This window comes from Saccharopolyspora mangrovi, assembly GCF_035320975.1.
GTDB lineage: Bacteria > Actinomycetota > Actinomycetes > Mycobacteriales > Pseudonocardiaceae > Saccharopolyspora > Saccharopolyspora mangrovi.
In genome coordinates this window covers 57,672-110,536 of sequence record NZ_JAWLNX010000023.1, presented here as the reverse complement: position 1 = coordinate 110,536, position 52,865 = coordinate 57,672, and the positions used below count along the sequence as shown (strand labels likewise).

The 52,865-nt window shown below is 68.0% G+C and carries 46 protein-coding genes and 1 pseudogene (1 of these 47 only partly in view); 20 read left to right on the top strand and 27 right to left on the bottom strand.

What is annotated here, in order from left to right:
• From R4I43_RS26720 to R4I43_RS26710, 3 genes are all read right to left on the bottom strand, one after another.
• A partial coding sequence (locus tag R4I43_RS26720; protein WP_324268471.1) for a lipopolysaccharide biosynthesis protein occupies positions 1–1,826 on the bottom strand: 1,826 nt, incomplete at its 3' end.
• Positions 1,827–1,899: 73 nt separating this feature from the next.
• The gene (locus R4I43_RS26715; RefSeq protein ID WP_324268470.1) at positions 1,900–2,874 is read right to left on the bottom strand and encodes a sugar transferase; all 975 of its coding nucleotides are present in this window, start codon (positions 2,872–2,874) and stop codon (positions 1,900–1,902) included.
• 137 nt (positions 2,875–3,011) lie between these two features.
• Complete coding sequence (locus R4I43_RS26710) at positions 3,012–4,040, bottom strand: NAD-dependent epimerase/dehydratase family protein (protein WP_324268469.1); 1,029 nt, start codon at positions 4,038–4,040, stop codon at positions 3,012–3,014.
• 1,229 nt (positions 4,041–5,269) lie between these two features.
• On the opposite strand from R4I43_RS26710, the pseudogene R4I43_RS26705 reads away from it, so the two are divergent.
• A pseudogene (locus R4I43_RS26705) lies at positions 5,270–5,482 on the top strand (beta-ketoacyl synthase N-terminal-like domain-containing protein); the annotation flags it as partial.
• 14 nt (positions 5,483–5,496) lie between these two features.
• Here R4I43_RS26705 and R4I43_RS26700 read toward each other — a convergent pair.
• Positions 5,497–6,303, bottom strand: a complete 807-nt coding sequence (locus R4I43_RS26700) for an SDR family NAD(P)-dependent oxidoreductase (protein ID WP_324268468.1) — start codon at positions 6,301–6,303, stop codon at positions 5,497–5,499.
• A 119-nt stretch (positions 6,304–6,422) separates the two neighbouring features.
• Between R4I43_RS26700 and R4I43_RS26695 the strand changes: the two genes are divergently transcribed.
• The 8 genes from R4I43_RS26695 to R4I43_RS26660 all read left to right on the top strand — a co-directional run bounded on the left by R4I43_RS26695 (position 6,423) and on the right by R4I43_RS26660 (position 15,223).
• On the top strand, positions 6,423–7,382 hold the full coding sequence (locus R4I43_RS26695) for an alpha/beta fold hydrolase (protein ID WP_324268467.1): 960 nt from the start codon (positions 6,423–6,425) through the stop codon (positions 7,380–7,382).
• 404 nt (positions 7,383–7,786) lie between these two features.
• Positions 7,787–8,989, top strand: a complete 1,203-nt coding sequence (locus R4I43_RS26690) for a site-2 protease family protein (RefSeq protein WP_324268466.1) — start codon at positions 7,787–7,789, stop codon at positions 8,987–8,989.
• 588 nt (positions 8,990–9,577) lie between these two features.
• Positions 9,578–10,012: a PaaI family thioesterase gene (locus R4I43_RS26685; protein WP_324268473.1), complete on the top strand. Its 435-nt coding sequence runs from the start codon at positions 9,578–9,580 to the stop codon at positions 10,010–10,012.
• A 114-nt stretch (positions 10,013–10,126) separates the two neighbouring features.
• The gene (locus R4I43_RS26680; RefSeq protein ID WP_324268465.1) at positions 10,127–11,122 is read left to right on the top strand and encodes an acyl-CoA desaturase; all 996 of its coding nucleotides are present in this window, start codon (positions 10,127–10,129) and stop codon (positions 11,120–11,122) included.
• 16 nt (positions 11,123–11,138) lie between these two features.
• Positions 11,139–11,393 (top strand): acyl carrier protein, encoded by a 255-nt coding sequence (locus R4I43_RS26675; protein ID WP_324268464.1) that lies wholly within the window; start codon positions 11,139–11,141, stop codon positions 11,391–11,393.
• Entirely contained in the window at positions 11,390–12,283 is an 894-nt protein-coding gene (locus tag R4I43_RS26670; protein WP_324268463.1) for a cyclopropane-fatty-acyl-phospholipid synthase family protein, read from the top strand. The genes R4I43_RS26675 and R4I43_RS26670 overlap by 4 nt, the downstream gene beginning before the upstream one ends.
• The gene (locus tag R4I43_RS26665) at positions 12,280–13,509 is read left to right on the top strand and encodes a cytochrome P450 (protein WP_324268462.1); all 1,230 of its coding nucleotides are present in this window, start codon (positions 12,280–12,282) and stop codon (positions 13,507–13,509) included. Before R4I43_RS26670 ends, R4I43_RS26665 begins: the two co-directional genes overlap by 4 nt.
• A 10-nt stretch (positions 13,510–13,519) precedes the next feature.
• Complete coding sequence (locus R4I43_RS26660) at positions 13,520–15,223, top strand: fatty acyl-AMP ligase (RefSeq protein WP_324268461.1); 1,704 nt, start codon at positions 13,520–13,522, stop codon at positions 15,221–15,223.
• Positions 15,224–15,277: 54 nt separating this feature from the next.
• Here R4I43_RS26660 and R4I43_RS26655 read toward each other — a convergent pair whose 3' ends face one another.
• The 16 genes from R4I43_RS26655 to R4I43_RS26580 all read right to left on the bottom strand — a co-directional run bounded on the left by R4I43_RS26655 (position 15,278) and on the right by R4I43_RS26580 (position 38,560).
• Complete coding sequence (locus tag R4I43_RS26655) at positions 15,278–16,249, bottom strand: PDR/VanB family oxidoreductase (RefSeq protein ID WP_324268460.1); 972 nt, start codon at positions 16,247–16,249, stop codon at positions 15,278–15,280.
• Positions 16,250–16,315: 66 nt separating this feature from the next.
• A complete protein-coding gene (locus tag R4I43_RS26650) occupies positions 16,316–17,668 on the bottom strand; it encodes an acetyl-CoA carboxylase biotin carboxylase subunit (protein WP_324268459.1) in 1,353 nt (450 codons plus the stop codon).
• Entirely contained in the window at positions 17,665–18,189 is a 525-nt protein-coding gene (locus R4I43_RS26645) for an acetyl-CoA carboxylase biotin carboxyl carrier protein (RefSeq protein ID WP_324268458.1), read from the bottom strand. Before R4I43_RS26645 ends, R4I43_RS26650 begins: the two co-directional genes overlap by 4 nt.
• Positions 18,186–19,928 carry an acetyl-CoA carboxylase, carboxyltransferase subunit beta gene (accD, locus tag R4I43_RS26640; RefSeq protein WP_324268457.1) on the bottom strand — a complete coding sequence of 581 codons (1,743 nt, stop codon included), beginning with the start codon at positions 19,926–19,928 and terminating at the stop codon, positions 18,186–18,188. Before accD ends, R4I43_RS26645 begins: the two co-directional genes overlap by 4 nt.
• Positions 19,925–21,505 (bottom strand): PfaD family polyunsaturated fatty acid/polyketide biosynthesis protein, encoded by a 1,581-nt coding sequence (locus R4I43_RS26635; RefSeq protein WP_324268456.1) that lies wholly within the window; start codon positions 21,503–21,505, stop codon positions 19,925–19,927. Before R4I43_RS26635 ends, accD begins: the two co-directional genes overlap by 4 nt.
• Positions 21,499–23,589, bottom strand: a complete 2,091-nt coding sequence (locus tag R4I43_RS26630) for a hotdog family protein (RefSeq protein WP_324268455.1) — start codon at positions 23,587–23,589, stop codon at positions 21,499–21,501. Before R4I43_RS26630 ends, R4I43_RS26635 begins: the two co-directional genes overlap by 7 nt.
• 47 nt (positions 23,590–23,636) lie before the next feature.
• Entirely contained in the window at positions 23,637–25,964 is a 2,328-nt protein-coding gene (locus R4I43_RS26625; protein WP_324268454.1) for an SDR family NAD(P)-dependent oxidoreductase, read from the bottom strand.
• Between the two features lie 107 nt (positions 25,965–26,071).
• Positions 26,072–30,037 (bottom strand): beta-ketoacyl synthase N-terminal-like domain-containing protein, encoded by a 3,966-nt coding sequence (locus tag R4I43_RS26620; RefSeq protein ID WP_324268453.1) that lies wholly within the window; start codon positions 30,035–30,037, stop codon positions 26,072–26,074.
• A 119-nt stretch (positions 30,038–30,156) separates the two neighbouring features.
• Positions 30,157–30,777, bottom strand: a complete 621-nt coding sequence (locus R4I43_RS26615) for an SGNH/GDSL hydrolase family protein (RefSeq protein ID WP_324268452.1) — start codon at positions 30,775–30,777, stop codon at positions 30,157–30,159.
• A gap of 51 nt (positions 30,778–30,828) precedes the next feature.
• Positions 30,829–32,070, bottom strand: coding sequence for an NAD(P)/FAD-dependent oxidoreductase (locus R4I43_RS26610; protein ID WP_324268451.1), 1,242 nt, complete (start codon positions 32,068–32,070; stop codon positions 30,829–30,831).
• A 267-nt stretch (positions 32,071–32,337) separates the two neighbouring features.
• Complete coding sequence (locus tag R4I43_RS26605; protein ID WP_324268450.1) at positions 32,338–34,107, bottom strand: AMP-dependent synthetase/ligase; 1,770 nt, start codon at positions 34,105–34,107, stop codon at positions 32,338–32,340.
• A gap of 349 nt (positions 34,108–34,456) precedes the next feature.
• Positions 34,457–35,341, bottom strand: coding sequence for an alpha/beta hydrolase family protein (locus R4I43_RS26600; RefSeq protein ID WP_324268449.1), 885 nt, complete (start codon positions 35,339–35,341; stop codon positions 34,457–34,459).
• 33 nt (positions 35,342–35,374) lie between these two features.
• Positions 35,375–35,884, bottom strand: a complete 510-nt coding sequence (locus R4I43_RS26595; RefSeq protein ID WP_324268448.1) for a PaaI family thioesterase — start codon at positions 35,882–35,884, stop codon at positions 35,375–35,377.
• A gap of 62 nt (positions 35,885–35,946) precedes the next feature.
• Entirely contained in the window at positions 35,947–36,471 is a 525-nt protein-coding gene (locus R4I43_RS26590; protein WP_324268447.1) for a DUF4442 domain-containing protein, read from the bottom strand.
• Between the two features lie 170 nt (positions 36,472–36,641).
• A complete protein-coding gene (locus tag R4I43_RS26585) occupies positions 36,642–37,556 on the bottom strand; it encodes a LysR family transcriptional regulator (protein WP_324268446.1) in 915 nt (304 codons plus the stop codon).
• A 203-nt stretch (positions 37,557–37,759) separates the two neighbouring features.
• Entirely contained in the window at positions 37,760–38,560 is an 801-nt protein-coding gene (locus tag R4I43_RS26580) for an MBL fold metallo-hydrolase (RefSeq protein WP_324268445.1), read from the bottom strand.
• A gap of 484 nt (positions 38,561–39,044) precedes the next feature.
• On the opposite strand from R4I43_RS26580, the gene R4I43_RS26575 reads away from it, so the two are divergent.
• The 7 genes from R4I43_RS26575 to R4I43_RS26545 all read left to right on the top strand — a co-directional run bounded on the left by R4I43_RS26575 (position 39,045) and on the right by R4I43_RS26545 (position 45,234).
• Positions 39,045–40,193, top strand: coding sequence for an ABC transporter ATP-binding protein (locus R4I43_RS26575; protein WP_324268444.1), 1,149 nt, complete (start codon positions 39,045–39,047; stop codon positions 40,191–40,193).
• Positions 40,194–40,254: 61 nt separating this feature from the next.
• Positions 40,255–41,637, top strand: coding sequence for an ABC transporter substrate-binding protein (locus R4I43_RS26570; protein ID WP_324268443.1), 1,383 nt, complete (start codon positions 40,255–40,257; stop codon positions 41,635–41,637).
• A gap of 8 nt (positions 41,638–41,645) precedes the next feature.
• Positions 41,646–42,503 carry a metallophosphoesterase gene (locus tag R4I43_RS26565; protein WP_324268442.1) on the top strand — a complete coding sequence of 286 codons (858 nt, stop codon included), beginning with the start codon at positions 41,646–41,648 and terminating at the stop codon, positions 42,501–42,503.
• Positions 42,500–43,447 (top strand): carbohydrate ABC transporter permease, encoded by a 948-nt coding sequence (locus R4I43_RS26560; protein ID WP_324268441.1) that lies wholly within the window; start codon positions 42,500–42,502, stop codon positions 43,445–43,447. The genes R4I43_RS26565 and R4I43_RS26560 overlap by 4 nt, the downstream gene beginning before the upstream one ends.
• A gap of 31 nt (positions 43,448–43,478) precedes the next feature.
• Complete coding sequence (locus R4I43_RS26555; RefSeq protein ID WP_324268440.1) at positions 43,479–44,372, top strand: carbohydrate ABC transporter permease; 894 nt, start codon at positions 43,479–43,481, stop codon at positions 44,370–44,372.
• 305 nt (positions 44,373–44,677) lie between these two features.
• Positions 44,678–44,836, top strand: a complete 159-nt coding sequence (locus R4I43_RS26550) for a carbonic anhydrase (protein WP_324268439.1) — start codon at positions 44,678–44,680, stop codon at positions 44,834–44,836.
• A complete protein-coding gene (locus R4I43_RS26545; protein WP_324268438.1) occupies positions 44,836–45,234 on the top strand; it encodes a carbonic anhydrase in 399 nt (132 codons plus the stop codon). The genes R4I43_RS26550 and R4I43_RS26545 overlap by 1 nt, the downstream gene beginning before the upstream one ends.
• Before the next feature lie 62 nt (positions 45,235–45,296).
• Here R4I43_RS26545 and R4I43_RS26540 read toward each other — a convergent pair whose 3' ends face one another.
• Both R4I43_RS26540 and R4I43_RS26535 read right to left on the bottom strand, forming a co-directional pair.
• On the bottom strand, positions 45,297–45,494 hold the full coding sequence (locus tag R4I43_RS26540) for a Sua5 family C-terminal domain-containing protein (RefSeq protein ID WP_324268437.1): 198 nt from the start codon (positions 45,492–45,494) through the stop codon (positions 45,297–45,299).
• 99 nt (positions 45,495–45,593) lie between these two features.
• Entirely contained in the window at positions 45,594–46,334 is a 741-nt protein-coding gene (locus R4I43_RS26535) for an SDR family oxidoreductase (RefSeq protein WP_324268436.1), read from the bottom strand.
• 184 nt (positions 46,335–46,518) lie between these two features.
• Here R4I43_RS26535 and R4I43_RS26530 point away from each other — a divergent pair, with 184 nt between their 5' ends.
• Positions 46,519–47,115, top strand: a complete 597-nt coding sequence (locus R4I43_RS26530; RefSeq protein WP_324268435.1) for a TetR/AcrR family transcriptional regulator — start codon at positions 46,519–46,521, stop codon at positions 47,113–47,115.
• 463 nt (positions 47,116–47,578) lie between these two features.
• Here R4I43_RS26530 and R4I43_RS26525 read toward each other — a convergent pair whose 3' ends face one another.
• Positions 47,579–47,851: a hypothetical protein gene (locus tag R4I43_RS26525; protein ID WP_324268434.1), complete on the bottom strand. Its 273-nt coding sequence runs from the start codon at positions 47,849–47,851 to the stop codon at positions 47,579–47,581.
• Positions 47,852–48,336: 485 nt separating this feature from the next.
• Between R4I43_RS26525 and R4I43_RS26520 the strand changes: the two genes are divergently transcribed.
• Genes R4I43_RS26520 through R4I43_RS26510 form a run of 3 tightly spaced genes read left to right on the top strand, consistent with a single transcriptional unit; the run spans position 48,337 to position 49,801 of the window.
• Entirely contained in the window at positions 48,337–48,780 is a 444-nt protein-coding gene (locus R4I43_RS26520; RefSeq protein WP_324268433.1) for a hypothetical protein, read from the top strand.
• Positions 48,777–49,052 (top strand): thioredoxin domain-containing protein, encoded by a 276-nt coding sequence (locus R4I43_RS26515; RefSeq protein ID WP_324268432.1) that lies wholly within the window; start codon positions 48,777–48,779, stop codon positions 49,050–49,052. Before R4I43_RS26520 ends, R4I43_RS26515 begins: the two co-directional genes overlap by 4 nt.
• On the top strand, positions 49,052–49,801 hold the full coding sequence (locus R4I43_RS26510; RefSeq protein WP_324268431.1) for a Crp/Fnr family transcriptional regulator: 750 nt from the start codon (positions 49,052–49,054) through the stop codon (positions 49,799–49,801). The genes R4I43_RS26515 and R4I43_RS26510 overlap by 1 nt, the downstream gene beginning before the upstream one ends.
• A gap of 497 nt (positions 49,802–50,298) precedes the next feature.
• Here the strand turns inward: R4I43_RS26510 and R4I43_RS26505 are convergent, their stop codons facing one another.
• The 4 genes from R4I43_RS26505 to mtnC form a co-directional block, all read right to left on the bottom strand.
• Entirely contained in the window at positions 50,299–50,985 is a 687-nt protein-coding gene (locus tag R4I43_RS26505) for a response regulator transcription factor (RefSeq protein ID WP_324268430.1), read from the bottom strand.
• Between the two features lie 513 nt (positions 50,986–51,498).
• The gene (locus R4I43_RS26500; protein ID WP_324268429.1) at positions 51,499–52,071 is read right to left on the bottom strand and encodes a 1,2-dihydroxy-3-keto-5-methylthiopentene dioxygenase; all 573 of its coding nucleotides are present in this window, start codon (positions 52,069–52,071) and stop codon (positions 51,499–51,501) included.
• The gene (mtnB, locus tag R4I43_RS26495) at positions 52,071–52,697 is read right to left on the bottom strand and encodes a methylthioribulose 1-phosphate dehydratase (RefSeq protein ID WP_324268428.1); all 627 of its coding nucleotides are present in this window, start codon (positions 52,695–52,697) and stop codon (positions 52,071–52,073) included. The genes R4I43_RS26500 and mtnB overlap by 1 nt, the downstream gene beginning before the upstream one ends.
• Positions 52,690–52,865, bottom strand: partial view of an acireductone synthase gene (mtnC, locus tag R4I43_RS26490; RefSeq protein WP_324268427.1) — the final stretch only. 556 nt of this gene lie beyond the right edge of the window; the window shows 176 of its 732 coding nt (coding positions 557–732); the start codon falls outside the window, past its right edge; the stop codon is at positions 52,690–52,692. The genes mtnB and mtnC overlap by 8 nt, the downstream gene beginning before the upstream one ends.

Genomic DNA, 52,865 nt, shown 5'->3' with positions numbered 1-52,865 from the left:
TCAACCTGGATGCCAGCGCGCCGGGCCTGCTCCAGAAAGAACCCACCCGCTGATCCAGCCTCCACAATCGACCGCGGACGTGTCGCCGACAGCAACCACCGCAACCGACGCCCCGCCTCATAACGCCGCTGAGCGTCTTCGCCGAAATAGTTGCGGTAACCGCCCTCCCGGAAGTAGCTGTCGTTGTAGATGTCGGTGGCCGAGGCATCGTCGCAGTTCTCGGTTGTCCAGACGAACCCGCAAGAGAGGCAGCGGCGCAGTATGCCCTCGAGTACTGGCTCATTGCCCGACATCTGCTTGCAGAGCAGGCATCGAATACCTTCGCAGTGGTTGCGCAATTGCGCCTCCTCCTGGACATCGGCGGTGCGGACACCGGAAGCCGGTCTGGCGGTCCCCAAGCGCAACCAGTTCCGGCTTGACATGTCGAAGAACCCGAGCGCGGCCAGCACGATCGCGGCGACGACGAACGTCAGGCCACCCCGGCACAGCACGGCCAGCCCCGCAGCAACACGCCCCGGCCCGTCCGGCAGCGCAGGCTGGAGCAGCCACGTGAAGACCCCTGCCACGATGGCGGCGAGGGCAGGCGGCCACAGCACTCGCAGCAGCGGAGCGAGCGGTCGCCCGGAACTCCGATGGAAGTACACGAAGAAATACGCCGTGATCAACGACAGAGCCAGGGTTGTCGCCAGGGGAACCCCGTGTGGTCCCACCACGAGCATCAGTGGAAGCGTGAGTGCGACGTTGAGCAGGGCCGCCAGCACTGTGCACCGTGTCTCGCGGCCGGGATATCCTTCTGCTCTCGTCACGATGGCGGCCGCACTGGCAGCCATCGTGACGGCGAGTCCGGGCGCGAGAACCATTATGGTGGTGGCGGCTGCCGGCACTGGCTGGCCAAGCCAGAGCCTGACCAGGGGATCGGCGGAGACCACCAGCGCCGCAGCGCCGATACCGCCGAAAGCAGCCAGATACCCGGTCAGCACAAGGTAGAGCCGATCCAACCGCTGTCTCGCTCCATCGCCGGCCATGGTCGTCGCAACAGGGAACAGGGCGGTGAGCACGAACGAGGGCAGCATGCGCAGGGGGTTCACCAACCGGCTACCAAGGTCGAATCCGGCGACCGTGTGCAGGTCGAAGAAGGCGGCGAGCACGAGCCGGTCCGTCTGGTTGTTGACGACAGCGCCTGAGTTGGACGCCTGAACCCGGATTCCATAGCTTGCTGCCGTGGTGAGATCGAACCACCCGACACTGCGGATTCGGGGAGTCAGCGCGGGGACACGTCGACGAGCGATCGTCACCAGGAGCGCTGCCCGGACCATGCTGGTCACGGCTACTGAGGCGCCAAGCCACTCCAGTCCGTCGCCGAAAAGCGCTGCGAGCACGACCAGCGCAGCGCCCAGGATCCCGGTGCCGCCCGCGATCAATCCGACGGGGCCGTAGTGTTGGTTGCCTTCCAGCATGGCCCGCCACGGCATCGCCATACTGTCCAGGAGGAAACCCACCAGCATCAGCAGCACGGCGCCGCGAGCCTGGTCGGCCACTGATCGCAGGTCGAACATGCTGGCCAGTACAGGCCAACAGACGGCAGTGATGGCGATGGCCAGCACACCGAGACCAGCGCCAATCACCAGGCCCAATGCCAGTACGGCCCGAGCATGTCTCCGGTCACCACCAGCGGCCGCCAAGGCGACCTCGCGGACCTGAACGGCGCCCAGCCCCATGTCGACCAGCGCGCCCGCAGCCACCAAGCCCGTCAGCAGCGCCCACACACCGTAAGATCGCTCGCCAAGCTGGTCGTAGAGCACCGGCACAGACACCAGACTCGCCACCGCTGTGACGGCACTCGCCGCGAACAAGAAGGCGCTGTTGCGGGCCACACGACCGAACGGACGCGCTGTCGCACTAGCCACGAGGAAACCCTCGCAGCAGGTCGATGACAGTCAGCGCGAGCAACTTGAGGTCCAGGGGCAATGACAAACTGCTGACATAGAGCAGATCGCAGCGCAGCTTGTCGTCCACAGTGGCCTCGTAACCGTTGGTGAGCTGGGCGATCCCGGTAATGCCGGGACGAACGCCATGACGCAGGTCGTACATCGGAAGTCTGCGCACGAAGTCCTGCACGAACTCCGGCCGTTCCGGGCGTGGCCCCACCAAGCTCATCTCACCTCGCAGCACGTTCCACAACTGCGGGAGCTCGTCGAGCCGGTACCGGCGTAGCACGCGACCGATCGCCGTGACACCCGAGCCACCTGAACTGGTCAATGTGGGGCCGGTGATCCGCTCGATGCCCACCCGCATCGTGCGGATCTTGATCAACCGAAAAGGCCTCCCCCGCTGCCCCACACGTTCCTGTACGTATAGCGGGGGACCGTCCCAGCAGACGACCGCACACAGCACCACCAACAACGGGAGCAGTACCGGCGCGGCGAACAGGACCAGCAGAATATCAACGGCCCGTTTGACCCGCATGCCAGCGCGTTTCTGTGGCCACCGCAGCCGCAGCCAGGGCAAGCCACCCAACCTCCGCAGCCGCCCCGAACCGAGCAGCCCGTAGCCCGGTTCAGCCAACGCTAGGACGTCAACACGATGGCTTGCGCACAGGCTCAGAAGGCGGTAATCGAGACGGTCCAGCCGCGCCTTGACCAACACCAGCTTCGGTCGTCCCAAAGCGAGCACGACATGCAGGCCGGACCAGTCTTCCTGGACAGGCAGACGAGCGATCACCTGGAGTTCCTCGTCCAAGCGTTCACCACGTGAACCAGTGCCCTCGTCCTCGACGACTACGACCGGGAACCGGCCGCTACCCGAGCTCTTGGCGGCATGAACACCCCGAAGGCCGTCGCTGACCATTACCGCTTCGGCCGTTTCCGCTGTCATCTGGTCTCCCCCTCCGAAGGCCAAATTCACGGCCCGCCGCAACCTCGATGCGTGTCACGGTCAATATTCGGAGGCACCCGACTTCCCTCCAGAATTGGAAACGTGACAAGCGCACCCACCTGCACCACGCCTTGTCTCTAACCGGGCGCCTTTAGTGACAATCTTCTAGTCGACTTGACTAGCGCCTGATCGTCCTGCCCCTGGGCTGGAATAGGAACGCTGCTCATGACAGCCTGCTGCGAAATATGTGCGATGGTTCGTCGAATGCCTTCGGCGAGGCACATGCGGGGTGTCCAGCCCAGATCCCGGTGTGCCGCAATGGCGTCGAGCGCTGAAGTTCTGACATCGCCGAGCCGTGCCGGGACGAACTCGGGTGCGTCGAGCGCGCCAGCCGCCTCGGCGACGATCGCGTGCAGCTCCCGGTCAGTTGTCTGCTTGCCGGTACCGATGTTGTATCGAGCGCCCGCACGGCCTCTGATCGCAGTTCGCACGAGCGCGTCGACGACATCGTCGACGTACACGTAGTCACGCGTATTCCTGCCGTCCCCGAACAGCCGAGTGGGCTTCCCAGCAAGCAGCGCATTGGCGAACACGGCAACCACACCCGCTTCTCCGCGATGGTCCTGCCGCGGTCCGTACGTGTTGGACAAGGCGACGTGCGAGCAGTCCAGACCGTGCATCTGGCTATAGGTGTTCAGGTACACCTCGGCGGCCGCTTTGCCCGCGCCATACGGAGAAGTCGGCTGGCTCGGTGCGTTCTCGGCCACCGGCAAAGCATCTGCGTTGCCGTAGATCGCGCCTCCAGAGGAGGCGAAGACGACCTTGCGCACCCCAGCTTTGCTCGCGGCTTCCGCTACGTTGATCGTGCCGAGCACGTTGACCGCCGCGTCAGCGAGCGGATCACGCACACTCGTGTGCACGCCGACCCGGGCTGCGAGATGAAACACGATCTCCGGGCGAGCGGCATCCATCACACTGGCCAGCTCAGGGCCGTTGATGTCGAGCTCGTACACGGTGCAGAAATCTGAGCTTTCGGCTGCGGCAAGATTCTGTCTGCAGCCACTGCTGAAATTGTCTATCACGTGCACGCGGTGACCGTCCCCGAGCAAGCGATCGACGAGCGTCGATCCGATAAATCCGGCACCACCGGTTACCACAGTGTCCATGGGGTGAGGATCTTCCAAGGACGGCTACGTCTGCCCGGCGCGAACCACCATGTAGTGAACGAAGCGGGATGATGTCCACCCATCTGTGCTGCAAGCTGCTGTTCGGTGAGCTTCTAGACAGTGATCTGTTCGGGGTGGTGACGAAGGGCAGGCCCCCGGAGGGTGTGGCGCGAACCGGTCTTGTAGGCATGGCCTCGCAAGCGGGGCCAGTCGGCCAGCTCGATGCCTTCCAGCCGGGTCGCGCCGATCTCTTCGGCCTCGGTCCGGGTCAGGCCCCCGGCCCCGACCGCACGCGCCAGGACCAAGTCTGGATGCCCGGACAGCGGCTTGGGTTCGCTGGAGTGGAACTCCGGCCGCTACGGGGTCGCCCCGTCCATCCCGTCCACCAGCGCCCGGTTCCCGGCACAGTAAGCGGCCCCACCGCAGCCGGACCGTGATCTGTCCCTCGACGAGATCGACCGTCTGCAGTGCGTCGAGGAACCCACGCAGGACCTCCGCGTGGATGTCAACCGCGCGGCCAAGGGGGTCAGCATCAGCACCAACCCAACCGTGATGATCGTCCACGTGCCGCCCTCGTTGCGGGCACGGCTGATCACATGCGCCCACGCCTGATCCCACACCCGCCGGGAGCAGCGCTGGTCCGGCAGCAAGTCTCGGAGTTCGTCAACTGGGATAACCCGGTCCGGCAGGTAGTCGAACGAGCGGCCGTCCACAGCCACCGGTCGATCCCTCAGTCAGCCACCTGAAGGCTTCACGAACGACCTCCAGCAGATTGCTTGCCCCTCCTCGTACTTGACATAAGCGGGGGAGCCATTGCTCGGTTCCTCTCGAACGGCGGCAGATGCCGCCGTTCGAGAGAGTCAAGCGTAGAACAACGCAGCGCACGGTTCCGCGCAAAGATAAAAGACGAAGATGATCTACAGAACGCCACCCTTCTTCGAGCCCGAAGGGCGAGGCACCAGACCCGCTGCGCAGGACGGCGCCATAGTCGAGATCGAAGCCAGACACGCGCGATCATCGCACCTCCAAGCAACCCCACAATGGGCGTGATCACCACCCCTACGGGGCAGCAGGCGCAGTAACGCCGCGTCGCGGAGCGCGGCTTTGGTGATCGGTCGACCGGCGCGGCGGTGCGTGCGCAGACCGCGAAGTGCCAGCATCGCCCAGGCGCCCAGCGGGCAAAGGATGATGCTCCCAGCGACGCCGAAGGCTGCGGTCAGGATCAGGGCGTAGCTACCGATCTCTCCGTCACTCCGGAGAACCTGGGGCACTTCGCCGAGCTGGGCGTCGCCATCACCGACACAGAACCTTTGCAGGCCTGCCGCCCGTTCCAGGAGGGCAGCCAGGGCTTCATCATGGGCGAAGGATCGGTCGCCATGGTCCTTTCCCAAAGCACGCCCAATCCCTACCTGCACGTGTTAGGCGGAGTCCTGTCACACGACGAAACCCCGCCGGTTCAGTCCGCGTGTGGGATGCGACCGTCGATGTCGGTGAATCCGTAGGCCTCGGCGAGGTCGGCCACGCGCCAGGCGGACCCGGTGCGGGTGCGCCGGTCCGGGTCGGTCGCCAGGGCAGTCACCGCGCGGCCGGCGAAGCGGGGTGTTTCGGCGGCGGCCAGGTCGAAAGTTCCCTCTCCGGCGAGTTCCACCACGCGGTTCCCTTCGGCATCGGCGGGAATCAGTTGCAGCAGCTCTGTATCCACGATGCCGGGCCACACCGAGACCGCGGTGACGTCGGTGTCGGCGAAGTCGTGGGCGAAGTCGGTGGTGAGGCGGTCCAGGGCAGTCTTCGCCGCGCCGTACACCGCGCTGTGCATGTACCTGATCGCACCGGGCGAGGACACGTTGACCACCAGGCCGTTCGACTCGATCAGCAGAGGTGCCGCGAACACGCTCGCGACGTAGTGGGATCGGAGCCCGACGTCGACGGTCTCATCCCAGGCTTCCGTTGGAACTTCCCAGAACGGTTTGCCGATCCAGCGCGCCGTGGCCGGGGAGTTGTAGACGTTGTTGACCAGCACGTCGAGGCGGCCGTGCTCGGCACGGATGACGTCGAACAGGCCGCGCACCGCATCGTCGTCGCGGTGATCGCAGACGAACGGCACCCCCTTCCCGCCGAGCGCGTCGATCTCGGCCGCGGTTTGGTCGACCGTCCCGGGAAGCTTGCCCGGGGACTTCGATCGCCCGGTCACGTACACGGTCGCGCCCGCCGCGCCGAGCTCCAAGGCGATGCCCTTGCCGACGCCGCGGCTCGCACCCGTCACGACCGCGATCTTCCCGTGAAGTTGCCGAGGTATTTCGCTCATGACTTCACGACAGTACTCTATGAATAGAACATGTTCTAGAAATTGGGTGGGTGACAGTGGAGCGCACGCAGCGGTTCGTGACGACCAACGGCGTCCGGATGCACCTGGCTGAACAGGGAGAAGGTCACCCGGTGATCTTCTGCCACGGGTTCCCGCACACGGGATACATCTGGCACCGGCAGATGGCATCCGTCGCGGCGGCCGGCTACCGCGCCATCGCTCCCGACCTGCGCGGATACGGACAGACCTCGGCGCCGACCGATCTCGACGCCTACACCAACCGCGCGGTGATCGGCGACCTCCTCGGCCTGCTCAACGACCTGGAGGCCGACAACGCGGTATTCGTCGGCGTGGACTTCGGGGCCGCCCTGGTGTGGGAGCTAGCCCTGCGCGCACCGGAGCGCGTCACAGGGGTGATCGTGCTCAACAACCCGTTCGTCCCACGAGCACCCCGCCGACCGTCCCAGCTGTGGGCGAGGGCCGCCCAACGCCACTTCTTGCACCTGGACTACTTCCAGCGCCCCGGAGTCGCCGACGCCGAACTCGCGGCGTGCCCCCGCGACTTCCTCACCCGGGTCTACTACGCGCTCAGCGGCGACTACCACTACCTCGACACCTGGAGCTTCCCCGCAGAAGGCACCGGATACCTCGACGTGCTGCCCGCCGCACCGCAACTGCCGTGGAACTGGCTGTCGGAGAGCGAACTCGTCGTGCTGGCAGCGGAGTTCGAACGCACCGGATTCACCGGCGGGCTGAACTGGTATCGCGCGATCGACCGGAACTGGGAACTCACCGCCGACTACGCCGATGCCGTGGTCACCGTTCCCACGTATTTCCTCTACGGCGAACGCGACACCGACATGGAGGGCTTCAGCGGACACGACCCCCTCGCCACCCTGCGAGCCAACGTGCACGACCTGCGCGCCGTCACCTCCATCCCGGAGGCGGGCCACCTCGTCCACCTCGAACGCACCGAAATCGTCAACACCGTGTTCCTCGAGCACCTCGCAGACCTGACGAAAACGACTTCGCACTGACACGCTTCCCCAAGAGTGAGTCTTCGAAGTCCTGTTCCGGGACCGGGCCGCCATGAGCGATCTCATCGCCACAGCCCTCGGGCCACTCCAGAGCACCCGCGGCGGTTGCTGCACCGCTGGTCGAAACGCTCGATTCCAACTTCTCGCACGGTACGGTCCCAGCGCCGCCCGAGCACTGCACCTGAGCATTCGCGCGGTGGTCTACCGGCTCGACCGCGTCAGCAAGTTGACCGGCTACTGATGCCAGCCAGCACTTCACGCTGGAGGCCACCGTGCTCGGTGCACGGCTCCTCGACTGGCCAACGCACCCGCTGGACCCCGACGGGTAACGCCGCAGCATTCCGGGCTCCCAGTCGGGCACACTGGAAGTGAGACCGGCCGGCAGCGTGGTTCGGAGCTCAGCCATGAACGCAACAATCCCCTTGGGGCGAATCGCCGGGGTGCGGGTAGGACTGCACTGGAGCGTGGCGGGCATCGTCGCGCTGGTCGCGGTCGGGCTCGCCTACGTGCAACTCCCCACGGCCTTCCCCGGGCACTCACCGTTCAGCTATGCCCTAGCCGGGGTGGCCGCCGCCGCTCTCCTGCTGGGCTCTCTCCTGACGCACGAACTCGCGCACGCGGTCGTCGCTCGCAGGAACGCCGTGGACGTCGACGGCATCACCCTCTGGCTGCTGGGCGGAGTCGCGCACCTGCGCGGTGAGGCCCGCACGCCCGGTGCCGACTTGCGCATCGCAGGGATCGGACCGATGACCAGCGGTGCGCTGGCCCTCGCGTTCGGCCTCCTGGGATGGCTGGTGCACCTCGCCGGTGCTCACGTGCTGATCGTGGCCGTCCTGGGCTACATGGCGCTGCTGAACATCGTGCTGGCGGTGTTCAACGTCCTCCCGGCAGCACCTCTGGACGGCGGCCGGGTTTTGCGGGCGGTGCTGTGGTGGTGGCGTGGTGACCGGTACCGAGCTGCGCTGTGGTCGGCGCGCGCCGGGCTCGGGCTGGGTGGTCTGCTGGTGCTCGGCGGCGTCGTCCAGCTGGCCCGGCAATCGGCTGAGGGACTGTGGTCGACCCTCCTCGGCCTGTTCCTGCTGGCCATGGCCGGCGCGGAAACACGCCAGGCCCGCATCGCCGCGGCGCTGGCCAGCACGCTCGTGGGCGATGTCATGTCCCACCCGGTCGAGACCGCTTCCGGCCACTCGACCGTGGAAAAGCTGCTCAGCGGATCGGCGGCCCCGCTGCGGCACCAGCAGGTGCCGATCGTGGACCACGCCGGATCAGTCCAAGGCGTGGTCAGCCTGCGCCGGCTGCACGCGGTGCCCGCAGACCAGCGTTCGACGACGACGCTGCGCGAGGTCGCAGCACCGATGGAACGGGTCCCCACCGCCCGGACCGATGAGCCGCTCTCGGGGATGCTGGCCCGGCTCAGCTCGATCACTGACGGGCACATCCTGGTCCTTTCCGGCAGCGATGTGCTCGGGATCATCGCCCCGTCGGACATCAACCGCGTCGCCGCCGAACGCGGCCTGCCCACTGCCCTGCCCGGAGTCACACCCAGCCCGAAAGCAACCGAGCCTCCGCCGAACTGGTGGTACCCAGGCCAACAGGGCCCGCGGTGACAACGTCAGCACGCGGCCAAGGCCCGGTCCTCACCTCGCACCGCCCTCCGGCAGGTGCCGGAAGGACGCAGGCGAGGTGGTTCACGTAGAATTTCTGCACAGGTGTACCGGGAAGTCTGGGCGGCGAGGTCAACAAAGCCCCCAATCAGATGGACATCTCATGAACACCGCGCGCACTTCCCCACGCACGTTGCCGGCCCGCACCTCAGGCCGCTAGTCCCGCACCCTGGCGCAGGTCCTGCGAACGGAGACGGTAGGCGGCAGCCTGCTCCTGGTCGCCGCAGGGATCGCCGTGATCTGGGCAAACACACGAAGAAGCACATAGCCCGAACCCCAAACGTGGGTTCGGGCTATGCCGAAGCTTCCCCCACGACCTTCCGCTGCCAACCAATCTACGCATGACGTCGACGACCGGACCTCGGCGGAACCGGTCGATCAAACCTCACGTTTCCGCGATAGGTGCAAATGTTCGTGCGATCGTGAATTCGAATCGCCAATTGATTCTGAATTTCGCGCGTTCCGCGCGCTGATCGCAGTGCTAATCTGCCGCGATGTTGCTGCTCAGTGAAGGAGAGTTTCGTGAAGCCGATGGATGACCGGCAGGTGGCTACTCTGGAGATGATGCGGGATCAGGTCATCCCGAATTCTCCGTTCACCGCATTTCTCGGCACGGAGATCACCGTGTGCTCTGACGGGGTCGCCGAGCTGGAGGTGTCGATCCGCAAGGACCTGACCCAACACCACGGTTTCGCGCACGGGGCGATCGTCGGGTGCGTCGCCGACAACGCGTGCACGTGGGCGGCGGCGTCGATCGTCGGCGACGTTGTCACCACCGAGTACAAGCTTCACCTGCTCGCACCGGCAGTCGGCGAGAAGCTGATCGGGCGCGGCCGAGTCCTGAAGGCCTCCTCCCGCCTGGTGATCGCCGCAGGTGACGTGCACGCCGTCACCGGCGAGAAGGAGAAGCACGTCGCCACCGTTCTGGCGACCATCATACCCGTCACCAAACCCGCGAAATCCTGACCACCAGTCGGTTGCGCAATCGCACGATTGGCATCCCTCCCGACTTGGGACAAATCGGCCGCGGTCGCCTAGCTTTTCAGCGAAAGCGTGTTCGCCGCTACCTTCGAGGTTGAGATGGCCGAAAACGAAGCCAAGTCCACCGAAGACGACACCGGTATCTCCAGCCAGGAACCGCGCAGGAAAACGATCAGCAACGCCTACGTGCACCGGCTGCAGCGCCGTCATTTCCTCCTGTTCGACGTCCTCCCCATCTTCGGCACCGTCGCCGCGTTCGCCTTCCTCGCCGTCCATCCGTTCGGGGCGCCGGAACTAGCACTTCTGCTGGCCATGTGGATCGTCACCGGGCTCGGCATCAGCGTGGGGTACCACCGGCTGTTCACCCACCGGTCGTTCAAGGCCAAGCCCTGGGTCGCGAACCTACTCGCGGTTGCCGGATCGATGGCGGGTCAGGGCGGCATGGTGTCCTGGGTCGCGCTGCACCGGCGGCACCACGAGTGCAGCGATCGCGAAGGCGACCCGCACTCCCCCAACCTCGCAGGTGGAGGTCTGAAAGGACGCCTGCGCGGACTGATGCACTCCCACTTCCTGTGGATGCGCCGCCACGAATACCCGAACGTCGTGCACTACGCGCCCGATCTGCTCAAAAACCGTTCCCTGGTGCGGGTCGCGCGCTTCTACTACTACTGGATCGTGCTGGGCCTGGTGATCCCCGCGGTCATCGGCGGCCTCGTCTACCAGAGCTGGACCGGTGCCGTGAGCTGCCTGCTGTGGGGCGGGCTCGTGCGAATCTTCGTGCTGGAGCACATCGTGTGGGCCATCAACTCCTTCCTGCACATGTTCGGCACCCGTCCGTACCGATCCCGGGAAGAGAGCGGCAACGGCGGCATCTTCGCTCTGCTCACCTTCGGTGAGGCCTGGCACAACAACCACCACGCCTTCCCGGAGTCGCCCTCCTTCGGACTCGACTGGTACCGGCTCGACCCCGGCTACTGGCTGGTCAAACTACTCAAGATCACCGGCCTGGCCTGGGATCTGAAAGTCCCCACCAGCGAACGCCGAGAAGCCAAGCGGATCCACACCAAGATCGAGCGCACCGCCGCCGCGGCGTGAGGAAGCGAGAAACCCCATGCTTGACCACGATTCCATCGTCGAGTGGTGCCGGCAGTACCTCGCGCAGCTGCTCGACGTACCCGGTGCGGAGATCGATCCCGACGCCGACTTCGACACGCTCGGACTCGATTCCGCGCTGGCCGTGTCCCTGCTCATCGAGATCGAGCAGAACTACGGCGTGGACCTGCCGCCCGAGGAGCTCTTCGACAACCCCACCATCAACGCCGTCGCCACCTACGTGCGGGCGCACGCGCAGAACCCCGTGGCATGACCATGACCTCAACCGGAAGCATCCGCGACGCCGAGGCCTCCGCCGCGATCCGCCACCACTACGACGTCGGCAACGACTTCTACCGCCTGTGGCTGGACGAATCGCTGACCTATTCGTGCGCGCTGCGCCGAACCCCGCAGGACACCCTCGAATCCGCCCAGCAGCACAAGCTGCGATACCACCTGGACGCGATCGGGGCGGACGAGGCCGATCGCGTCCTGGACATCGGGTGCGGCTGGGGCTCGACGCTGCGCATGTGCGCCGAGCGCGGCGTGCGCGAAGCCGTCGGTCTCACCCTCAGCGACGAGCAGGCCGACCACATCCACGGCATGGGGCTGTCTGGTGTGGACGTTCGTACCGAGAACTGGACCCGCTACGAGCCGGCCTCTCGGTTCGACGGGATCATCTCCATCGGTGCGTTCGAGCACTTCGCCAGGCCCGACGAATCCCCCGATGAGAAGATCGCGCAGTACCGGGATTTCTTCACCCGGTGCCGCGCCTGGCTCAACGACACCGGAACGCTGTCGCTGCAGACCATCGCCTACGCCAACATGTCCCGCGAACAAGCCAGCACCTTCATCCAGGAATCGATCTTCCCGGACGCCGATCTGCCGACGCTGACCGAGATCGCCGCTGCCGCCGACGGCATTTTCGAGGTGCAGTCGGTCGTCAACGGCCGACTCGACTACGCCTGGACCTGTGAGCAGTGGGCGCACCGGCTCCGGCAGCACCGGGAGGAGGCCGCGAGCCTCGTCGGGCCCGAGATCACCGCCCGCTACGAGCGCTACCTCAAGCAATCCGCGATGGGATTCAGGATGGGCAAGATAGGTCTGCTGCGTCTCGTGCTGCGCCCCTACCCCGCGAGCCTGTTCGGAAGCGGAGCGCGATGACCTCGCAGACACCCGCGCCGGTGCGGTTCAACCCGTTCAGCGCGGAGTTCCGACACGATCCCTATCCGGTGTACCGGCGGCTCCGCGAGGCCCGTCCGGTGCACCGGACCATGGGCATGTGGGTGCTGACCGGGCACGCCGAGGTGCGGCAGGTGCTGCGCGACCGCACCTTCGGCGCCGGGCTGATCCCGGAGCTGATCGACCGCCAGGCACGTCGTCTTGCGCAGGACGACATCACCACCATCCAGCACCTCGCACGGAAATCACTGGTGTTCACCGACAACCCGGACCACGCGCGGTTGCGCGGGCTGGTGAACCGCGTGTTCACCGCCGGTGCAGTGGCGGGGCTGCGCCCGCTGGTCACCGAGATCGCGGAAGAACTGGTCGGGCGCGCGTGGGCCGACGGGGGCATGGACGCCATCGCCGATCTCGCCGCTCCCCTGCCCAGCACCGTGATGTCGCGCTGGTTGGACCTGCCCGACGAGCTCAGCGTGCAGGTCGCCCAGTGGACCCACGACATCCGGTTCCTGCTCGAACCGGGGCTGATGAGTCACGCGGACTTCGCCCACGTCTGCCACGTCGTCCAGGAATTCGCCGACCGGCTCGGCTCGCTGGTGGCCGAAAGGCGGTCCAAGCCAGGCGATGACCTGGTCAGCAGTTTGCTGGCGGCGGAAACCGTCGGCGGCGACAGGCTCAGCGATGCCGAGATCGTGTTCGTCTGCATGATGTGCTTCGTCGCGGGCAACGAAACCACGAAATCCCTCATCGGCAACGGACTGCTGGCCCTGCTCCGGCACCCGCAGCAGGACGCTCTGCTCCGTGACGACCCCGGTCTCATCCCAGGAGCGGTCGCCGAGATGCTGCGCTACGACAGCCCGCTGCAGCAGACCAAGCGAGTGGCTACGCGCACCGTCGAGGTCAGCGGGCAGCTGATCGAGCAGGGTGATCAGGTGTTGCTGTGCCTGGGTGCCGCCAACCGCGATCCCGCGCTGTGCGACCGGCCGGAGGAGTTCGACATCACCCGCGATGCCCAGTCGCATCTGGCCTTCGGCCACGGCATGCACGGCTGCTTGGGAGGGCTGCTGGCCGTGTTGCAGGCAGAGGTGGTGTTCGAGCGCCTGTACCGGCACGCGGAGTCGCTGCGACTCGACTCCGACAACTGGGAGTGGCAGGACCAGAGCTTCATCGTGCGCGGTCTGACACGACTTCCGCTCACGGTGCGTTGAGGAGACGACAATGCCGCACGCACTTCCCGATACTCTGCAGCGTCGTTCCGCGGCCGATGCCGGCCGCAGGGCGTACGTGTTCCTCGACGAGCACGGGCAGGAGCAGTCCGTGCTCACCTACGGCGACCTGCACGCGCGAGCGCTCGCCGTCGCCAGCCGGTTGCGCCAGCTCTGCCGGCCCGGTGACCGGGCCGTGCTGCTGTTCCCGCCCGGGCTGGACTTCATCGTCGCCTACTTCGGCTGCCTCTACGCCCAGGTGATCGCGGTACCCGTGAGCCCGCCACGCCCGAACCGGGTGCAGGAGGCCACCCGCAGCATCATCACCGACTGCCGACCGACCGCCGTGCTCACGACCGCCACCACGATGGCCGCGGCGAAACCGCTGCTCGAAGCCGTCTCTAGCGCGGCGCACTGGGTTCCGGTCGACGATCTGGCAGAGGACCCGGGCTTCGTCCCCGAACCCGCATCGCTGGACTCCACTGCGTTCCTGCAGTACACCTCGGGCTCGACCGCCGCGCCGAAGGGCGTCATGGTCTCGCACCGCAACCTCGTGGCCAATCAGGAGATGATCCAGCACGCCTTCGGTCACGACGAGCACTCGACGTTCGTCGGCTGGACACCGCTGCACCACGACCAGGGCTTGATCGGCAACGTGCTCCAACCGCTCCACCTCGGTGTGACGAGCGTGCTGATGGCGCCGGGGGCGTTCATCCGCCGGCCGCTGAACTGGCTGTCGGCCATCTCCCAGTACCGCGCGCACACCAGCGGCGGCCCCAACTTCGCCTTCGACGCCTGCATCGCGCACGCCGAGCGGGCCGGCGTCGGCGCAGACCTCGATCTGAGCAGCTGGAAGGTCGCCTTCAACGGTGCCGAGCCGCTCCGGCACGACACGCTGCGCCGGTTCGCCGAGACCTTCGCGCCGTTCGGTTTCAGCCCGTCAGCGCTGTACCCGTGCTACGGGTCGGCGGAGGCGACACTGCTGTCCACCGGCAGCCGCAAGGGCCGGGGACCGCGCACGGTCGAGGCCGATGTCGACGCACTGGGCCGGAGGAGATTCGTCGCAGCGGTTCCGGGACAGGGCCGGACCCTGGTCGGTTCTGGTCTGCTGCCGACAACCGGGGACGTCAGAATCGTCGATCCCGAGACACGCCACCCGTGCAGTGCGGACGAGATCGGCGAGATCTGGATCTCCGGGAACCACGTGGCCACCGGGTACTGGGAACGCCCCGAGCTCACCGAGCAGACGCTGCGCGCCCGCTGCGAAGGCGTGGACGAGCGCGTGTACCTGCGCACCGGTGACCTCGGCGTGGTCATCGATGATGAGCTGTACGTCGTGTGCCGGTTGAAGGACGTGATCATCATCCGGGGCCGGAACCACTACCCGCAGGACATCGAGCACACGGCGCAGTCGGCGCATCCGGCGTTGCAACCCACGAGCTGCGCCGCCTTCGCCATCGACGGGCCCGGGGGCGAGAAGCTGGTGGTCGTTCAGGAGCTCAAGCGCGACGCTACCGACGTCGACGTGGCCGAGGTGCTGGCCTCGATCAGGCGGGCGATCGTGCAGGAGCACGAGCTCTCGCCCGGTGACGTGGTGTTGGCCGCTCCTGGCCAGTTGAGCAAGACCACCAGCGGCAAGATCATGCGCGGTGCTGCGAAGGAGCGCTACCTGGAGTCGGGTTTCGAGGCCTGGCAGCCCAGCGCCGCGCTGGCCTGAGCACGCGGTGAAGCCCGGTCCGCGCGGTGCGGACCGGGCTTCATCGCTGCGCGGTCACAGGTCCAGCGTGAGTTCCGCAGAACGGGCTCGGGACACGCAGATCATCATGGTCTTGCCCGTCTCCTTCTCCTCCTCGGAAAGGATGGAGTCGCGGTGGTCGACCGAGCCTTCGATCACGCCCGTCTCGCACGTGGCGCAGGTGCCTTCACGGCAAGAAGACGGGACCTCGAGACCAGCCTTGGCGAGGACATCCAGGATGGACTGCCCGCCAGCGACCCGGACGCTGCGGCCGGTGCTGTGGATCCGCACGTCGAAGGCGCCGTCGGCGGCGGGGTCGGCGACCACCTCGCGGGGGTGGAAGCGCTCGATGCGCAGCCGCTCGGAAGGCCTGCCCCGCCAGGCGTTCTCGACCGCCGCGAGCAGCGGTTCAGGACCGCAGCAGTAGACCAGCCCGTCCTCCCCTGCCGAGCGCACGATGTCCTCGAGCGGCAGCAGACCCGTCTGGTCCTCCGGGTACAAGATGACCTCATCGCCGTAGGACTCGAGTTCGCCGCGAAAAGCCATCCTCGCGAGGTTCCGCCCACCGTAGTGCAAGGTCCAGGGGGGACCGGCGGCCTCGGCTCTGCGGATCATCGGCAGCAGCGGGGTGATCCCGATCCCGCCCGCTACGAAGACGTAGTGCTCGGCCGGCCGCAACGGGAAGTTGTTGCGTGGTGTAGAGGCTTCTAGGACGGTTCCGGCGCGGACCTGCTCGTGCAGGTAGGTGGAACCGCCGCGTCCGGTGGGCTCGCGCAGCACGCCGATCCGCCACCGCCGGCGGTCGGCGGGGTCGCCGCACAACGAGTACTGCCGGATCATCCCGCCCGGCAGGTGCACGTCGATGTGCGCGCCAGGGGTCCATTCCGGCAAGTCGGCGCCGGATTCCGGTACGAGCACGAACGACCTGGTGTCGTCGGCCTCGATCTCGGTCGCGGCCACGCGCAGCCGCACGGTCCGAGGTGAAGGGGTCGGCTGATCGTCGGGCACGGTGCGTCCTCCAAGTGTGGTCCTGCCGAGACGAACCGCCCGGCAGCCGTGGCGGGCGGTTCGTGGTCACGCAACGGGCGTGAGAGTGCCGATCAGTGCCGTGTCGTGCTCGGCCGCGCGGACCCGCGGGTGGTCCAGCAGCTCGCCGAGGAAGGCGGCCGTGGTGCTCACACCGGCTCCGTCGATCTGGGTCTCGGCCAGCGCTCGCCGCATCTTGGCCAGCGCGGCATCGCGGTCCGGGGCCCACACGATGAGCTTGGCCAACAGTGAGTCGTAGTGCGCCGGGATGCGGTAGCCGTGCTCGATGTGGGTGTCCACGCGCACGAACGGCCCGCCCGGAAGCACGCAGCTGGTCAGCGTGCCGGGTGTCGGGGCGAAGTCTCGGGCGGGATCCTCGGCGTTGAGCCGGCACTCGATCGCCACGCCCCGGTGCTGCACGTCGTCTTGGGTGTATCCCAACGGCTGCCCGGCTGCGACCCGCAGCTGTTCGCGGACGAGGTCGATGCCGGTGACCATCTCGGTCACCGGGTGCTCGACCTGCAACCGGCAGTTGACCTCCATGAAGTAGTACCGGCCGTCGCCGTCGACGAGGAACTCGAAGGTGCCCGCACCCGTGTAGTCCGCAGCGCGGGCGCCGCGCACCGCCGCGTCCCCCATCTCGGCGACGATCCCCGGATCGAGGCGCGGCGCAGGAGACTCCTCGACGAGCTTCTGGTGCCGCCGCTGCAGGGAGCAGTCCCGCGCACCCAGGTGCACGACCTGGCCACGAGCGTCGCCGAGCACCTGGATCTCCACGTGGCGGGCGCTGTCGAGGTAGCGCTCCACGTAGAGGCGCCCGTCGCGGAACACGGCCTGGGCGTTGGCGCGGGTCCGGGCGAACGCGCGGTCGAAGTCGTCCGGATCCCGGACGACGGCCATGCCGCGCCCGCCGCCTCCGGCCACGGCCTTGATGATGACCGGGTAGCCGATGTCGTCGGCGAGCTGCTTCGCCTCCTGCGCGCCGGTCAGCGCGTCGCGGCTGCCCGGCAGCAGCGGCAGCCCGGCATCGAGCATGATCGCCCGTGCGCTGGACTTGTCGCCCAGGCGTCCCATCACCTCGGCGGTCGGGCCGATGAAGGTGATGCCCTCCAGCTCGCACACCTCGGCGAAGTCGGCGTTCTCGGACAGGAACCCGTATCCGGGGTGGATCGCATCGGCTGTGCGGGCGCGGGCCGCCTCGATGAGCGCCGGAATGCTGAGATAGCTCGACTTCGCCGGCCCCGGCCCGATCTGCACGCTCTCGTCGGCGAAGCGCACGACGGCCGAGTCGCGGTCCTCCGCGGAGTGGGCGGCGACCGTGGCGATGCCGAGCTCCCGGCACGTGCGGGCGATCCGGAGCGCGATCTCACCGCGGTTGGCGATGAGCACCTTGCTGATCATCGCGGGGTTCCTCCGGGCTCGGCCGGGGCCAGCTTCATCAACGGCTGACCGTGCTCGACCGACTCGCCGTCGGCGACCAGGACCTCCAGCACGGTGCCCGCCCGGTCGGCTTCGACCGGGATCATCAGCTTCATCGCTTCGACGATCGCGATCTGCGTACCCGGCTCGACCGCGTCGCCCTCCTCGACGAACGGCTTGGCCCCGGGTTCCGGCGCGCGGTAGAACACGCCCACGGTCTCGGCGCGCAGCACGACCGCGTCGGGCTCCGCCTCAACCGGCGCGGCCGCCGGGGCGGGTTCTGCCGCGACAGTGCGGGGGTGTTCACCGGCCTGCGGCAGAGCCACGTCGGGCCAGGTCATCTCCAGTTCGACGCCGCGAGCGGACAGGCGAACCGCACCAGGTGCCCGCGCGGAGCGCTCCGACAAGGCGTGCACGTGTTGCCGGAGCACGGTGATGACCTGATCGAGATCGTCGGTCTCGTGGAGCGGGAGCGGGGTGCCGTTGACGGAAGTCGGGCTCATCGGACGTTCTCCTTCTCGTCGTCAGTGTCGGTGCTGGCGGCCTCGGCGGGCACGGGGATCTCGTCGAGAGCGCCGAACTGGCGGAACCTGGCGTGGCGGCGGGTCACGAGGTTCATCTGGTCCAGCGGCGCCAGTTCGGCGAGGCAGCCGACCAGGGCGTCGCGCAAGGCCTCGGCGGCCCGCACGTGGTCGACGTCGGCTCCGCCCTCGGGCTCGGTGACGACGCCGTCGACGACACCGAGCCGCAGCAGTTCCCGCGCGTTGACGCGCAGGGCGTTGGCCGCCTCGGGTGCGGCGGCGGGGTCCTTCCACAGGATCGACGCGCAGCCCTCGGCGCTGATGACCGAGTAGACCGCGTTGGACGACATCAGCACCCGGTCGGCGACAGCGAGCGCCAGCGCCCCGCCGCTGCCCCCTTCGCCGGTGATCACGCTGATCACCGGCACCGGCAGGCTCGCCATCAAGCGCAGGTTCTCGGCGATGGCGGAGGCTTGTGCGTTCTCCTCGGCTTCGATGCCCGGGTAGGCGCCGGCGGTGTCCACCAGGCTGATCACCGGTAGGCCGAGTTTGCCCGCCAACCGCATCACGCGTGCGGCCTTGCGGTATCCGGCCGGGTTGGGCATCCCGTAGTTGCTCGCGGCGAGTTCCTCGGCGGTGTGTCCTTTCTGGGTGCCGATGACCGCGACCGGAGTGCCTTCCAGGCGCCCGATGCCGGCCAGCAGCGCGGGGCAGTCTGCGGACATGCGGTCGCCGCGGAGCTCGGAGAAGTCCTCCAGCAGTGCGGCGATGTAGTCCGCGGTGGTCGGTCGGCCGAGCCTGCGCGCCGCACGCACGCTCTCCCACGCGTCGGTTTCCGGCAAGCGGCCCGGGTCGCGGACCAGCACGGTCGCGGGAGCGTGCCGGACCGGCGCCGCGTCGTCCGGGCGCCGGCTGGCCACCGACAGCAGCCGGGCCAACGTCGGCCGGAGTTCGTCGCGCGGCCGGATCATGTCGATCACGCCGTGGCGCTGCAGGAACTCAGCGGTTTGGAAGCTCTCGGGCAGCTGCTGGCGGATGGTCTGCTCGATCACGCGACGGCCGGCGAAGCCGAGCCGGGATCCGGGTTCGGCGATGATGACGTCGGGCAGTGTCGCGAACGAGGCCGCCACTCCGCCGAAGGTGGGGTCGGTGATCAGCGAGACCGTCAGGATCCCGGCCTCGTCGAGCTGTCCCAGGGCGGCACTGGTCTTGGCCATCTGCATCAGGGAGATCACTCCCTCCTGCATGCGTGCCCCACCGGACGCGGTCACCAGCAGCAGCGGAGTCCGCTCGTAGAGGGCGGTCTCGCAGGCACGGGTCACCGCCTCCCCCACCGCAGAGCCGAGACTGCCGCCCATGAAGCGGAAGTCCATGGCGGCCACGATCACCGGGTTGCCCTCGATGCGGCCTCGGGCGCACACGATCGCCTCGTCGAGGCCAGTGCGGGAGCGGGCCTCCCGCAGCCGTTCGGTGTAGGGCTTGGTGTCGGTGAAGCCGAGCGGATCGCTGTCCGGCAGCGAGAAGTCCAGCACCTCAACGGAATCGGCATCCAGCAGCAGGTCGATCCGCTGCGGTGCGGTCAGCGGCGAGTGCAGCCCGCACTCCGGGCACACCTGGTGGGCGCGGGTGAACCGCTTGCGGTACAGCATCTCGGAACAACCCGGGCACACCAGCCACGAGGTGTCCGCGTCCGGTGTCGGGGCGGCCAGGGACTTGGTCATCGATTCCTCCCGGTGCCGGGCTCCAGTGGTTCGGGAAGGTAGGAACACGCGCTGGCGGGCAGCCGGGCCCCCGCCCAGCGCAGCTGGGTGATGCGGCTGGTGAACGCCGCGCCGCGCATCACGTGGGTGGCCAGGTCTGCGGCGTGCCGGTTCTCCGCGGCTGCCAGGTAGGTGCCGGCGACCCAGTTGTTGAACGCGCCCATCGCGGGTCCGCACCACACCTGGTAGTCGGAGACCCGGCCCTCGTTGCCGGAGATGCTCCAACCGGAGGACAGTCCGAGGTACCAGCGGAAGATCAGGGCCATCCGGCGTTTCGGGTTGTCCTGCGCCCGGCTGATCTGTCCCGGGTCGCGCTGCTCGAAGAACGTGATGCATTCCTGCCACACGTCGTCGAGCGACCGTTGGAAGATCCGCTCCTCTAAGCTGTTGCGCTCCGCTGCTGGAATCTGCTCGATCGCCTCGTGGGCTCGGTAGGCGTCGTAGAGCCGCTTGGCCTTGGTGGCGAACATGGTTCCTCGCTTGAGGACCTGCACCTCGACGCCCATCTCGAACATGTCGGCCGAGGGCGCCATGTCGCAGTCGTTGACGCCCGCGCCGGCCAGCAGCCGCTTGGTCTGCCACGACTGCCCGGTCTCGACGGTGGCCTGGTTGATCGATCCCGTCACCACGTAGGCCGCGCCGAGGGCGAAGGCGGCGGCCGCGGCGGCCGGGGTGCCGATGCCGCCGGCCGCACCGACCCGGATCCGCTGCGGGTACCCGAGTTCGCGCTGCACCCGGTCGCGCACCGCGATGATCTCGGGCAGCAGCACCATCAGCGGACGGCGGTCGGTGTGCCCGCCGGAGTCGGCTTCGGCGGTGATGTCGTCGGCCATCGGGATCTGTCGCGCCCACTCGGCCTGCTCGTTGGTGATCGCGCCCGAGCCGAGCAGTTCCCGCACGATCGGCTCCGGTGCGGGGCGCAGAAACTTCTCGGCGACTTCGGTGCGGGAGACCTTGGCGATGACCTTGTTGCGCGCGACGACCGTTCCGTCGGCTCCGCGGGTCAAGCCCGCGAGCCGGTACCGCACGATCTGCGGTGTCAGGTCCAGGAACGCCGACGCCTCGATGGTGCGAACCTCGTGGGTGAGGCACAGGTCGATCGTCGAGCGCTCCATCGCGGGCTCGTTCGGGCTGTGGATGAGGTTGCACGCGAACGAACGCCCGCGCAGCTCGGCGCGGATGCGGGCCAGGTCGGCGTCCACACGGTTCGCGACCACGCCGGCCGCACCGTAGGAGGCGAGGAAGCCCTGCTGGGCCAGGGCGATCACCATCTCCGCCGAGGCGATGCCGTTGGCCATCGAACCCGCCATGTAGGCGTGCCCGACACCGTGCTCGGTGAGGAAATCGGTGTCGCCCAGGGCCGGTGCGGGCAGCGGTGGTACCGCGGCCAGCACCTGCGCGCCCGGCACGGCACCCTCGCCTGCTGCGATGCCGTGAGCGTCTCTGATCAGGTAGAACGGCCGATCGAGTTGCAGCAGCCGGTCGTGGACCGAGCCCGCTTCACGCGCGAGCCCGGATACCGGGGTGGTGGTCACCATGGCCGTGCTCCTTCTTCACGCAGTTCCACTGCGATGTCGGTGAGTTCGTAGATCCGCAGGCCCGGTTTCCACATGCTGGCGTCGCCGGTGACGCGGACACGGCCGGGCCCTCGGCGGACGTCCTTGATGTGCACTTCGAGGGTCGCTTGCCCGTCGGTGGGCACGAACTGACCGCGGTACTTCCAGGTGAACGGCGCACCGACGGGCAGGATGAAGCCCGGGTTCGTCATGCCTTCGCCCAGGCCCGCGTCCAGCAACCACTCCTGCATCGCGTGGATGACGGTCTCGACGCCGAGCGATCCGGGGATCACCGGGTCGCGTGGGAAGTGCCGAGCGAAGAACCAGTCGTCCGGGTCGATCCGCCGGACCGCGTGCAGGTATCCGTTGCCGTACCGGCCGCCGCCGTCGACCACGTGCAGGTCGTCGAGCAGCGCGAAGTGGTCGCGGGCGCACAGCGCGGCAGCGGGGTCGGCGCGCCGGGCGGCGACGTCGATGGTGCGCACGGCGGGTCGGGGCTGCTGCGCGTCGAGCCAGGTGGGCACGGCGCGACCTGCGTCGAGGCCCGTCTGGTTGGCCATCGCCTCCTCGCTGAAGTAGCCGAAGAGGGTCTCGCCTTCGTAGAACGGTTCGCCGTCGGCCAGCAGCGTGTAGGCGAAGCTCTGCAGCGACGCGCCGTTGTTCAGGGTGGTCGACAGCAGTTGCGAACGCTGGCGGAGGGTCTTGTCCCGCAGGTCGACCTCGCGCAGCACGGTCGCGGTGCCACCGAGGTTGCGCAGGCTCACCGGTGCCTGCGGGGCGGACAGGGTCGGTCCGAGGAAGTACCCGATGGACAGCGCCGACTGGAGCGAGGTCTCCATGTAGATCATGTTGGGCATGGAGGCATTGGCGGTGTCGGCGTAGTACCAGGAATCGGCGGGCGAGTCGTACTCGGTTTCGTAACTCGCACCGTCCAGCTCGCCCCGCCGGCCGTCCATCGACACCAACCGGTCCACCAGGGTCAGACCGCGGTCGGGAACCCGGGTGGCCCGGCGGTCGGAGTAGTGCTCGAACTCCGGGCCGAAGGCGATCCCGTGGCTGCCCCTGGCGAAGTGGGCGATGTGGAACTCGTTGATCAGCGTCTGCTCGCCGGCCGCGGAGTACCGTCCGAGGAACGCCGGGACGGTGCCGCCGCGGTCCGGCCCGATCGGCACACCGGGTTTTTCCACCAGTGCCAGGCACAGACCGGTGATCCGTGCCGCGATCTCGTCACCGGCGCGGAATTCCACATCGGCGCGGACGTGCGGCCGAGGTACGAGGTCGACGCCAGTGACGTCGAGCCGGACCTCGGTGGCGTGTAGCCCGGTGGTGATCTCGGCTTCGCTGCGCGCGGGTTCACCGCTGCCATCGCCGGGTGAGAAGACCGCGTCGGCGAGGCACAGGTGCAGCCCCAGGTAGAGCGCGAAGATCTCGGCGGCCTGCTCGCCTGCCGCGAGCAGCTGCTCGGGTGTGCCGTCCAGTCGTGCGACCGAGGCGACGAGAGCGCCGTGTCCGCTGCTGCCGCCGCGCAGCCCGATCCCGCCGACCTCGTCGAGCAGCAGGGCCGTTCCCGCGGCGAGCTTGACCGACGGGTTGCAGCCGGGTTGGAGGTAGCCGGGGCCGAAGACTCCGGAGATGTCCCCGTCGGCCAGCCGGGCGAGGTCGTCGCGGTCGAGCGTGGTCCGTTCGGTGCGCGCCAGCGGTTTGAAGCGGGCCTCGGTGGTCACCGGTGGTGGTGTCTGCGCTGTTGGCGGAGCCGTGGACGGCGTGATGCGGCCGTTGACGATCTCGTAGTAGCCGGAAGCGGCTGCGGAGACTGTGGGCGCCGCGATGTCGACGCCCCAGCGGCTGAGCGTGCGCGCCTGCATCAGCACCTGTGCGTGCAGCGCGTTGCGGTGCGCGTCGGCGACCGCGCGTCGCATCTCCCGGGCGACGGCGCCGATGTTGTCGGCGCCGCCGTTGCCCCCGGTCTGCGATGCCGCCGGAGCCGGTGGTTCCCCGGCAGGTGGGGCGGCGAAGGGGTCGAAGGGCTCGCCGTCGAAGCCCAGCCCCTCCAGGTCGTTGGTCACTGCTTCTCCTCCGGATGTCCCAGTTCGCTTCGGCGTGGTGGGAGTGCTCATGCGCCGGACCACCGCCGGGTTCCCTCGCGGAACTTCTCCGACATCCCCGGTGCCGCCACCATCTCGATGTCGTGCCACCGCTGGAGCACGGTTCCGCGCCGGTCGCAGGCCGTAGCGGTGACGGTGATCGCAGTAGAGGCCTGCCGCACGTGGTCGACGATCAGCACGAACGGCTCATCACCGGGAAGCGCTGCGAAGTGCTCCGCGCGTCCGAAGCCCAATGGCAGGCTGGCCTGGCCGAGCAGCCGGTTGCCGTGCACCGACGGACCTTGCAGCAGCAGGTCGGCCAGCACCGGGCTGTGCAGTTCGCCCCGGTAGGCGCCGGAGCCGACCGGAGTGTCGGCGAGCCGGCATTCGAGCACCAGCCGGTCGTCGGAGTGGTGCAGCACCCGCCGCAGTCCCTGCAGCGGCGGACCGTGGAACAGCACGGCGTCGCGGTAGATGTCCAGCCCGTTCTCGGGCCCTTCGCCCAGCGGGTACGAGCCGGTGACCGCCGGAGCACCCGCTGAGGACGTCGAGAGCACGAGCGTCGCCGCGTAGTGCAGGACGGGCAGTCCCTGGCCGGTGTCGGTGCGCACCGACACCTTCACCGTCGCGTCCCCGGCGGGCTCCACGGTGACGTGCTGCCCGCCACCCAGCTCACCATCGAACAGGATTCCCTTGTACACCTGGAAGTCACGCGCCTCGACGACTCGCCGGCCCGGATTGGCGCGCTCGACGACGTGGATCATCCAGCCGAGCCCGAAGGTCGCCGGCAGCACCGCGTGCTCGCCCACGACGTGGGCTCCGATCACCGGGTCATCGGCCAGTGGCGCGATGTCGCGGTGCGCGGTGAACGCGGCCGCCAGGGCCTCGTCGCCCGCGGTGAGGGACTTGTCCTCGCCGACCAGGACGCACACCTCATCGACTCGGTCGCTGCCGAACTGCTCGACGAACGCCTGCGCGCCGACCTCGGGTTCCAGCAGCCGCACGCCACGCGCGTGGAACACCTCGCGCAGTTGCGGCGTGACCATGCCGCCGTCCCACGCGCCCCAGTCGATCGCCGTGACGTGGCAGTCGGGACGGCGCCGTTTCCAGCTCGCCGCGAGCCGGCACAGCGCCTCGTTGGCGGCCGCGTAGTCGGCTTGGCCGGCGTTGCCGAGCAAGCCCGCGACCGAGGTGAACAGCACGAGGTGCCGCAGCGCGTCGGCATCGGTGGCGTCGAGGATGGCCCGCAGGCCGGTGAGCTTGGTCCGGAACACGCGATGGATCTCGTCGCCGGTCTTGTCGGTCAGGTGCGCGTCGGCCAGCACTCCGGCGCCGTGGACGACGCCGGTGATGCGGTCGCGCAGCGGTGCGAGCGCGGCGGCCACGGCGTCGTGGTCGGTGACGTCGACAGCGATGTAGCGTGCCTGCGCACCGGCCTGCCGCACCGCGTCGACGGTCGCACGGATCTCCCGCTGCGCGATCTGCTCGCGCGAGCGCCGCTCGACCTCCCGGGGTGTCGGACGTTCGCCGCAGGCCTTGATCTCCTCGATCGCCGCCGCCTTGAGGCCGTCGTCGGGGACTCCTTGGGCCCAGGACGGCTCGTCGGTGAGTTCGGTGCGGCCGAGCAGGACGAACTCGGCCTGCGTGTGCTGCGCCAGCGCGCGGACGCACAGGGCGGTGACTCCCCTGGCGCCGCCGGTGACCACCAGCACGTCGTCGGCATCGAGCGCGACGTCCGGGGTGCCGGACCCGATGGCGTCGGTGTGCGCGATGGCGTGCCGGTACGTGCCGGGTACGACGGTCCAGCGGAGGCCGTCGCCGCCGATGCCGACCTCGGTGGTGTCGGTGGCCGCGTCGGCGATCTCGCCGAGCAGCACCGCGACGAACTCGTCGCGGTCCACGCCCGGGTCGACGTCCAGCGCCCGGCAGAAGACTCCGGGAGCCTCGCGGGCGAGCGTCTTGACCACACCGCCCACACCACCGGCCAGGGCCTCCTCGGCGGGACGCCCGCCGCGCAGTCCCAGCCCACCGTCGAGCCGGGTGACCGTGACGAAGCCGGCCCGTGAACCCGCCGCCGCGGTCTTGGTCAGCGAGGCGAGTGCGTGCTTGGCGACCAGGATCGTCTCGGCCACCTGCCGCACGCTCGCATCCCAGGTCTGCCCGTCGAGCAGGTTCACGCACAGGTCCACGCGGCCCTGGAGGTGGTGCGCCAGCACCTCTTCCAGTTCCGCGGTGTTCCCGTCGAAGGCGTCCGGCGACCCGCTGGGCTGCACGCGGCGCACGTTCCAACCGCGTGCTCGGAGGCCGCTGACGAGCGCCTCGGCGTCATCGCCACCTCGGTCGGCGACCACGGCCACCGGCTCGGTGGCGTAGGCGTCGCCGAGCAGGTCACGTTCGGGCAGTGCGACCAGTTCGACCGTGTGCCGAGGGGTGGGGCCGAGCCCGGCGGGCGCGGTCCCGTCGCTCAGCGGGCCTGGGCTTTTGGGTCCGCATCACCGGCGGCCGGCACCAGGAACTCGGTGATCTGATCGAGCGTGCGCAGCTCACCCAGCTGCTCAGGACCCACCGCGGGCAACTCCGGGAACCGCTCCTGCAGGACACCGAGGATCTGCACCCGCTTGATCGAGTCCACACCCAGATCCGACTCCAGATCCATCCCCGGGTCGACCATCTCCACCGGATATCCCGTCTTGTCCGCCACCACCTCCAGCAGCGCCGCACGCACCGACACCGAGTCCGCGCCAGCCGAAACCGGGTCCGGTGTGGCGCTGGTGCTCGTGCCGTCGGCCACCAGGAATTCGGTGATCTGATCCAGTGTCCGCAGCTCACCCAGCTGCTCAGGACCCACCGCGGGCAACTCCGGGAACCGCTCCTGCAGGACACCGAGGATCTGCACCCGCTTGATCGAGTCCACACCCAGATCCGACTCCAGATCCATCCCCGGGTCGACCATCTCCACCGGATATCCCGTCTTGTCCGCCACCACCTCCAGCAGCGCCGCACGCACCGACACCGCATCCACACCAGCCGAAACCGGTGCAGCGGGTTCGGAGGATGGTGCCGGCTTCACCTCGGGAGGTTCGGGCGCGGCCGGGAGGCTCTCCGGTTCGGCGCGGGTGGTCAGCGCCTGCTGCGGCGCTGCGGGTCGCACCGTCGTGGCTTCGGCAACCACGGTCTGCCGGGGCTGGGAGGAGCGCTGCCCGCCCAGGTCGAGGGCGGTGAGTTCGGCGAGCACCTCGTTGGCGCGGGCGTGCGCCTGTGAGATCGCGATGCTCTGGTTCTTCACGCTCTCCACGACCTCCGGTAGCCGCGAATCCGGGCGATCCCACTGCCCGTGGTCGCGCATCAGCCCGGTCAGCGCCTCGGCCACCTGCAGCTGGCCGTCCAGGTACTGGCTGTGCAGCGCGACGTGCTGGTGCACGGCGTCATCGGGGTCCGACGGCCGGGGGCCAGCAGGCACCTCGTCGGCGGGCTGGGTGGTGTGCGGGTCGTTCATCTGCTCCCTCTCCTGCACCGGTTCGTCGACCGTGGCCGCCGACCGGACGTGATCTGCGACGTGCGTGGGGGTGTGGGTGTTCGCGGAGACCTCGAAGCCGTCGGCCAGACCTGCCTCGTAGGCCTCGCGGCGCGTGCTCGGGACGTGTTCGGCCGCGGAGATCGGCACGGTCATTCCCGTGGGCGTGACCGCGTCGAAGTCGGCGGCGAGGTGGGCGTTGATGCCGGTCATCGGCACGCCCAGCACGGCCAGGCGCACCGCGGCCTGCTTGAGCGCGACATCGCTGTCGCCCAGCGGTCCCGCGTCGGTCGGGATCGCGACGACCGGCTCGTCGGCGAGGATGCGCTGCACCAGCCGGGTCAGCACCTGCTTCGGGCCGAACTCGACGAACACCGTGCACCCGTCGTCGTGCATGGCCCGCACGGCGTCGGCGAACTCGACCGGTTCGAGCAGCTGGCCCACCAGGGTCTGGGCGTTGGCGGCAGGGTCGGCGCCGTACTTCCCACCTGGGCTGTTGGCGTAGACGGCGGAGCTGCTCTCGCCGATGTGCACCGATGCCACGGCAGGCCGGAACCGCTCCACGGCGTGCGCGACGTGCGAGGTGTGGAAAGCCGCCGACACCGACAGCAGCCGGGCGGGCATGTCGTTCTTGGAGGCCGCGACGACGAACGCCTCCACGTCGGCCGTGGGGCCGCCGACGACGACCTGGTCCGGGGCGTTGTGGTTGCACACCACGACGTCCGGGAAATCCGCCAGCACCTCGGTGACCTGGTCCCGGTCGGCCTGGATCGCCGCCATCGCCCCGTGGTCGGCGTTCTGGCGGTCCGCGGGTGGGGACATCGCCTCACCGCGCGCTCGTGCCAGCCGGAAGAAGTCCGCGTCGTGGATCGCACCGGAGGCCCACAGCGCGGTCAGCTCACCGAAGCTGTGGCCGAGGAAGCCGGCGCACTCCAGGCCCAGCGAGGACAGGTACCGGTACTGGCCGGCCGACAGCGCTCCGATCGCCGGCTGGGCGTAGCGGGTCTTGAGCAGGGTTGCCTCCTGCTCCTGGCGGAGCTCGGCGTCCAGCAGAGTCGGTGGGTAGACCACCTGCGCGAGACGGGTTTCAGCCCCGTCGAACGCGGAGTTCGCCGCGTCGAACGCCGCACCCACCACCGGGTTGTTCAGCGCGGCCTCCAGCCCCATGTCGAGGTACTGGCTGCCCTGGCCGGCGAACAGCGCCCCGACCTTGAGGTTGGGACGAGCCTGGGCGCGGTAGAACACTCCTCGCGGGTGCGTCCACTCCTCAGCGTCGAGCGCTCCCGCGAGCTGCTCGGCGGCCAGTTCCCGCAGTTCCCGGGCGGTGTGGTCGTCTGCGGCGGCGAAACCGAGTCGGGCGTGGGTGTCAGGGATCTGCGCGTCCTCCGTCGGCGCGGCGCCCGATCGGAGCAGTTCCAGCAGCTGCTGCGGGGTTTCGGCGTGCCAGAGGTGGCCGCGCGCGGCGCGGTGCAGCGTTTCGGTCTCGGTGCGCTCCTGGCCGTGCTCCTCCAGCACGAAGTGGAAGTTCGTGCCGCCGAAGCCCATCGCCGAGGCGGCGGCCCGACGCACCGGGCGGTGCGGATCGCGGATCCACGGGCGGGTCTTGACGTTGACGTAGAACGGGGCGTCGGAGAAGTCGACGGAGCTGTTGGTGTTGTCGACGTTGATGGTGGGCGGCAGCGTCTTGTTGTACAGGCTCATCGCGAGCTTCATCAGGCTCGCCGTGCCCGCGGCGCCCTTGGTGTGACCGATCTGGGACTTCACGCTGCCCAGCGCGGCGAAGTGCTGCTCGTCCGAGCACTCGCGCAGCAGGCCGCCCAGCGCGGACAGCTCGGTCCGGTCGCCGACCGGCGTGCCGGTGGCGTGCGCCTCGAACAGCTCGACCGACTCGGGTGGGCAGTCAGCGTCGGCGTAGGCGCGGTCCAGCGCGACCCGCTGTCCTTTCGCGAGCGGGGCGTAGATGCTGTTGGACCGTCCGTCGCTGGAGGAGCCGAGACCGCGGATGACCGCGTAGATCCGGTTGCCGTCCCGCTGCGCGTCGGCGAGGCGGCGCAGAGCGAGCATGCCCACTCCCTCACCGAGCAACGTGCCGTCGGCGGCGTCGGAGAAGGGGCTGATCGTGCTGGTGCGCGAGAGCGCCTGGGTCTTGCTGAAGCACATGAACCCGAAGATGGAGTTCTCGGTGTCGACCCCGCCGGTGATCATCATGTCCGCGCGGCCGTCCACCAGCTCGGCGATGGCCACCCGGACCGCCGACAGAGACGCGGCGCAGGCGGCGTCGACGGTGGAGTTCATACCGCCCAGGCCCAGCCGGTTGGCGACCCGGCCCGCGACGACGTTGGCGAGCAGCCCGGGAAAGGTGCTCTCCTCCCACGGGGTGAACGCCTGGGTGTACTTCGCGGCGATCTTCTCGGCGTCCTCGGTGGTCAGCCCGCAGCTGCGCACGACCTCCTTGAGCACCGGGGTGGACAGGCGGGCGGCCAGCGGGTGCGTCAGCGGCACCGGCCCGGTGGTGCCCAGCACGCAGCCAGTGGTGGCCGCGTCGTACCAGTCCGAGCCCACGGCCGAGGCGTCGCGGAGCACGTCGCGCGCGACGCCGAGGCTCAGCAGCTGCATCGTGCTGGTGAGCTCGAGCTGGTTGGGCGGCAGGCCCCACTCCAGCGGACTGAAGTCCACGTCGGGCACGAATCCACCGCGATGCGAGTAGGTCTTGTCCGGCACCGCCGGGTCAGGGTCGTAGTAGTCCTCGAGACGCCAGCGCGATGCCGGCACCTCTTCGGTGCAGTCGGTGCCGTCGACGATGTTCTGCCAGAACTCGCGGTGGTTGCGCGCCATCGGGAACAACCCCGCCATGCCCACAATCGCGATGGGATTGTTCGCCAGTCGCCGGTCCATCAGGTCTGTACGCTCGCTCACGTCTTCCTCTCAAGGTCCTTCTCGTGCGCACGGCCGGAAACGAAGACACGCACCGCCGTGGGTGAAGTGGTCGATCGCCGCCGGGACTGCGTCGGCTCGTCGGCTCGTCTGCGCAGGCGTCACCCGGCGACGAGCTGTGCCGGCGGCACCAGACCCATCGCACCGGTGACGAACGGGGTCAGCTGGTCGGCGAAGAGCCGGTGGCCGAGGACGCTGGGGTGCAGTCCGTCCTCGGCCCACATGCGCGGATGCGACCACTCGCCGATCGCGGTGACGTCCAGGCACAGCGCGCCGGTGGCCGCCGTGACCTCGCGCAGCACCGCGTTGGCCTCGCCGAAGCGCTGCCGGAGCAGGTCTCGGAAGGACTCCGGGACCGCCAAGTTCTTCGGGATGTCCGGGTAGGCGGCGGTGAACACCGTGGTGTCCACACCGCGAAGGCTGGAGTAGATCGTGGTCAGGTTGCGGCGGAACCGCTCGGGGTCGTAGTCGCTGACGAGGTCGTTGACGCCGACGATCACACCGATCACCGGGGGTTTGTTGGCCAGCACGGGCGCGAGCTGGTGGTCGACGACGTGCTGGGTCGTCGCCTGGTAGGTCCCGAGGTTGAGCACGCCCTGGCTCGGGATTCCCAGTCTCTCGGCGAGCCGGGGAACCCAGCCGTGGAACGGGCCGTCGAGCCCGGGGTCGCCGCGGCCTTCCACGAAGCTGTCGCCCAGCGCTGCGAATCGGATCACCGGCATGTGAGGTTCCTTCGTTCTCGCGGCCGCGGGAAACGGCGTCTCCAAGAGGGGTCAGCTGGGTGAGAGAAGTCGCTTGTCGGCCGGGAAGTCCACCTCGTCGTAGAGCTTCTCGAGCTGGTCGGGGGCGAAGAACTCATCGCCGTGGATCCCGCCGCCGAGCATGGTGAAAAAGCGGCTCTTGAAGTGCTCGCTGCGGCTGGTCGCGCGGAACACCGAATCGAAGAACGGGGTGAGCTCGAGCTCGGAGATGCTGGTGGTCAGCGCGTAGGATCCCCGGCTGTCCTCGTCGCGGTGCGCGACGTACTCGGCGACAGCGTCGTCGATCGGCCGTTCCCCGGCGAGGCCCTGGTGCAGCTTGTCGGCCAGCACTTCGGTGTACTTCAGGGCGTCGGTGATGCCCAGGCCGGTGAAGGGGTCCTTGTGGTAGCCGGCGTCGCCGACCAGCGCCCAGCCGGGCCCGTTCGACCGGCGGCGGTAGTTGTCGGGGTAGAGCATCGGGCGCAGCTGCTCATCGCGCTTTCCGTTGTCCCGCAGGTCCTGACCGAGTTCGGGAACGATCTCGTCGTAGATCGCGTGGAAGTTTTCCTCGGCGTTGGCGCGGAATTCGCGGAAGCGGTCCTTGCGACGCATGACCGCGCACAGCATCTGGCCGTCGTGCGTGGGCCAGGCGCCGATCTGCTGGTGGTTGAAGTCGGTCTGGTGGTGGAATTCCCACTCGATACCGCTGAAGTAGCTGTAGTACACGAAGCAGGCGGCGGGAACGACGTCGTAGAAGTCGGCTTTCACGAGTTCTGCGACGGTGGAGTTGCGGCCGTCGGCACCGACGACGAACCGGCTCCGGAATTCCTTCTGCTGTTCTTCACCGACGACCTTGCCGCGCACTCCGGTGACCCGGCCGTTGTCGTCGTGAATGAGTTCTTCGACGGCGAAGCCCTCGATGACCTCGGCCCCGGCCTCACGGGCGCCGTCGACGAGGATCGCGTCCAGCACCGTGCGGCGCGGGGCGTAGACCTCGGTGAGCCCGTCGATGGGGTCGGCGAAACCGCTGAGTTCGATCCCGGTGTAGGCGAAGTTCATCCGGCGGATCGGCGGTACGCCGGTGGCGATCAGCCGGTCGAGCAGGCCCCAGGACTTCAGGCGGGACAGTCCGGCCTGCTGGATGAAGTGCGTTGAAATCGTGTCACTGGGAAAGGTTGACCTGTCCACGACCAGCACTCGATGTCCCTGTCTGGCCAGCAGCATCGCCAGTGGAGATCCGGCGCAGCGGGCGCCGACAACGATCACGTCGTACATGTGGAAAACTCCCGTCATCACCGGGCAAGACCATCCGCGGGCCACGTGCCACTGCACACGAATACTCTTGCCTGGAGTCGAATTCGGTCAACATCCAACGTCTCAGCGCATCGAGCGATAGGCCGATGCAATCAGCGCTGTCGATATGCTCCGATGGTCGGCAGACGATTTCGGGAAGAGTTGATTCCTCGTTAACCTGCCGAACGCACCGATTTCGGAGCTCCTGGAATTGAACAACCGGAAATGAAAGGGTGGAGCACCCCACCGCTACTTGCTGTACATCGACTCGATCACCTCGGCGTGATCACACTCGATGGCCGTGCGGCGCAGTTTCATCGATGGCGTCAGGTGACCTGCGTCGAGCGAGAAGTCGGTCTCCAGCACGCGGAACTCGCGGATCGACTCGGCCCGGGAGACCAGCGCGTTCGCTTCGTCCACAGCAGACCCGAGCTCCGCCGTCAGACCCGGATCTTCGGTCCAGCCGGGAGTCTGCAGGTCGAGACCGTTGTCGGCGGCCCACTTTCCGGCTGCCACCGGGTCCAACGTGATCAGAGCACTGACGAACGGGCGATCGTTTCCGACCACCAGGCAGTTGCTCACCAGCGGGTGCAGTCGGACCCGGTCCTCCAGCTGCGTCGGCGAGATGTTCTTGCCGCTGCTTGTCACCAGGATCTCCTTGCGGCGGCCGGTGATGTAGAGGTAGCCGTCCTCGTCGAGGCGACCGAGGTCACCGGTCCGCAACCAGCCGGTGTCCACGTCGTGGACCGCCAGCGGATCACCACCCGTGACACCCGGCCAGTAGCCCGGCGTCACGTTCAGGCCGCGAACGAGGACTTCCTCGTCCTCGGACAGCGCGACGGTGACACCCGGGACGGGGCGGCCCGAGCTGTTGATCCGGTTGTCCTCCACCGGGTTGATCGTGACCGCGGTCGCCGCCTCGGTCAGCCCGTAGGCGCCCAGGACGTTGACGCCGATCCCCCGGAAGAACAGCGCCGTCGTCTCGTCCAGCGATGCACCACCGGAGATCACGTGCGTCCACCGCCCGCCGAGGCCCTCACGCAACGTCGCGAACACGGTAGCGTTGAGCCTGTCGCACTCCGCGCGGATTTCGGCGGGGATCGGTTGGCCGTGGAAATGGGCCCGGCCGGCCTCGATCGCGATGCTTTCGACGGCGGGATCGACACCCATCTTCCGGGCTGCCTTGCGGATCTTCTCCAGCGCGTAGGGGACCAGCCCCATCAGGCTGGGGCGGAACGAGCTCAACGCGCCGAGCAACGCGGGGAAACCGGGAAGCAGCGCGGTCCGCGTTCCGGCGTAGAGGCAGGCTCCGAGGATGGTGCGGCCGAAGATGTGCGACAGGGGAAGCACCAGCAGCGTCGAGGCCTGTTCTCCCCCACTGGTCCGCCACGTCTGCCCGAGGTGTTCGACGCTGGCCGCGGAGGCCGCGAACATGTTGCGGTGGGTCAGCATGCATCCCTTGGGCACGCCGGTGGTGCCGCTGGTGTAGACGATCGTCGCCAGGTGGTCGGCCCGCACCTGCGCCCGTCGTTCGTCGAGGACGGCGTCGGACACCTCATCCGCGCGCCAGTCAGCCAGGTCCGCGAACTCCCACACGCGCCAAGCGTCGCCGCCGATGCGCACGAGCTCCTGGCGCTGGTCGGCGGACTCGGCGAAGCACCAAGCGGCCCCGGAGTCGGTAGCGATGTGCCGGACCTGCTCCTCCGAGGCGGTGGGATAGATCGGAACGGTGATCGCGCCGATGCTCAGCACGGCGAAATCGGCCAGCGCCCACTCGTAGCAGGTGTTTCCCAGCACTGCGACGCGGTCGCCGCGGCGCACTCCGGCCTCGATGAGGCCCCGCCCCACGCGACGCACGTCCTGGGCGAATTCTGCGCAGGTGATGTCCTGCCACCCGTCCTCGGCCTGCCTGCTGAGCAGGGGCCGGTCCGGCGTGCGCCGGGATCCTTCATCCACGACATGCGCGAGGCCTTGATCGTCCGGCAGTCTCAGGCCCTCGCCACCGCTGCTTTCCCGCACCACTGATCACCTTCACCGTCGATTGAGGACACAACACCGGTGCCGGGGACGCGCTGCGGAGCATGGTGGTTCGCGTTCACGGCCGCCGGGGTGGTTCGCTTCGGACTCGGCGTGGAGGCGCAAGGAAGGCGTCCGTTCGCGCACGCGGACACCTGTTCGAGGTCGTGGTCGCGCGGCGGTCTTCCCTGCGAGGGACACGCCGTCGTGCCGACCTGCCGTCAATCTTGGTTCGCGCGCGGTGGCGGGGCAATGCGGCTCTGGCTAACGCGCGGTTGCGATGTCCTATTGCCGCAACGACGAAGGGGCGCACAGGGATTGACTCCCGGTGCGCCCCTGTCGTGCGGTGTGGTCAGGCTGCGTCTGCGATCCACTCCCTGACCTCGGCGGCCACTGCCGGGCTGTCCTTGATCCACCCGAAGTGGTCCAGGTTCTCCACGACACCGGACTCGGCATCCCAGTGCCGTCGGGTCAGCTTGGCCCGGGGAATGCGGGTGCACAGGTAGTCGACGTTGGACTTCGGGCCGAGCTCGTCGTCATCCAGGGAGATGGCCATCACCGGCATGGTCAGCTCGCGCAGCAGCGGCGCGTAGTTCCGCTCGGAACCGCTGAGACGGTAGCGGCCGGTCAGGTTCTGATAGCACCAGTCGGTCATCACGCGGCCCGCAACGGGAGTGGGCACGAAGAGCCCGCCCGGCCAGCGCCCCCGCAGCTTCGACACCGACCCGATGTAGCGACCGCCGGCCAGCACGCTCAGCCGACGCTCGGGCGGGAACGCCCGCCAGTACACGCTTCCGGTGGCGAACAGGCACAGCCCGGCGATCCGGGTCGGGTCGGCGCAGGCGTGCAGCAACGCGGTCTGGCCGCCGAGGCTGTGTCCGAACACGTGCAGCGGGGCCTCGGGGAAGCGTTTGGCCACGGCTTCGGTGATCGCGGGCAGGTCGGTCTCCACGATCTCGCGGTAACCGAAGTTGCGGCTGTCCTCGAGCGACGGTGTGCTCTCGCCCTGCGCTCGCAGATCGGCTGTGGCCACCGACAGTCCCTCGTCGTGCAGCGCTTTGACCAGCGGGTAGTAGAACTTCGCCTTCATCGCCATCGCGGGCAGGACCAGCACGACCGGGGCGCTCGGGTCGTCCTGCGGCTTGATGCGCACGACGAAGCGGACGTGGTCGGGAGTCGTCACCTCGACGGCTTCCAGCGCCTGAAATCCGGTCGACGCCGGCTTGTCTTCGGGCATGGGGGCTCCTTGGTGCGGTGCTGGGGGTTCGCGTCAGTCCGCGGCGACGTTGCAGACGCAGTCGAAGGAGAACTTGGCGACGAGAACGTCGTTGTCGTCGTAGCACAAGGCCTTGGTGTCGAGGTCGAACTTCTCGTCGCTGCTGCGGGACAGCACCTCGGAGACGGTCCGCTCGTCGACCGTGGCGATGGCGCGGATCCGCCCGAAGGCCGGCTTGAGGAACGTGCACCTCGATTCGCGAACCACGAACCGGGTCACCGAGGCCAGTCGCGGGGCCATCGCTCCCACGAACGCCGAGCCGTTGGCGATGTCAGCCGCCAGGAACAACGCGCCCGCGTGCACGCTGCCCATGTGGTTGTTCATGGCGTCTTCCGCGGGAATCTCGGCGACGGCGCGCTCCGGGCCGACCTCGGTGATCTGGACGCCGACGTGGACGCTGAAGGGCACCATGGAGTTGGTGACCTCGCGCAACTTCTCGAAATCCGGGGTTCCCGCGCCGTGCTCCGCCAGGGGCCCGAACAGGCTCGGTGCTTGCTGTGACATGTCGACCATCCCTACGAGTGCGTCGTGTTCCGTTGCTGGGAAAGCGTTTCTGCGGGCACGGCTCAATGGGGTTGCACGTCGACGACGTAGTCGAGGTGGACCTTGCCCACCGCCGCGTCGGTGTCGTCGTAGAGCCAGGCCTTGCCGTCGAGTTCGAACCGCCCGGTGACCTCTCCGCTGAGCACGTCGGCGACGGTGCGCGGATCCAGCGTGGCGACCGCGCGGATGCGCCCGTATCCGGGCTTGCGGAACGACACCGTGCAGCTGCGCAGGAGGAACAACGTCACCCGGGTGATCACCGGCGCGAACGCTCCGCCGAAGGCCATCGCCCCGGCGAGTTCGGCGGCGAGGAACTGGGCACCGGCGTGGACGCCGCCCATGTGGTTGTGCATCTGCTCGCCGGCCGGGACTTCCACGGCTCCCCGCTCCGGGCTGATCTCGACCATGCGGGTGCCGACGTGGTTGCTGAACGGCACCATCGTGTTGGCGTGCTCGCACATCTTCTCGTAGTCGGGTGCCGTTCCGTCCGAGGAGCCCGCGTACGGTGCGAACCCTTCGAAGACGTCCCGATTCAGCTGCTGCGCCACGATGTGTCGTCCTCCGGGTGCGCGGTGAAGATCCGAACCTCGTCAAGGGCGAATACTTCTGCCGCGCACCGGAAAGCGTCAACGGAGTCCGCGGACTGCCATCGGGCGATTGCGGGGTCCGATGGCCCCGCCCGTCGAGCACGCGCGAAGTTCAGGCGCTGTTCGCCGACTCAGACCTGCAGCGGTTCCTCGCCGAGCACACTCGCCTGCGCTTCGACGCAGTCGAGGAACAGTTCGGCGGCCGGAGAAGTCTTTCCGCTCAACCACGCGACGTAGAGCTCGACGGTGGGCACCGGGTCGAACAGCCGCACCGGCACTGCCCGCACGTTGCCGCTGATGTGCCTGCCCCGCAACGTCGATGCGAACCCGACCAGGGGTTTCACCGACGTCATGATCGCCACGGCCCCGGGATCGTCGACCTCGTGCTCGACGTTGAGCGTGATGCCGCTGCTCGACGCCGCGCCGAAGATCGAGTCGTACATCGCGGGGCACTGCTCGCGCCCGAACAGGATGCACGGTTCGTGCGCGAGTTCACTGAACGAGGCGCCAGGCCGTCCGGCCCACCTGTGGTTCGGTCCGACCACGGCAACGAGGGGGAACTTGGCCAGCGGGCGTGACTCGAACTCCGCACCGACCGGCCTCCCGTAGACCATGGCCACGTCGACGTCGCCGGCCCGCAGCGCCTGCAGCTGCGGGCCGGTGCGCATCTCGTGCAGCGTGACGCCGACGTTGGGGTGGTCGGTGTGCATCGTGGTGAGCACCGCGGGCAGGACATGCTGACCGGCCGCGAAGTTGTACGCGACGTCAACGTGCCCCGAGCGGCCGGCGGCGGCTTCGCGGGCCGTCTGCCCGGCCTTGTACACCTGCGCCACGATCGCGCGGGCCTGGTCGCGGAAGGCTTCGCCGGCGGGCGTGAGCCGGACTTCGTGCGAGGTGCGGGCGACCAGTTCGGTGCCCACGCTGCGTTCCAGTCGTTGCAGGTGCTGACTCAGCGACGGCTGCGCCAGGTGCAACTTGGCGGCGGCCCTCCCGAAGTGCAGCTCTTCGGCGATCGCGAGGAAGGATTCGAGGTGCCTGAATTCCACATTGCCCCCCGGGGCGGCTGTCGGACAGCTCTGTGCTCGACAGACGGTATGCACCTCCGAGGAACACCCGGTGAACCAGGGGCACTGCTAGCGGAGCCAAGCCGTGTCACATAGCCGAAACCGCAGACAAATCACCCTCGGTGAACTCCGTCACATGTCCGGTGGCGGAGTCCGTCCGGGGTAGCCGGCGCCGCCATCGGTGCTCAGCCGATGTCGAACCGCACACCCGGTGCCGCGAGCGCGATCGGGCCTTCGTAGCTTTCCGCCGCGGACGCGCGCAGGTGCTCCAGGCTGCGCTCGTCGGCGACGGCGAAGTGCGTCAGCACGAGCCTGCCCACCCCGGCCTTCGCGGCGATGACGCCCGCGTCGGCGCCTGAGAGGTGTCCGTGGTCGCCGACCTCGGGCTCGGCCAGCGTCGCCTCGGTGAGCAGCAGGTCGGCGTCCTCGGCGAGGTCGTGGAGCGCCGGTGTCGTCCCCGTGTCCCCGGTGTAGGCGAACGTCGCCGTCGCCGACTCGATCCGGACACCGCAGTTCGGGATCGCGTGTCGCGTCTCGTGCATCGCCACGCTGAGATCACCCACGACGTGGGTCTCCCCGGGTTCGTACTCGCGGACGTCGAAGGCGATCTCGAAGGCCTGGTCGAGCAACGGGAACGTGTGCACCGGGAACAGTCCGGCCCAGCGGGCGAACAGGTCTCCCGATCCGCGCGGCACGTACAGCCGCACGGGCGTGAACCCGTTGCGCCGAATCGTCTCCACGGTGGCGCCGGGTTCGTGGGCGAGGCCGCTGAGCAGGCTCTTGCCGATGGGCAGCAGGTCGTAGCAGTGGTCGGAGTGGAAATGGCTGATCACGATGCCATCCAGGCTCGCGGGCTCGGTGACCGAGCTGAGCGCGGTGGCGATGCCCGGCCCGCAGTCCAACAGCAGGCGAGTCGTCGCCGTCTCCAGCAGGTAACCCGAACTCGCCTGACCGTCGGCGGGCATCCCCGCTCGGCAACCCAGCACGGTAAGCCGCATCCTCTTCCTCCAGCGAATACCCAGGCCGCTTCGGCGCAGCGACAGTTCTGGCCGAGCTTTCCGGAAAACCATTCGCGACGACAAGACCTCCCCCGAAAATGATCAATTGATATCCCCTATCAGGCGAGAATGAACTCATACCGATGCCTCTGAACAGGGAACGTCAACCATCATTTTGATCTCGCTCGATTCGAGATCTCAATCGCGACCGCAAGGCTGCTCTCAGGCGTTGCCACACCCCGGCGGAATCGAACGTGCACGCCTTCCAATCGTCGCTGGCCAGCAGGAACATCCCCTTCGCTCCACGCGGTCCGCGAATCCGCGACTCACCAGGTGTTCACCGGAATTCCACACGACCATGCTCAAATTCCCCCCGGGCACGTCCCGACGCCACCGTAAGCCCGGGAACCTTCGCGGAGTCGGCGGAACAACGCGCCCAACCATGAATCCAAGACCGGAGGCGAGACCAACAGTGAGCCGAATCCGAATTGAGGGACTGAGCAAAACATTCGGACATGCCCGGCGTGGCAGCACCGCCGCCGTGGATTCGGTCTCCCTCGACATCGACCACGGCGAGTTCTTGGTCCTCCTCGGGCCGAGCGGGTGCGGCAAGTCAACACTGCTGCGGATGATCGCCGGGCTCCTGCCGCCGAGCGAGGGCCGCATCCTCCTCGACGACCGCGACATCACCCACGTCGCACCGAAGGACCGCGACCTGGCGATGGTGTTCCAGAGCTACGCGCTCTACCCGCATCTGACCGTCGCGCGAAACCTGGGTTTCCCGCTGCGCACCCGCGGCTGGTCGCGCACGCGGATCGACGGCAAGGTTCGCGAGGTCGCCGCACTGCTCGGTCTCGAGGAGCTGCTCAAGCGCCGTCCCAAGGAACTCTCCGGCGGTCAGCGGCAGCGCGTCGCACTGGGCCGCGCGCTGGTGCGCGACCCGGGCGCGTTCCTGATGGACGAGCCGTTGTCCAACCTGGACGCGAAGCTGCGCACCGCAACCCGCACCGAACTGGCCGCGCTGCATCAGCAGCTCGGCTCGACCTTCCTCTACGTCACCCACGACCAGGTCGAGGCCATGACGATGGCCAGCAGGATCGCGGTGCTCAACAACGGCCGCCTGGAGCAGGCGGGCACGCCGTCCGAGGTCTACGACACCCCGGAGTCGGTGTTCGTCGCGGGGTTCATGGGATCGCCTCCGATGAATCTCATCGACGCCCGTCTGGAGAGCCGCGGCGATCGGTTGCGCGTCACAGCGCGCGACCTCGAGGTGCCCTTGGAGCACCCGGCCGGCGACCTGCCACCGCGCGATGTCGTGCTCGGAGTTCGCCCCGAACATCTCGCCCTGGTCAGCGAGCACACGCGCGGACCGCTGTTCCGGGGTGTCGTCGACGCGATCGAGAACCTCGGCAACGAGGAGGTCGCGCTGTGCTCGGTCGGCGACACCAAGCTCGCCGCCCGCGGTCCCCGGCCCCTGGGCCTCCAGCCGGGCGAGCCCGTCGCCTTCACCACGCTGCCCGAGCACACCCACCTGTTCGACCCGACCACGGGTCGCCGCCTGGTCTGGCGCCCCCACCCTGACGCCGTCAGGCACGTCGCACTCGACGCCCAAGCCGTGTGATCACCCGGCCACCCCGCTCCCGGCACGGAGCAGGGCACCTTCCCAACAACAGGAGAACCACATGAGGGCAAGACGCACGCTCAGCGGCCTCGCGGCCGTCGCCGTGCTCGCACTGACCACCTCCGCCTGCGGAATCGGCGGACTCGGCAGCACCGACACCCAGACCACCGCCGCCGCCCCGGTACCCGAACTGCGACCTGACCAGCAGGTCCAGATCGTGTTCGAGAGCTACAACTTCGGCCAGGCCGGTGCGTGGACCGACACCTTCAACGCGCTGATCGACGAGTTCCAGCGCCAGCACCCGAACATCAAGGTGACCGCGCAGAAGCCGCAAGGCAACAGCCCCAACCCGGTGTCGGACACCGTCTCCAGCGTGCAGAACCAGATGATGGCCGGACACGCACCTGACGTCGCGCAGCTCGGATTCAGCGAGCTCGACTTCACCATCAACCAGCTCCGCGCCAAGCCGCTGGACGACCTGGTGGGACGCGAGGCCGTGCACGCCAACTTCGACGGTCCCCGTCACCCGTTCCACGAGTCCGCGCGCGACCTCGGCGACTGGAACGGCAAGACCTACGGCGTGCCGTTCGTCTTCTCCACGCCCGTGCTGTACTACAACGCCTCGCTGTTCCAGCAGGCCGGGCTCGACCCTGCCAAGCCGCCGGCCACGTGGGCCGAGGTCGAGAAGGCCGCGCTGGCCATCAAGGCGGCCACCGGCAAGAACGGCGCGTACTCCGACTGCCTCACCGAGGCCAGCAAGGACTGGTGCTACCAGGCAATGGTGCGCTCCAACGGCGGGCGAGTCCTGTCCGAGGACCGCAAGAGACTCGCCTTCGCCGAGCAGCCCGCCGTCGAGGTCGTGACGATGGCGCAGCAGATGGTGAAGTCCGGCGCGACACCGGTTCTCGGTCAGCGGCAGGCCTACGAGGGCTTCGGCCGCGGTGAGATGGGCATGATCCTCGAATCCAGCTCTCTGCAGGGCAACTTCGAGAAGGCCGCGAAGGGCAAGTGGGACCTGCGCGCCGCCCCGATGCCCGCATTCGACGGCAAGGCCACGGTGCCGACCAACTCGGGGGCGTCGCTGTTCGTGCTGTCCGACGACCCGGCCAAGCAGCGCGCTTCCTGGGAGCTGATCAAGTTCCTGACCAGTGCGGACGCCTACGAGATGATCTCGAGCAAGATCGGCTACCTGCCGCTGCGCACCGGACTCCTCAACGACCCGGAGGGCCTCAAGACCTGGGCCGACCAGAATCCGCTGATGCAGCCCAACGTTGAGCAGCTGGCACGCCTGGAGCCCTGGGTCTCCATGCCCGGAGTCAACTACCAGCAGATTCGCGACGGGATGATGGCCGCCGTGGAGAAGAGCGTCTACCAGGGCGCCGACCCGCAAGCCACGCTGCGCGCAGCGCAGGACCAGGCGTCGAGCCTGCTTCCGAAGGGCTGAACACCCTGATGAGCGCTGGAGTTCCGGCCCCGGATCTCACCCTGATCCAGCTGAGCGACACCCACATCCTGCCTGTGGGCGAGCTCCAGCACGGCACGGTGGACACGTTCACCAACCTGGAGGCCGCCCTCGCCACGGTGGCGGCCTCCAGGGCCGAGGTGTCCGCCCTGCTGCTCACCGGCGACCTCACCGACGACGGCTCCCCTGCCGCGTACCGCAGGCTGCGCGAGCTCGTCGAGCCCGCGGCCGAGGAACTCGGCGCCCACGTGATCTACGTGATGGGCAATCACGACGAGCGGACGGCCTTCCGCAACGAACTCCTGGCGGAAGCGGCGACCGGGCCCCACGACGCGGTGCACTGGGTCGGCGGCGTGCGCATCGTCGTGCTGGACACCACCACGCCCGGCCAGCACGACGGCCGCCTCCACCCAGGCCAGCTGGACTGGCTGCGGGCGGAGCTGGAGCAACCGGCTCCGCGGGGAACGGTGCTGGCCCTGCACCACCCGCCCCTGCCGTCGGCCGTGCCGCCGGTGCACCTGCTGCGGCTGTACGACGCCGACCGCCTCGGCGAGGTCGTCGCCGGAACCGACGTCCGGATCATCCTCAGCGGGCACAACCACGCGACCGGATGCGGCGTCTTGGCCGGGATTCCGGTCTGGGTCTCGCCCGCGTGCGCGAACCAGATCGATCCCCTGGTGAAGGGGCGTCTCCGGGGTGTGCCCGGCGGTGGCATGACCCGCATCGACGTGTTCGCGGAGTCCGCGATCGCGACCGCGGTGCCGATCGACGTCGCCTCGTTCGTCTACGACCACGACGAAGCCCAGGTCGTGAAGATGATCCACACCCACCTCTCCGAAGCGGAGTGACCACCGTGTTCGTCGAAATACCCGCGCCCGCCCAAGCCGCCCCGCCGGCTGCGCTACGGGATTCGCCGCTCAGGCGGATCCTCCGGGCAGCGCCGCCCTACCTCTACCTGGCGCCAGGACTCGCACTGCTCATCATCTGGACCTACCGGCCGCTGGTGCAGACAGCGCAGCTGTCGTTCTACTCGTGGAACCTGCTGCCCACGTCCCCGATGGTGCCGGCCGGCACCGACAACTACGAGCAGCTCCTCGCAGCACCTGAGCTGGCGAACGCCGTGTGGTACACCCTCGCGGTCATCGCCGGGCTGCTGCCGTTCACCGTGGCGCTCCCGGTCGTCGTGGCGCTGGCGACCCGCCAGGTCAACGGACGCGCCCGGGAGTGGTACCGGGCGCTGATCTTCACACCGATGCTGGTCGCGCCGGTCGCCAGCGCGGCGGTGTGGCAGTGGCTGCTCGATCCGGGATCCGGAGCGGTGAACCGGTTTCTAGGTGTCGACGTCAACTGGTTGTACGAGAACGTCCCAGCGCAGATCTCGATCATCGGCATCACCGGCTGGCACCTGCTCGGCTTCGCGGTTCTGCTGGTGTCGGCTGGCCTCTCCGGCATCAACGACGACTACTCAGCCGCCGCCCAGCTCGACGGGGCCTCCCGCTGGCAGACCACCCGCTGGATCACCTTGCCGTTGCTGTCACCGACGCTGGTCTTCCTCGTGCTCATGACGGTGCTCCTCGGCGCCCAGTGGACGTTCCCACTGATCGACACCCTGACCCAGGGCGGTCCGGCGGCGGCGACCACGCACATCTACTACCTGCTGTGGGACTACGGCTTCCACAGCCACCAGGCCGGCCTCGGAGCGGCAGCGGGCGTGATCTTCTTCACGACCTTCGGCGTCGTCGCGCTGTTCCTGATCTGGCTCTCCGACCGCATCAGCCACCACGACGACTGATCGCTGAAGTGCGAAAGCAGGCACACTTCTCATGACCACCTCCACGCTGGAACGCGACGCGACGAGCCACATCACGGCCGTCGAGCAACACGCGGAGTCCGATCTCCCCGTCGGCGCCCGAAGCCGCTCGCGGGCCATCCTGGGCCACGGGATCCTGGGCGTGCTCGGGCTGCTGTGCGTACTTCCCATCTACTGGATGTACGCGACCTCACTGCGCGCGCCCGGCGACGTGTTCTCACTGTCACCGCTCCCCTGGCCGCTGTCGGTCGACAACTACGCCTACGCCTGGAACACGATTCCCATCGGGCGCATGCTGGCCAACACCCTCGTGGTAGCGCTGGTGACCGCGCTCGGCCAGCTGCTCACCGGACTGTTCGCCGCCTACGCGTTCGCAGTCTGGGAGTTCCGCGGCAAGCAGGTGCTGTACCTGCTGTTCGTCGGCACCTGGCTGGTCCCGTTCCAAGTGGCGATGCTGCCCAACTACGTCCTCCTGCTCCAGCTCGGCGTGCTCAACACCATCGCAGGCGTGATCCTGCCGTCCCTGTGCTCCGCGCTGAGCGTCCTCATGCTCCGCCAGCACCTGCGCAGCTTCCCCAAAGAGCTGCTCGACGCAGCCAAGATCGACGGACGATCATCCTGGTCCACGCTGTGGACCGTGGTCGTGCCCAACCTCCGTCCGGCGCTGGCCGCACTGGGCATCCTGCTGTTCGTGCAAGCCTGGAACGAGTACTTCTGGCCGGCCCTGGTGCTCCAACGCAGCAACGCCATGGTCCAACTCGGCATCCGCAGCTTCATGGGCACCGAAGGCAACGACTGGGGCCCACTCATGGCGACAGCCGGACTCGCATGCCTCCCGGTGTTCGCCCTCTACCTCGTCCTCCAACGCCAGATCGTCAACGCCTTCATCCGCTCCGGCCTGAAGTAGAACCTTGCTATGAGATCGTGCGCTAAAGATCCGAACGCCGCTGGCCGACAAGGAGCTTGTATGTGATCAGCCACCTCGAGAAAGCCCGGCGAACTCGGCATGTCCTCTCACTAGGTCGACGTGGCGCACTGGACGTCCTCTCCTCTGGCGGCCAATACCTGTAAAGACAGCGCTGAAGACCTCAGAGCAGTCACACGTAGGACGGCGGGCTTGGCTCAGGCTTCGACCATGACCGAGAGAACCTCCCCGAGCCCCCAAGAGGCCTTCGGCCGCTGCTTGCCGGCAATCAGCGCTTCGTTTCCGGTGTGCCGGAGCATCCGAATCAAAACGCCGCTCGTCGAGCAGAAATCGCCTCGACCCAGCGACCGTTCGCCGTGATGTTCGGATGTTCCGACTCCCGGCTGGCCGCTGAGATCATCTTCGATCAGGGCCTGGGTTCGTCGTCCGCGCGGCAGGCCATGTGATGGGCGACGAGGTGCTGGGGAGCATCGAGTACGGGACCGGCGTGCTGGAAGCCCCGCTCGTGGTGGTCCTCGGACACGATTCCTGCGGCGCGATCGGCGCCGCGTACGCAGCACTCGACGACGGCGCGGTCCCAGGCGGCTACATCCGCGACGTCGTGGAACGGGTCACGCCGAGCGTGCTCGCAGCCCGGGCCGCCGGACGTTTCCAGGCCGACGAGATCCTCGCCGACCACGTCCGCAACACCGTCGACAAGCTGCTGGAGCGCTCCAACCTGCTCACCGAACGCGTCGAAACCGGACAGACCGCCGTGGTCGGCCTGTGCTACGGGCTCGCCGACGGCCGAGCGCACGTGGCCGCGGCTCGCGGCGTGCACAGGCCCGTCGGCACCACGTCCTGACCGAGCGGACCGTCAGGACCCATCACCGTGCCCTTGGGGGCATCGCACGGCGTCGGCGCCGGTCACCCGGTCGATCGGGGGCCGGCGGCACGACGGAGCCGGTTGGCGATCGCCAAGCCCAGCCCTTCCTCCACCGGCGAGGAGGCGACGACGAGGTCGCATCCTCGCCGGTCGAGCTCGCGCAGGAAGCCGTACAGCCCGCGCGCGTAGCAGGCCATCGAATCGGGCAGAACCACCACGGCGTGCCTCGACCGAAACATCGGCGACCGACGGCGGGATTGAGCAGAATTAGCGCAGCGCCCAACTCTTGGACCAATTCCCGAGTGAAGTGACCAGGAGGAAATTGGTCTTGGCGCCGGCTATCGCTTGGTGAGGCCTCCGTCGACGGCGTACTGACTGGCGGTGACGTAGGTGGCGTCGTCGGAGAGCAGGAACAAGGCGACCGCCGCGGCTTCGTCGGCGGTGCCAATGCGCCCGAGGGGCACCTGGCTGACGATCTCGCGCTCGAACTGCTCGCGAACTTCGGCAGGCATGAAGTTGCGGAAGTTGGTGCTGATCGGACCGGGCACGAGCACGTTGACACGGATACCGCGCTCGGCGAGTGCCGACGCCCATCCCCGCGCCATGGCGACGAGAGCTCCCTTCGTCGCGGCGTAGACGCTGGCCATGCCCGCACCTTCGTAAGTCGAGGTCGACGATGTGACCACGACCGAAGCGCCGTCGTTGAGCTGCTCGGACAGTCGCGCCAGCTGCAGCACGGGCCCGCGCACGTTGGCACTCATCATCCGGTCGAAGAACTCGGCATCGACTTCACCAACATCGGCGACGGCCGCGTATCCGGCGTTGAGCCACAACCCGTCGAGCCCACCGCCGCTGGAGGCGACGCTGCGCGCGAGGACATCAGGAGAGCTCGGATCAGCCGCGTCATTGGCCACGACCAGAGCCTCCGGCAGCATCTGCTGGGCCTCCGCCAGCCGCTGCTCAGAAATACCGGTCAACACCAGCTGGCCACCTTCGTCGGCGATGCGCTTGGCACCGGCCAACCCCATCCCGCTGGTACCTCCAGTGATCAGAATCCGCTTGCCCGTGAACCTGGCCATCGTTACCCCTGAGTCGCCGTGATCAACAGCAGTGTCGCGACACCACCACTATGTGAGACATCAACGTATCATCTCTGCCTAGATCTGCAACATGACAGGAATGGAAATCGGTTCTGTTTGAATCGGCGTGTATCGTCGCGGAACACACGAAGGTGGCGTTGGGGACGGCGAGAGGTGACGTGGCATGACCGAGTCGGCAACACCCCGCCCACAACGAGCGGACGCCGAACGAACGACGCGCAAGATCCTCACAACTGCCGATCAGCTCCTCGGGCAAGACCCGACGACCACTCTCGAACAGATCGCCACAGCTGCCGGCGTCGCCCGAGCGACACTGCACCGGCGATTCACCAGCCGCGAAGCCCTCATCGAAGCCATGACGGTGTCGGCCCTGACTCACGTCAACGAGGCCATCGAAGCCGGTCGACCGGGGACGGCACCACCGCTAGTAGCGCTGCACCAGGTCACCGCCAACGTCATCGACGTCAAAAGCGGCTGGCGATTCACGCTGAACCACACGCACCCCGCCAGCGACGCAGTCTCAACGCTGCAGGACCAGATCACCCACCGATGCCTGCAACTACTCGCCCGCGCCCAACAAGCGGGCCTCCTGCCCGCCGAGACCGATCTCAGCTGGCCCCAACGCACCTACTACGCGCTGCTCGACATCGCCATCCACGAGCACGCAGAACACGACACCAACACCGACGAACTCGCCGACCGCGTCGTCACCACTCTCCTCAACGGCGTCGGCACCAGAGTCCAGCAGCCATCCCAGTGAGAAACCACAGCGACAGCTTGATCGCTGCCGGTACGCAGGCCACGCCACCACCAGCGGCGTCACGGGAACCACCACCTGCACCCGCGCCGGCATCACCGAAATCGCCATCACACGCAGGGCAGGCGCCCCACAAGCAGCCTCGAAGGTGCCGGCTGTGGGCCCAAGACCGTAGCCACCGGTTAGCCCGTCAATTCATCGGCCCGGTCAAGACGGTGCAGAGACTCGAGAACGGACTGTGCCGAGTCGCGAATGACGACCAGCGCGAAGCTGGGGTCCTTGAACTCGTCGGCCCCGTGCCACGCATCGCGAAGCTGCGACAGGCAGTGCCGCAGGTGCTGCGCTTCCCTCGCAGAGCCTTGATTCTCGATCTGAAATGCAACGTCGGTAAGCAACGTGCGTCAAAGGCCTTGGCGCTCCTGAATCAACCGCCACGCCGAGCCAATCGCCGAGGGTCGCTGCACGTCTACTGCTGATGGTGTCCTGGTCCCTGGTTCCAGCGGTGGCCGTTGGGTCGACCACGAGCGAGCCAGGTTGCGGTCTCACCGGTCGCGTCGGCTGGGGCGCACGCCGTGAGCAGGATCCGGTTGAACTCCTCACGCGCCGGACGATCAGCTTCGGTGAACCCGCCGTGCTCTTGGCGCGCCCAGTGCTCCCGTTCGGCCTCCAGGCGGTCCAACAGCTCACCTCGCGTGAGGCGGTTGAGATCGTCCCAGGTGACATGCTCGAACTCGGCCATAAGCGGGCCCTTCTCGCTACACGAGCCAACCCTACGCCTGCAAACGAACGCGCCTCACGTTCACGCAGGGACAGCCCCCGCTCTGCGTCCCCACACGCGTGCGGTTGCACGACTGACAACCGCACGCACGTTTTAGTCTCGGTTATGTCGGGTTGGAGATTGGGGAAGATCAAGAAGGCTGCGCGCCTAATGGTGCCCTGTCCCCAGGGGTCCAGGATCTCGCACGAACTCAGCGCTAGGCACCACACGGCATCGGCCCGCGCGGCTGTCGGCGACGACGCGTGCCGACGCGTGCTCGATCCGCTCCGTCCAGGCGTGCTCGAACGCGCGCAATCGCTCGTTTCATCGCCGGAAGCTCCCCGGTCATCGCTGCTGGGCGTCCTCGTCGCACCCTTGTGTAACGGTGGTTACCGAGCAGCCCGGCATCCGGCGCTCACGCTGAAGCCCAGAAGTGATCGTCGTGTCGAAACAGCGAAGGAACTGCCATGTCAGCTACTGCTCACCCCACCCACTCGATGCCGGCGGCGGTGTCGCGGGTCCTCCACGGTGCGCTCGCCGGGATCGGCGGCGGGCTCGCCTTCGGCATCCTCATGACGATGATGGGCATGCTGCCCATGGTCGCGATGCTGGTCGGCAGCGACAGCGCCGCGGTCGGAGCCGTGGTGCACCTGGCGATCTCAGCACTTCTCGGCGCCGGTTTCGGGCTCGTCGTTCCGTTCACCCGCTTCTGGGCGCTGCTCGGAGCCGGAGTCGCCTACGGCGTGATCTGGTGGGTCCTCGGAGGCTTGCTGCTGATGCCCGGGGGGCTGGGGATGCCGGTGTTGCAGATGAGCCCAAGCGCGATGCAGAGCCTCATCGGCCACCTGATCTACGGCATCGTCACCGCCCTGATCTTCTACGGGTTCCGCCGCCGGGCCAACCACTCATGAACGTCAACCGCACTGAGGTCCTGGTGTTGCGGATCTACGTCTCGCCCGGCTGCGCCGGCTGCCGTACCGCGGAAGAACTCGCCGACACCGTGCGTCGCGTGCGGCCGGCCCAGCCGGTCGAGCTCATCGACCTCGCCGAGCACGACGGGCCGATGCCCGAAGGGCTCGTCGGCACCCCCACGTACAGGCTCGGCAAGACCACCATCGCGCTGGGCAACCCCTCCCTGCCCGAACTGCTGCACCACCTGGACAACCACCCAGATCGAGGGTGATGGTGACAGGAGACGGCACCACCACCGGAGGACCGGTGCACGACACCCACTACTGCCTGTCCGAAGTCGACCTCTTCCGGGACCTGTCCCGCAAGGAGATGGCCGAGCTGGGAGCACGTGCCCCGCTCCGCGACGTCGCCGCGGGGCAGGTGCTCTACAGCCCCCAGCGGCCGACCGAGACGTTGTTCATCATCAAGCGCGGACGCGTGCGCCTGTTCCAGATCGGCTCCACCGGCCAACCGGTCACCACCGCCCTGCTCGGGCCGGGCACGGTCTTCGGGGAGGTGCCGCTCATCGGGATCCGGATGGGCGGCAACTGGGCCGAGGCCCTGGAACCGTCGCAGCTGTGCCTGATGAGCCCGCACGACGTGCGCGAGCTGCTGCTCGCCGATCCCCGGATCACCCGCCGCATCAACGAGCACATGACCGCGCACATCGCTGAGCTCGAACACCGCCTCACCGACATGGCCTGCAAAACCCTCCCAGAACGGTTGGCCAGCACGCTGTGGACGCTGACGAAGGCAACCCCGCCGAAGGAGGCTTCCGAGCCGGTTCGACTGACCCACCAACAACTCGCGGGCCTGGTCAACGCCACCCGCGAACGCACCACCACCGCACTAGGCGATCTGGCCGAGAACGGGCTCATCCGGCTGCACCGAGGCAAGATCACCGTCACCAGCCGAGAGCGCCTGCTGATCTTTGCCGAGGGCGGAGGTCGAAGCCCGACCGATGTCCCTTACCGGCAATAGTCACCGCACACGAGAAGGTTCCTGTCCGAACCTGCGTGTCACCGGGCGCCACCGCCCGCCTGTCCGGTAGGTGATGCCCAGCTCAGCGTGTAGAAACTTGCAGCCAATCATTCGTGTGCTGCGCTGCCCCTCTCGTCATGACCCCGAGTACGGCCCAGGTCGCGACGTCCGCGCAAAGCAGTGCGTTGGCAACGTCGTACACCCCGATACGTTCCAGTGCGAGGCCGTGAAAACCAACGTCCCGATACTGGACCGCCCCACTTTCAGCGGGATCGCGTACATCCTCCGCGCCAGCGAGCAACCGGCAGCGCGCGAACAACGGCCACTTACTCTTCCCGGGAGTACATCGACACGGCAGGCAGGAGATCGGATGTCATCGAGCCTGTGTCGATGGGCCAACGTCGATGACATTGGCCCGCCCCTTCGATCACCGAGCTCGTGCGCTGCAGTCTCCATTTGTCTTCACGTGCACGCGTCCCCTTCGCCTGAGCTGCTCGTCAGCCGCGTGAGTCGGCTGGAAGCCGGGTTGTGCTGTCGTCCAGGCGGTAGCCCTTACCTCGGACCGTGCTGATCCAGTGGGCTCCTGTTTTACGGCGGAGGTAGCGGACGTAAACGTCGATGACGTTGGACGCCGGGTGGTTGTCGTCGCTCCAGGCGGCGGCGATGAGCTGCTCACGGGTCAGCACCGTACCGGGATTGCGCATGAAGACTTCCGCAAGCGCGAACTCGCGCGCGGTCAGATCCACGATTCGACCGTCGACGTGAAGCCGGCGGGTGCGCAGATCGAGGGTGAGATCGCAACAGCGAAGCAGATGAGCGTTTTCGCCATTCCGGATGCGGAGTCGGATGCGGGCGAGGAGTTCCTGCATGCGGAAAGGTTTGCCGACGTAGTCGTCAGCGCCACCCTCGAGGCCGGCGACGGTGTCGGCAACACCGCTGCGGGCGGTCAGGACGATGATCGGCAGGCGGCTGCCCGCCTCGCGCAGTTGCCTCAACACCGTGAAACCGTCCGTCGCCGGTAAACCGATGTCGAGCACGAGGAGGTCGTACCCGCCGGACAGTGCATACCTCCGAGCTTGCTCACCGTCGCTCACGACCGTCGCGCCAAATCCCTCAGCACGCAAGCTTTGCTGCAGCAGCAGCGCAATCCCCTTCTCGTCTTCGGCGACCAGAACATGTTTCAAACCAAGGACCCCAACATCATTCACAGGTTTAGCTCGTAAAGCTTGCCCTGCTTTCCCGCGACATTGGGTGTCCCCATGTAAAATCTCTGTGCCGCGAAGCGGAGATGGCAATACCGCTCACGCACAGCAGGTACTCAACGCTCTTCGAATTCGCAGATCAACTCCCAGTGGGCTCGGACCGACGTGCCAGCACCGGCCCAACCCGCGAGCTGGTGACGATCTGGCTGGGCTCTTGACGCGCCATCACTGCAACTTCTGAGATGGCGATCCCATGACTCGGTTAACGATCGTGTGCAGACGCCAGCAGAGGTCTCCAGCGAGGTCAGCACGATCACTGTCAGAGACGATGCGAGCGGCGACGTTGATGACGCCGCTGGCGCGGTCCACCTGCTGGTGGCGGCCCGCGCCAGCGGGCCAGTCGGTCAACGCGGCGAGCTCGGCGATCCGAGTTTCCAGGAGTACCAAAGCGGTTTGGGGAGCCGCACGAGGGGATCTGTTCGGTGAGTCGTGGGACTACTTCGAGGCGATCAAGGTGTCGAAGTCCGGGAAGGAGTCGGCGAGGCGGCTTCCGGTGAAGTTGCCGACCCAGCCGTCCTCGTCGTGGAAGAACCGGATCGAGACGTAGTCAGGCCGGGTTCCCATGTCGAACCAGTGCGTGGTGTGCGCGGGGACGCTGATGAGGTCACCCGCCTCGCACAACACCGCGTAGACGCGGTCGTCGACGTGGAGGTAGAACACGCCGGCGCCGCACGCGAAGAACCGGTCCTCGTCGTCGTCGTGGGTGTGCTCGGAGAGGAACTTCTCGCGGGCGGCGGCTGCCTTCTCGACCCACTCGGTGGTGTCCTCGGGGACCATGCTCATCGCGTCCACGAGCACGTAGCCCTCGGTGTCCACGACGCGCTTCACCTGGTCCGAGTACGCCTCGAGGACTTCCTCGGACGTCGGCGCGGCGGGTAGGTCGGCCAGCGGCCAGCGTTCGAACCGGACGCCGAGCCGCTTGAGCTCGGCGGCGATCTCCTCGCCGTCGGTGGACCGCAGCAGAGGCTCCTCGGGGGCGTCGTCGGCCCACACGGTCAACAGCGTCATCACGAACTCCCTTCGACAACGTTCATGCTGGTGGCCGTCGCGAACCGGAGCAACCACTCCAGGCATTCGAGGCGGTGGCGCGCCTGCAGCAGGTCCTCGCCCCAGACGTAGACCCCGTGACGCGCCACCAGCAGGGCCGGCGTGTCCGCGCGGAAGCCGCGCTCGAAGGCCTCACCCAGCACGGCCATGTCCTGGCCGTTGGGGATCACCGGAATCGTGACGACGTCGTCGTGGGCCGCGCGGCCGAAGCCCTTGAGCATCTCCAGATCCCGCAGGACGACGCCGTCCGGCCAGCGCTCGGCGGCGAGCACCGGGGCGAGCGCGTGCACGTGGACCACCGCACCCGCACCCGACACGGCGGCGACCCGCGCGTGCAGACCGGCCTCAGCCGACGGCACACCGCCGTCGACGGCCTCGCCGTCGACGTCGACCACCACCACGTCGTGCTCGGTCAGCTCACCCTTGTCACGCCCGCTGGCGGTGACCGCCAGGCGCAGCGGGTCCCAGGACAGCACCTCCGACAGGTTGCCCGAAGTGCCCCGCATCCAGCCCATCGACGCGTAGCGGGCGGACTCCGCGGCCAACCGCGCCCCGGCTTCGATCAGCGTGCTCGCGGCGTCACTCACCGGGCGACACCTCGACCTCCGACAGCGACTTCGCGGTGGTGTGCGGGCCGAAATCGGCCTCCGCGCAGGGTTCGCCGGGCCGGGCGATGCCCACCGTCCGCCACCCGGCCGCCGCGGCCGCGTCGAGCTCGGCCGGCACGTCGGAGAAGAACACGATCCGGCCCGGTC

Coding starts and splice junctions, on each gene's coding strand:
- R4I43_RS26715 (WP_324268470.1), bottom strand. CDS start 2,874: ATGACAGCGGAAACGGCCGAAGCGGTAATGGTCAGCGACGGCCTTCGG.
- R4I43_RS26710 (WP_324268469.1), bottom strand. CDS start 4,040: ATGGACACTGTGGTAACCGGTGGTGCCGGATTTATCGGATCGACGCTC.
- R4I43_RS26690 (WP_324268466.1), top strand. CDS start 7,787: ATGAACGCAACAATCCCCTTGGGGCGAATCGCCGGGGTGCGGGTAGGA.
- R4I43_RS26685 (WP_324268473.1), top strand. CDS start 9,578: ATGGATGACCGGCAGGTGGCTACTCTGGAGATGATGCGGGATCAGGTC.
- R4I43_RS26680 (WP_324268465.1), top strand. CDS start 10,127: ATGGCCGAAAACGAAGCCAAGTCCACCGAAGACGACACCGGTATCTCC.
- R4I43_RS26675 (WP_324268464.1), top strand. CDS start 11,139: ATGCTTGACCACGATTCCATCGTCGAGTGGTGCCGGCAGTACCTCGCG.
- R4I43_RS26670 (WP_324268463.1), top strand. CDS start 11,390: ATGACCATGACCTCAACCGGAAGCATCCGCGACGCCGAGGCCTCCGCC.
- R4I43_RS26665 (WP_324268462.1), top strand. CDS start 12,280: ATGACCTCGCAGACACCCGCGCCGGTGCGGTTCAACCCGTTCAGCGCG.
- R4I43_RS26660 (WP_324268461.1), top strand. CDS start 13,520: ATGCCGCACGCACTTCCCGATACTCTGCAGCGTCGTTCCGCGGCCGAT.
- R4I43_RS26650 (WP_324268459.1), bottom strand. CDS start 17,668: ATGATCAGCAAGGTGCTCATCGCCAACCGCGGTGAGATCGCGCTCCGG.
- R4I43_RS26645 (WP_324268458.1), bottom strand. CDS start 18,189: ATGAGCCCGACTTCCGTCAACGGCACCCCGCTCCCGCTCCACGAGACC.
- accD (WP_324268457.1), bottom strand. CDS start 19,928: ATGACCAAGTCCCTGGCCGCCCCGACACCGGACGCGGACACCTCGTGG.
- R4I43_RS26635 (WP_324268456.1), bottom strand. CDS start 21,505: ATGGTGACCACCACCCCGGTATCCGGGCTCGCGCGTGAAGCGGGCTCG.
- R4I43_RS26615 (WP_324268452.1), bottom strand. CDS start 30,777: ATGCCGGTGATCCGATTCGCAGCGCTGGGCGACAGCTTCGTGGAAGGC.
- R4I43_RS26610 (WP_324268451.1), bottom strand. CDS start 32,070: ATGTACGACGTGATCGTTGTCGGCGCCCGCTGCGCCGGATCTCCACTG.
- R4I43_RS26600 (WP_324268449.1), bottom strand. CDS start 35,341: ATGCCCGAAGACAAGCCGGCGTCGACCGGATTTCAGGCGCTGGAAGCC.
- R4I43_RS26595 (WP_324268448.1), bottom strand. CDS start 35,884: ATGTCACAGCAAGCACCGAGCCTGTTCGGGCCCCTGGCGGAGCACGGC.
- R4I43_RS26570 (WP_324268443.1), top strand. CDS start 40,255: ATGAGGGCAAGACGCACGCTCAGCGGCCTCGCGGCCGTCGCCGTGCTC.
- R4I43_RS26565 (WP_324268442.1), top strand. CDS start 41,646: ATGAGCGCTGGAGTTCCGGCCCCGGATCTCACCCTGATCCAGCTGAGC.
- R4I43_RS26555 (WP_324268440.1), top strand. CDS start 43,479: ATGACCACCTCCACGCTGGAACGCGACGCGACGAGCCACATCACGGCC.
- R4I43_RS26545 (WP_324268438.1), top strand. CDS start 44,836: ATGGGCGACGAGGTGCTGGGGAGCATCGAGTACGGGACCGGCGTGCTG.
- R4I43_RS26540 (WP_324268437.1), bottom strand. CDS start 45,494: ATGTTTCGGTCGAGGCACGCCGTGGTGGTTCTGCCCGATTCGATGGCC.
- R4I43_RS26535 (WP_324268436.1), bottom strand. CDS start 46,334: ATGGCCAGGTTCACGGGCAAGCGGATTCTGATCACTGGAGGTACCAGC.
- R4I43_RS26530 (WP_324268435.1), top strand. CDS start 46,519: ATGACCGAGTCGGCAACACCCCGCCCACAACGAGCGGACGCCGAACGA.
- R4I43_RS26525 (WP_324268434.1), bottom strand. CDS start 47,851: ATGGCCGAGTTCGAGCATGTCACCTGGGACGATCTCAACCGCCTCACG.
- R4I43_RS26520 (WP_324268433.1), top strand. CDS start 48,337: ATGTCAGCTACTGCTCACCCCACCCACTCGATGCCGGCGGCGGTGTCG.
- R4I43_RS26515 (WP_324268432.1), top strand. CDS start 48,777: ATGAACGTCAACCGCACTGAGGTCCTGGTGTTGCGGATCTACGTCTCG.
- R4I43_RS26510 (WP_324268431.1), top strand. CDS start 49,052: ATGGTGACAGGAGACGGCACCACCACCGGAGGACCGGTGCACGACACC.
- R4I43_RS26500 (WP_324268429.1), bottom strand. CDS start 52,071: ATGACGCTGTTGACCGTGTGGGCCGACGACGCCCCCGAGGAGCCTCTG.